The organism is Nesterenkonia sp. (genome assembly GCF_029265375.1).
Lineage (GTDB): Bacteria > Actinomycetota > Actinomycetes > Actinomycetales > Micrococcaceae > Nesterenkonia.
Genome location: NZ_JAJUJJ010000014.1, coordinates 1 through 57671, shown reverse-complemented (window position 1 = coordinate 57671; position 57671 = coordinate 1). Strand labels below are relative to the sequence as shown.

The window sequence follows — 57671 nt, the reverse complement described above, 5'->3', positions numbered from 1 at the left end:
GGATTTCCTGGCGCGCCACCATCCCGATCCCACTGCCGGCACCTTGGAGATGGGGGTGGGAACCGGCCGGATCGCCGCGCCGCTGGCACGCCATGTGGGGCAGGTCGTCGGAGTGGACTGCTCCGAGCTGATGCTGGAGGGTCTGCGCCAGGAGTGTGACGAAGCGACGGTCCGCCCGGTGCTGGGGGACATGCGCACCTATTCGGAGGACCGCCGGTACGGTCTGGTCTACATCGTGTGCTCAGCGCTGGCGCTCCAATTGGACCGGCAGGCCCAGGAAGAGAGCATGCTGCGGGCAGCCGAACTGCTGGCCCCTGGGGGACGCCTGATCATCGAGACGCATAATCGGCCCGGCTGTGTGGCGCTGCACGAAGGTTCCACACGAACCTCGTTGTTCGTTCCTTACCCGGAGCCCAACACGGGGCTGCAGACCTTTGCGACTCTGCTTCCCGACGATCTTTGGCACTGCTCTCAGATCTGGTACGAAGCCGATGGGACTCACCGCATCGGCACCGAGGTGCTGCGACTGCTGACTCCCGAAGAGGTGGACAGCTATGCCGCGAGCGCCGGTCTGGTTCGGGACGGGTTGTGGGCTGACGCCATGGGGAATCCCTACCAGGAAGCTGGATTGCTGTTCATCGCGAGCTATAAGAGGACATCATGAACTTCCCCCACATCATCGCCGGACACCGGGTGCTGCTGATCATCGGCATCGTCCTCGGCCTGCTGGGCGCCTGCGCAGCGCTGGCTCAGCCGCTGTTCATAGGGCTGCTGATCCGGGCAGTCTCCGAGGGGGAGCCCATCACCGTACCGCTGACCATCATTGTGATCCTCTTCGCTCTGGACGCGGCACTCTCGGCGGCCAATGCGTACCTGATCGGGCGTGCAGGCGAGAACATCGTCTTCGATCTTCGGCACCTGTTGGTCGGGCGGCTGCTGCGCAGCCGGATCAGCGACTTCCAGCGTATGGAGACAGGCGACATCTTCACCAGGATGGTGGGAGACACGACCTTGGCCTGCATGGTCATAACCCAAGCCATCGCTCAGCTGGTGAGCTCCGCATTCATGGTGGTCGGAGGCATAGCGTTTATGGCCTGGCTCGACTGGCAGCTCTTGGTGGCTACCCTGGCCTGCCTGGGCGGGGCCAGCGTGGTGGCACTGCTGCTCGCCCGCCAGGTGCGGATCGCTTCGTTGGCCAACAGGCAGCACACCAGCAACTTCGGGTCCGGGCTGCAGCGGGTCCTCGGCGCGCTGACCACCGTGAAAGCATCCCGGGCAGAATCGCGGGAAACCGAGCGTCTGGCCGAACTGGCAGGAACTGCTCGCCGCAGCGGTATCCGCGTCACTGCGCTGGGGGCACTTCTTCAACCGGCCATGAACGTGGGCACACAGATATCGCTTGCTGTGGTGATTGCCTGGGGAATGGCCAGGGTAGCCACCGGAGAGCTGCACCCGGCCGACCTGACCGCCTTCGTGATGTACCTGTTCTACCTGGTGTCCCCGCTTGTGATGCTCTTTCTGGCGGTGGGGCAGATCCAGCAGGGGAGGGCTGCCATTCAGCGGGTCACCGAGCTGGGCGAGATGCCGCAGGAGGAGGACCGTCCGGCCTCCCAGGAGCCCCGGTCCCCGCAGTACGCGCCACGCAGTCGAGCCGAAGCGAATGGGAGCGTTCACACCACTGCGCCGGCAGTGACCTTCGATGCCGTGCAGTTCTCCTACAACGAGGAGACCCCGGCGCTGCGGGATGTTTCCTTCAGCATTCCCTCCCGCGGTCTCTCCGCCGTCGTCGGACCCTCTGGTGCGGGGAAGACCACCCTGTTCCAACTCATTGAGCGGTTCTACACCCCCTCCCGCGGCACGATCAGAGTGGCCGGAGAGGACATCGCCACTATGGACCTGCACCGGCTGCGCGGATTGGTGGGTTATGTGGAGCAGGATTCCCCGCTGCTGCGTGGCACCATCCGGGACAACCTGGTCTACGCCCGACCCGACGCCGACGAGGCCCAGATCAGCCGTGTTTTGCGCCAGGCGAACCTCGCCGACGTCATCGATGCCCTGCCGCAGGGCCTGGACACAGAGCTTGGGGAGCGCGGCGCGGGACTCTCCGGTGGTCAGCGGCAGCGGCTGGCCATCGCGCGCACCCTGCTGCAGGAGCCCGAGGTGATCCTGCTCGATGAAGCCACCGCCCATGTGGACAGTGACACTGAGGCGGCCCTGCGCGATGCTGTGGCGGAGGCGGCCCAGCAGTGCGCAGTGCTGACCATCGCCCACCGGATATCCACTGTGATGGAGGCAGACCAGATCCTGGTGATGCAGGACGGCAGACTCCGGGCCACCGGCACCCACGCGAGCCTGATGGAGACCGACGAGATCTACCGGCGATTGGCCGAGGGCCAGCTGCAGACCGCGGCCGTGACATGAGCAGGACCCCTTCACGGGAGACCGCAGAGGGCAAGATGACTACGTGCAGACCAGAGGAGACGATGATGCAGACCAGACAGCTTCCGCTTCCCGGTGAGAATATCGTCCGGTTCGTCCGCGAATTCACCAAGAGCACCTTCGACGGGGTCGAGGATCTCAGTGAGCTGCTTCGCCGCAGCCACAGCCCGGATTCTGCACACCTGCTAAACCAGAAGCCCCACTCCCAGCAGCAGATTCTTGCCCAGCTGCGCCGAAGGCGGAGCAGCGGTATTGACTACCGGGTTCAGATTCGTGACGCAGTGGCAGGGCACAGGGAGGCCGCAGTCCGGTACAGCATCACCACCGATCTGCTGTGGCGCCTGAAGGTGGAGACGGAACGGTTCACCTTCTACCGGCTCGACCCGCAGGGCAGGATCGCCGCTGAGGCCACCACAGAACGGACCCGCTACATCTGGGAGGACCCCGCAGAGGCGATTGAGCGCGATGACGCCCCCGCCGGCACCTCGGGCGAACCGGAAGGTGGGCCGGCCACTGACGTGACTGCCTATCTGACTGATTACAATCGGCAGTCCCTGGACTCGAGCCTCGATGCGGCGCAGGTTTTCCATACCTTCCACACCCCCCACTGCCAAATGCGTATCAACCACGCGGTCAAGCACGGCCCGGAGATGGTCGAGCAGATTCGCCGCGCCCGCGCCAAAGGTCTGAGCTACCAGGTAGAGGTGGAGCAGGCCCTGCGGCAGGGGGATCGCTTTGCCGCGTGCTACCGCATGGTTCCGGTCGCCAGCCGTAAGGGTGGACCTTCCCTGTGGGTTCACGACTTCGGCCGACTGGCGTCCGACGGTCGGGTCCGCCAGGTAATCTCGCATGTGCAGACCACCTCGGGCGCATGGGCCGGATGAGGTCTGCAGACTCTGCATCAGTCAGGGCCGGAAGTTCCCCGGAGGAGGGTGCTCACGTCCATGAAAGGAACTCATTGAGACGGAGCATCTCTGGCCTGCGCCCGGTATGGCGGATCGTCATACTGGCCGGGCTGCTGCTGATCGTGGCGGACCTGACGGGGATTTTCAGTCCGCCGGCCGGCCTGGCCTGGGTGCTCGGCGTCGTCGGCCTCATCCTGGTCGGTTATCTGCTCTACCGCACGGCGCCGGTGACCGAGCCGCGGGAGCCGGCGGCCCTGAGGTCGCCGGTGCGCGGGAGGTGGCTGGCGGTGAACAGCCCCGGTCAGAGGGTGCCCAGTCATGGCACCGTCACACGCGGTCAGCGGTTCGCCGTCGACGTCTCCCACCCGACCGTGGCAGAAGACCTCACCACACAGATCAACCCCGCCTCGGTGCGCAGCGCCCTGCGCGGCAGCCCTCCGGAGGAGTTCACCTGCTTCGGCGAGCCGGTCTGTGCCATGGCCGCCGGCGCTGTGGTCGAAGCGGCGCACCGGCAGCGTGACCAGCGGGCACGCAACACCTGGCAGGCACTGCTGTGGATGCTGGTGGTGGAGAGCACCGTGCGCGAGCTGATCGGTGGATACCGGGCGGTGTTGGGCAACCGGGTGGTGATCCAGCACGACGACGGCACCTATGCCGCATACGCGCACCTGCGCCGCGGCTCAGTGAGGGTCGAGGTCGGTCAGCGGGTGGAAGCCGGCGAGGTGATCGCCGAGGTGGGCAATACCGGCAACACCACTGAGCCGCACCTGCACGTGCAGCTGATGGACCGCGCTTCCGTCGACGCCGCCGCGGGGGTTCCCATGGTGTTCCGCGACGCAGTTCTGGACGCGATCGATCCGGCGTGGGAGAAGCAGGCATCAGAACCGAGTGAGACCGCGCTGGAGGGTATGCCCCGCAACGGCCAGATCTTCACCGTGCCCGGCGAGGTGGAGGACACCTCCGAGGCACAGCAGACGACGACGCCGGGACCCTGAGCCCCGACGCCGTCGCTGATCCACCGCGGAATGGTCAGTGGTTCCGCAGCGCGTCGATGAGTTCGTCCTTGTTCATATCCGAGTAGCCGGTGATGTCGACCTCCTTGGCCCTGTCGCGCAGCTCGTCGACGGTCCAGTCTTCATACTGCGGGGAGCTGCCGCCCTTCTTGCCCTGGGCGCTGCGGCCCTCCTTATTGGCGGAGTTGGCAATGCGGGCGGCCTTCTCCTTCGAGTAGCCCTGCTCCTCGCGGAGCTTCTCATAGAGCTCCTCGTCCTTGACCGAGGATCGGTCGTCCGAGGAACTGCTGTTCTGCGCCATTGTGATCATCCTCCTGTGAACGGTTTGCCTCCGGTGACCGGGATGACGGCCCCGGAGGTGTAACTGGCCTCCTCAGAGGCCAGATAGACATAGGCGCCGGCGAGCTCGGCGGGCTGGCCGGCACGCTCCATCGGCGTGTCTTTGCCGAAGGACTCCACCTTGTCCTCCGGAAAGCCGGTGGCCGGGATCAGCGGGGTCCAGATGGGCCCCGGCGCCACGGCGTTGACCCGGATGCCCTTCGGGGTGAGCTCCTGGGCCAGCACCTCGGTGAACGCCACCTGGGCGGCCTTTGTCATCGCATAGTCGAACAGTGGGGGAGCCGGCCCAGCGGCCTGAATGGAGGTGGTGGTGATGATGGAGGACCCCTCCGGAAGGTGCGGCACGGCCTCCTTGGCGAGAGCGATGTGAGAGATCAGATTGGTGTCGAAGACCTTCTGCACCTCTTCGATCGGAGTCTCATCAATTCCGCCGCGTTTGCGCTGGTAGGCGGCGTTGAGGATCAGCACGTCGATCCCGCCGAGGTCCTCCAGGGTGCGGCGGACGATCTGCTCGGCGGCGCCCTCGGCCCGCAGATCCTGGGCGTAGAGAGCCACATTCCGTCCTGCCTCGCGGACGTGGGAGGCGGTGGTCTCGGCGTCCTCGGTCTCCTCCGGCAGGTGCACGATGGCCACATCGGCTCCTTCCCGGGCGAAGGCGATGGCCACAGCCCGCCCGATGCCGGAATCGCCGCCGGTGATCAGGGCGCGCTTTCCGGTGAGCCTGTTGTGGCCCACGTAGCTGTCCTCACCGTGGTCGGGATCCGGCCGGGTCAGTCCGGTCAGTCCGGGCTGACCCTGCTGCTGGCCGGTGGGAAACTCGTCGTCTTTGTGTTTGGTGCGCGGGTCCTGCTGTTCCTGCGTCATCGGGTGTCTCCTTGTCTCCGTAAGGACGGGGGAGGGGAGTTCTCAGGCGGTTGCCTGGGGGTCCAGGACTACTTTGATGCAGCCGTCCTCCTTCTTCTGGAACATCTCGTAGGCGCCGGGCGCCTCGTGCAGGGGAAGACGGTGAGTGACAAAGTCGTCGACTCCCAGCGGGTCTGCGGGGTCCTCCACCAGCGGCAGGATCTGGTCAATCCAGTTCCGGACGTTGGCCTGGCCCATGGTGACCTGGATCTGCTTGTCGAACAGCGTGAGCATCGGCAGGGGAGAGGCCTGGCCCCCGTAGACGCCGGAGAGGCTGATGGTCCCGCCGCGGCGCACCAGATCGATGGCGGTGTACAGGGCTGCCAGCCGGTCCATGCCGAAGTTCTCCATCATCGGCTGGCTCAGCTTCTCCGGCAGGAACTGGGCTGAACGCTGGGCCAGTTTGCCCAGCATCGACTGGGTGTCTCCGTGGGCTTCCATACCGACGGCGTCGATGACCGCGTCGGGACCGCGGCCCTGGGTCGCATCGCGGATGGCCGCCACTGAGTCGTCTCCGGTGTCAAAGACGAGGACGCCGTGCCGGGCGGCCATCTCCCGGCGCTCGGCTTCGGGTTCGATCGCGTAGACCGTCAGGCCCTGATGCTTGGCGATTCGGGCGGCGAACTGGCCGATAGGGCCCAGGCCGATGACGGCCACTGACTCGCCTGCGCTGCGCTGGGCATAGGCCACCGCCTGCCACGCGGTGGGCAGCACATCGGAGAGGAAGAGGTAGCGATGGTCGGGGAACTCCTCGCCGACCACGATGGGGCCGTAGTCGGCGTGGGGCACTCGCAGGTACTGGGCCTGGCCGCCGGGCACTGCACCGTAGATCTGGGAGTAGCCGAACAGCCGGGCGCCTGAACCCTGTTCGGTGACTTGGGTGGTTTCGCACTGGGTCTGCAGCCCCTGGTTGCAGAAGAAGCAGTCCCCGCAGGCGATCTGGAAGGGGATCACCACGCGGTCGCCGACGCGCAGATTGGTCTCGGAGCCAGCTTCGACCACGCGTCCCATGGGCTCGTGCCCAATGATGTCTCCCGGGGTCATGAATGGCCCCAGGACTTCGTAGAGGTGAAGGTCCGAACCGCAGATGGCGGTGGAGGTGATCTCCACGACGGCGTCGTTGGGCTTCTCCAGCACCGGATCCGGCACTGTCTCTACGGATACTTTTCGGGGGCCTTGCCACGTCACTGCTTTCACCGAACGTCCTCCTTCTGGTGTCGATGAACCCAGCGCGGTAGGTTGGCGCGGCCCAGCCGGCCGCGCCGCTGGTGTCTGACACGGCCCACCGTATCGACAGCCAGCTTATGATCGGCTGAGCATCAGCCGGAGGTGCGGTCAGAGTTTGGTGGCAGGTTTCCGCAGGTCAGACGGATATGACGGTGGCCTGTGTGCGCTACCTGCGGGGGAGCAGCAGCCTGGTGACAGCTCGGCGGCCCAACAGCAGCACTGCCAGCACGCCTAAGGTCACCAGCACAAAGGAGACTTGCACGCCGCCGTCGGTGAAGAGCTGGCGCAGGGTCATCCCAGCCGTGACGGTGATGACCAGCACGACGACGCCGGCAGGCCAGATCTGGGCAGGACGACGCCAGGAGGCGGTGACCAGCCAGCCCAGGGCCAGTCCGGCCAGGAACGGCCAGGCGGTGGAAACGATCTCGCCCATGGCCAGGCCGGAATCGTGCTCCCGATTGCCCATCATCGCGAAGAGCAGCACGAGCAGAGCGTCCGCGGTGAACGTCCCTGTGGTTGCGAGGGCACTGGCCGGTGTGATGCCAGAACCTGAGGCGCTTCGGCTTCTGTGGCGCCGCGTGGGTTCGTGCGCAGGGCCACGGTGCAGGCTGGGGGAGTCGGGCATAACTCCATTCCACCAGAGAGCGTGCGGAAGACCCAGCGAACCCGCGGCCCAGAAGGCTGCTCCCGGGGATGCTGGACGGCCCAGAAGACTGCTCCCGGGGGTTCCCGGTCGCCGAGCGCCTGAGGCAGATGCTTCCGCATATGCCTAGGGATCGGATGCTGGCGGTGCATCTGGATGCGACCCCTGAGACGCTGCGTAAGCGGATTCACCGCCGCGGCTGGCTCATTGAGCTCGCCGACGATGCCGTGAAGTATGCCGCTGAGCTGGACCCGAGCGCGGCTGATCTGTATCTGGACACCACGCATCAGGCGCCGTCGCAGCTGTCTGATCAGATCACCAATGCGGTCCTCGCGCATGCGGCGGCCGGGTCTGCAGACCCCGAGGACACGCTTCGGGCCGGCCCGGAGTCATCGGGCTCTGCTGAGGTGGTCGTGCTGACCGGACCGGGAGGAGTCGGCGTCTCCACAAGCGGGTTTCAGACATTTATGCACCTTGCACATGCGGGAAGGGGAGTGGGCTACCTGGATGCTCACCAGCTCGGGTTTCTCGGACCGAGTGCCGGCAGCCCCGAACTGGCACCGCTGCGCGCCCAGAACGCCCGAACCGTGGTGGGAACCCTCGCTGCAGGCGGCGCCGAAACGGTGGTGGTCAGCGGAGATCCGCACACTGTGCGCGCCATGGAGGAGACCTGGCACGGCGGCCCTGTCACGACATTCTGGCTGGACGCTTCCGCCGATGCTCTCGCAGAACGTATCACCGCCCGCGCCCAGGGCGGCGGGCCGCCGCTGCAGGGCGATCACCGGCCGGGACTGGCCGGCGAGGCATTGAATGCAGCGATCGCGGCGGCCGTGGAGGAAAGCCGCCAGCACCATCTCAGGCCTCCGAATGCGCACGTGGTCAGTACCACCGGCCGCGAAACCTCAGAGACTGCTGCAGTCATCGCCGCAGCCCTGCCGGGGTTTCGGGAGCCCATGCTTCGTCGTCCTTAGAGCGCCGCGGGGAGGGCACCCTTGAAGAACACGACTCCGCTGCGGGTGGGATTGGACTGGTAGCATAATCCCATGGAGGCGAGGATTGACTCTGGAGGACGGCTGCTGCTGCCCAAGTCGATCCGCGATGCTCTGGGCCTCGCGCCGGGCAGCACAGTTGACCTCTCGCGCTATGGCGCAGGTGTGCAGATTACCCCTGGCGGGCGGACGGCTCGTGTGGAGCGGGACGCCGATGGACGGCTGGTGTCCCGGGGGGAGACCCAGGTGAGTGACGAGGAGATGTACGCACTGCTGGATGCAGGGCGGCGCTGATGCATGAATCGCTGCTGGCAGCAGACACCAGTGTGGCGGTGCCGCTGCTCGTAGCCTCGCACGAGGCGCATCACTCAGTGCGATCCTGGGCCCACGGCAAAACATTGCACCTGAGCGGTCACGCGTTGACGGAGACCTACGCGGTGCTCACCCGATTGCCTGGAGACGCTCGAGTCTCCGCAGCAGATGCCGTGGATCTGATGGACGACAACTATGTGGGCACGTTGATGCTGACTGAAGAGTCGGCACTGCGTTGTCACCGCCGCCTTGCTGAAGCCGGCGTACTCGGAGGGGCGACATACGACGGTATGGTCGCTCTGGCCGCACAGCAGAACGGCGCCGTACTGGCGACGCGCGATGCCCGCGCGAAGTCCACATATGACGTCCTTGGCGTGCAGGCCATCCTGGTACCAGGTTTCTGACCTGCGTGCAGACCAACTCCTCGCCGCGGGGAGTGGCAGCCCGGGAGCTCAGAAGACTGCCAGCTCGGGCCACAAATTTAACATGACATAATATAGATTATCGGTCAGGGGTCCTAGGGTTGAGGGATGCTCCCGAACCAATGGCCGCGATGCCGAGTCTCCCGCGCAGAGCGTCCTGTGTTCGCGGCATCCTCAGAAGTGTCCTCAGCGGCCTGGGCGGCGTCAGCGTGACATTGGCATGCTGATCCTGCGCGCCCGCGCCGCCGACGCCCATGCGGCGCACAGTCAGTCTCAGTGAGCCTCCGTTGCGCTGCCGCTGTTGCCGCTGACTATGACGGCCGGGTCTCGGGCCGCAGGCTCACCGGCACAGCATCAATCGGTCCCAACCTCCGCTGTGACCGACGTCGTCGCAGGCCTCGCGCAGGCGCTGCGCACAGATCTCTGCTCCCCTCATCCTGCGGAGCCCAGATGGGATGCAATGTTATGTCGGGTTGTGCGGTATCCACTGCCGTTGTGCAGCCGCTGGTGCGGCCTGGGCATCGTCGCCGCGAGCCTGCTGCTGCCGTCGTCGTCTCGACGGTCCGCGCCGGGATGGATAAGGTTGGAGGACGGAGAGAACCAGGTCACACTTCGAATGGCCCGGCGTACCGAGGAGGTTCGGCATGATCGAGTGGTTCGGTGAGAACCTCTGGGCGGCATGGCTCTCCCTGACCTTTGTGCTGCTGGTCCTGGAAGTCTTCATGCTGGACCTGCTCTTTCTCATGCTGGCCGCCGGCGCCCTGGCCGCTATGACCGTCTCTCTGGCCGGCGGTGAGGCGTGGATGCAGGTGGTGGTCGGATCCATCACTGCTTTGCTGATGCTCGGGGCGGTCCGCCCGGTGGCGCTGAAGCACCTCAAGAAGGGACCGGAGGGCCAGCTGACCAATATCGACCGGATGCAGGGTATGGAAGCCCACGCCCTCGAGGCGGTGACCGCCAGCGCCGGACTGGCGGAGGTCGACGGCGACACCTGGACGGCCCGAGCCGCCGGCGACTACACCATCGAGCCCGGAACCACTGCCGTGGTGGACTCCGTGGACGGAGCCACCGTCTACCTCAAGCCCGCGCCCCGGATCGAATGGGACTCCGCCCGTGATGCCTGAGACGCCCCGCAGCACAACCGACAGGAACGGATATAGAGACAATGCCTGATTTCGTCGTCATCGTCGTACTTCTGGCGCTGGTCGCCTTCGTGGTGGTGATCCTCGCCCAGAGTGTGCGCATCATCCCGCAGGCCCGCGCCGGCATCATTGAGCGGCTGGGCAAGTATCAGCGCACCCAGGGCCCGGGCCTGACGCTGCTGGTGCCCTTCATCGATCGGCTGCTGCCCCTGTTGGACATGCGTGAGCAGGTGGTCTCATTCCCCCCGCAGCCGGTGATCACCGAGGACAACCTGGTGGTGTCCATCGACACTGTGGTCTACTTCCAGATCACCGACCCCAAAGCGGCCACCTATGAGATCCAGAACTACATCGTCGCTGTGGAGCAGCTGACGACGACGACGCTGCGCAATGTGGTCGGCGGTATGAATCTGGAAGAGGCGCTGACCTCCCGCGACCAGATCAACTCCATGCTGCGTGGTGAGCTGGACAAGGTCACCGGCCGCTGGGGCATCCGGGTGGCCCGGGTGGAGCTGAAGGCCATCGATCCCCCACACAGCATCCAGGACTCCATGGAGCAGCAGATGCGTGCGGAGCGGAATCGCCGTGCCGCGATCCTCACCGCCGAGGGCAACAAGCAGTCGGCAATTCTCAACGCTGAGGGTGAGCGCCAGGCCGCCATCCTCCAGGCTGAGGGTGAGGCCCAGTCCCGCATTCTGGCGGCCAATGCGGAGGCTCAGGCCATCGAGACCGTGTTCAACGCTGTGCATGCCTCTGAGCCCAGCCCGGAGCTGCTGTCCTATCAGTACCTGCAGACCCTGCCGGAGATGGCTAAGAGCGAATCCAACACCATGTTCGTCATCCCCGGTGAGTTCGGCGACGCGCTCAAGAGCCTCGCCGGAGCCTTCGGCAGCGGCGACGGCGGCTCGGAGGGGCTCTCCTTCGAAGAGCGGGAGAAGGCACGTGAGGCCCGGGCTGAGCGGCTCAAGCAGCGCCGTGAAGCTGATCGCGCCGCAGGCAAGCCGGGGATCTCCACGGCGATCGCAGACCTGGCCGAATCAGCGCGCAGCACCTCCGTCACCGATGACAATCCGCACTACGTCAGCTCCGATGAGCTGGAGGAGGAAGCCCGGCGGGCCGAGCACGGCAACCCCAACGCCTCGCGGGCTGTGCCCGGACTGGAGGAGGACAGCGCTGCTGCCCTGAAGCGGGTGGCCGAGTCCGCTCCCCCGGAGGCCGATCCGAGCCTGGAGGCCGCCGACGAGGACTCCGGACGCGGGTGGAGCGAACCCTCCTCCTCCGTGCAGGACGCCATCAGCTCCTCCCCCTCGTGGGAGCGCGAGGAACGCACGGAGAATCCTCCGCATCCCCAGGACGGACCCGACCAGCAGGGAACCGAGAACAAGCAGTCCTGACGCAACGACTCCTCGGGGGCTGGGCCGCGGAATAATCTGGGGCCCAGCCCCCGTTGTAGTCCTGGAACGAATCTGTCCGCCACCGTTTGGGAGGAACACCGATGAGCGATCGCAGCCTGCGCGGCATGCGCCTGGGCGCCCAGTCCATGGAGACCGAGCAGGGCGTGGAGCCCGCACCCCGGCAGGATGTGGAGTACGTCTGCGAAGACGGCGAAAAGATCACCGTGACCTTCGCCGCAGACGCTGAGATTCCCCCCACCTGGACCGCTCCGTCGGGAAAGGTCGGCGTCCTCGCCGAAGGCGAGACCCCTGAGGAGGAGCCGGAGAAGCCGGCCCGCACCCATTGGGATATGCTCCTGGAGCGTCGTTCCGAGGCCGAACTGGAGGAGATCCTTCAGGACCGCCTGAAGATCCTGCGCGAGCGCCGCGGCGAGAAGGTCTGAGAGGTACCGTCGGGAGCGATCACCCGGCGGGGGTCAGTGCGCGGATCTTTCGGCTGAGCGTCGCCGCCCGCGCCGCCAGGCCCCACTTGGTCACGTTCGTGACTGCTTCGATCACGATTCCGCTGCTCATCTTCGACTCGCCCAAGGTGCGCTCGACGAACGTGATGGGCACCTCACGGATGGTCTTCCCCTGGCGCGCCACGCGGAAGGTCATATCCACCTGGAAGCCGTAGCCGACCGACTCGATGGAGTCCAGGTCGATCTCCTCCAGGGTGCTGCGGCGGAAAACCCGGAACCCGGCGGTGATGTCCCGGACCGACAGGCCCAGCATGGTCCGCGAGTAGAAGCTTCCGCAGCGTGAGATCAGCTCCCGGTGCAGCGGCCAGTTGACCACTGAACCGCCGGGAACCCAGCGCGATCCGATCACCAGATCGGCGGTCTCCAAGGCCGCCAGCAGGTCCGGCAGCTGCTCGGGCTGGTGCGAGCCGTCGGCGTCGAGCTCCACGAACGCGTCATAGTCCCGCTGCAGTCCCCACTGGAATCCGGCGATGTAGGCACCGCCCAGTCCGTTCTTGGCCGTACGGTGCAGCACATGGATCTGCTCATCAGCCTCGGCCATCTCGTCGGCCAGTTTGCCCGTGCCGTCGGGGCTGTTGTCATCGACGATGAGCACATCGGTCTCCGGCACGGCTGCGCGCAGTCTGTCCACAGTGGTGGGCAGCGCATCAATCTCGTTATAGGTGGGAATGACGGTCAGGGTCTTCATACGTCCCAACCTACAGCCTCTCTCCGGCGATCACGGTGCTCTTCAGCAGGGGGTTCGTCACACCGTCGAGGTACGGCAGCAGCGGCGTCCGCGCCCGGGTGTCGGTGCTCCAAGCGGCAACTGTGGAGTTCGGCGTCTGCACCGCCAGCTGATCGGCCTCCCAGAGAGCGAATGTCGCCGTCGCGCCGGGATTCAGCTGGCCGGCATCAGCGGCAGCACCGGGCAGCGAGCGGTAGGCGCTGCGGGTCTGCGCGTTGAATCCTGCCCGCACCGAGACCGGATCCTCGGGATGATGCACGTGGGCGCTGACCAGCGCCCACGGGTTCTCCCCCTCTGCCGGAGCCGCGGCAGTGGGCACCCCCACCCGCAGTGCAGCAGCCAGGTGGCCCGGAGAGGTCAGCAGCACATGTGCCCCGGTACTCAGCAGCTGCTCCCAGTGCTGCTGCTCGGCAGAGTCGAAGCCGACCAGCACTGTAGGGGTGGCTGGCGAGGGCGTCTGCTTCAGCTCACGCAGGTGCTTCTGTGTGGTGGCCATCGCGTCGACCACTGCGCCGGGGTCCTGGTCCGCGCAGTCGATCAGCAGCTGCCGCCCGGCCTCGGCGCACCAGGAGCGCGCCCCCAGCAGATTCGCCAGGACCTCGCTGAAGGTCAGGCACAGCGCTACCGGACGCCCGAGGTCGTCGAGCCCATCGAGCAGATCCAGCGCAGTGTTCACCGGAGAGATCGAGGGCGCTCCCCCATCGGCGGCCACCCCCCTGAGTGCGATCACCGGCCACACATCGACCGGATGGTCGGCAGCTGCGCGAAGCGCCGGATGCAGCAGCGACTGCACCTGCTGTGCGCCCTCCCCGGAGAGGTCCTCCACGCCGATGGTGATGCGCAGCCGGACAGCACCGCAGCCGAGCCTGCCGGCGGCGACGTCGAGCACTTCAGCGACGGTGGCGGCAGCTGCCTGCTGAGCATCGAGCCCCACCATGCCGACAAAGGCAGGTGTCACCAGCGCACGGTCCAGATCCTGCCGGAGCGTACCCTCCTGGAGGCTCAGCTGATCCGCGGTCTCCTCAGAGCCGAGCCAGGCGACCTGACCGTCGCGGACCAGCATCGCCTCCGCATAGGGCTCGGCCGTGGAATGGATGGTGCCGTTGTGCAGCAGCAGCGGGGGCTGCTCAGCCGGCGAGGGGCTCGTCTGAGTCAAAGTCTTCCTCCACAGATTGGTAGGCCACCGAGGAGTAGGCCACCACTCCCCTGGCGATCAGGTCCACCGCCGCCTGGCAGCGGGCCGCGAACTTCGCCGGCACCGTCGGCACCGATGCCAGCTGGTCGAGTGTATCGATGCACTGCTTGGCCCAGCGCACAAAGTCCCCCGCGGCCAGCGGAGAATCCTCCAGCGCCTCGCGGAGGCTGCAGCCGCCGGCCCACAGGTACATCGGCAGCGCCAATCCCAGCTCGGGAGCGTCGGTGGGCTGAAGATGGTGACGCTTCTCCAGTGCTTCAAGCTCAGCATGAACCTCAAGGCTGGAGCGCACCGCGCGGCTGAGCTGCTGGGTGGGCATCTGCGGCATCGCCCCCTCGTCCTCCCGCTTGGCCTGATAGACCAAGAGGGTGGAGAAGGCCGCCAGCTCCTGCGGACTCATCGGCGCCAGCACGCCGCGCTCCAGCAGCATCTCAGTGAACAGGTCGCGCTCTCCATAGATGCGCCGCAGCCGCTGACCGCGTTCGGTCACCACGAACTCCTCGGCGTGGAACTCCTCAACCACCGGCTCAGCAGTGGGCAGCTTCTCCGGGTCGGCCGGCTGAAGGTGCCCCAGCTCGTAGAGCACACCGCATACCCGGTCGAACGTCTTGGCGATCGAGCCGGTGCGCCGGTCGATCTTGGCCTTCAGCTGGTCGGTCTCCCGGCGCAGCTTCCACCAGCGTTCGGCCCACCGAGCATGCTCTTCACGGTCGCTGCAGGAATGGCACGGGTGCCTGCGCAGCTGAGCCTGCAGCTGGGCTGCGTCCTCCTCGGCCTGCGGCGGACCCTCCACAAATCCGAAGCCGGGGCCCGGTGCGTTCTTCCGCGGCGGAGTCCGGTCCATCAGCGCGGCCCGCATGCTTGAGGCCAGGTCCCGCCGGACCTTGGGGACCTTCACCTGGGGTTTGCGGGGAAGCCGAATGGTGGAGACCACCTCGGGAGGCTGGGAGAAGTCCTCCACCGTCACTGTGCGCAGCTTGCCCTGCTCGGTGACCACTCCGGGCCGCGGGTCGTGCTCCGGGGCGGAGTGGACCACCAGGCAGCTGCCCAGCCGGCGCTTGCCGGTGACCTCCACAATGTCCCCCGGCTCCAGGGAGCTGAGCACCCGGATGACCTCCCGGCGGCGCTGCCGGCTGCGGGACTTCGCGGCCTCCTTCTGCTGCTCATTGAGCCTGCGGCGCAGCTCGGCGTATTCGGCGAAGTCACCCAGATGGCACTGCATAGCTTCCTCGTAGCCGGCCAGCGAGGATTCCCGCTTCGCGACGTCGCGTGCCAGGCCCACCACCGCCCGGTCGGCCTGGAACTGGGCAAAGGAGGACTCCAGAATGGTGCGGGCCCGGCGGCGGCCGAACTGTGCGGTCAGGTTCACCGCCATGTTGTAGCTGGGGCTGAAGGAGGAGTTCAGCGGATAGGTGCGCCGGCTGGCCAGCCCGGCCACCTGGCGCGGATCCATCCCCGGCTGCCACACCACTACGGCATGGCCCTCCACGTCGATGCCGCGGCGGCCGGCCCGCCCGGTCAACTGGGTGTACTCCCCCGGGGTGATGTCCTCATGGGATTCGCCGTTGAACTTGTCCAGCTTCTCCAGCACCACTGTGCGGGCCGGCATATTGATGCCCAGCGCCAAGGTCTCAGTGGCGAAGACGACCTTCAGCAGCCCCTCGGCGAACAGATTTTCCACCAGCTCTTTGAACGGCGGAAGCATCCCGGCATGGTGCGCGGCGACCCCGTTGATCAGTGCCTGGCGGAAGCTGTCGAACCCCAGCACGGACAGATCCTCGGCCGGAAGCTCCCAACCCATCTGCTCCACCCGGGAGGCGATCTCGGCCGCCTCCTGCTTGGAGGTCAGCTGCAGATCCTGCTGCAGGCACTGTTCGACGGCGGCTTCGCACCCTGCCCTGGAGAAGATGAACGCAATGCACGGCAGCAGGCCTTCGCGGTCCAGGGCCCGGATCATCCGCGGCCGGCTCAGCCGCGGCCTGCCGACCGGGGACCCGGAGAGAGAGGAGACAGACCGACCCGAGCCCCGGTGGGCGGACCGGCCATGATCGCGCTGCCGATCCCGCCTGCCCCTTCCGCGTCCCCGGTGCCCGCCTGAACGGCGCGAGACAGGAGCCTGGGAGTAGTGGGCCAGGCGCTGCAGCTCGGGGTTCACCAGAGGCTTGCGGTCCGCATCTCGCTCCTCGGTGACCACAAAGAGATCATGCAGCTCATAGTCGACCATCATGTGCTGCCACAGCGGAACCGGCCGGTGCTCGGAGACCACTACGGCGGTCTCACCGCGCACGGTATCCAACCACGCGCCGAACTCTTCGGCATTGGAGACGGTCGCTGAGAGTGCGGCCAGCTGCACCGACTCCGGCAGATGAATGATGACCTCCTCCCAGACCGCTCCGCGGAAGCGATCGGCAAGGTAGTGGACCTCATCCATCACCACAAAGCCCAGATCCTCCAGGGTGTCGGAGTCCTGATAGAGCATATTGCGCAGCACCTCGGTGGTCATCACCACCACCTCGGCCTCCGAGTTGATGGAGGTGTCCCCGGTCAGCAGCCCAACCCGCTCGGGCCCGTAGTGCTCACGCAGCTGCAGGAACTTCTGGTTGCTCAGCGCTTTGATGGGTGTGGTGTAGAAGGCCTTCTTGCCTGAGGCCAGCGCCAGGTGGACCGCGAACTCCCCCACAATGGTCTTCCCCGCCCCGGTGGGCGCCGCCACCAGCACGGCCTTTCCATCCTCCAGGTGGCGGCAGGCCTGCAGCTGAAACTCGTCCAGGTCGAAGGCCTGCTGCGCGCGGAAGGCGCCGAGCTGGGTCTTCGCCTCCGCGGCCCGACGCCGGGCAGCTGCGTACCGCTCGGCCGGTGAAGTCATCGTCCGCCTTCCCTCCTCTGCCGGTCAGGCTCGTCTGGGCAGCTGCGGCCGGATCTGCGCCGGCCGCTCAGTCCCCCACCCTATCCAGAGGCGCTCGCCGTTTCCTCCACGTCAGCTCCACGTCGGGGGCACACGACCGGCACCGCCGCCCACAGGACGGACGGATAGTTGCACAGGTCAACAGATCCAGCGGGAAGGAGTATGCTCAACTGCCGTGCCGACCCAGCCGAACCGTCCCATGTTTCCCAAGCGCGAAGTGCTCTTCGGCGCGCTGGTACCGGCCTTCATCTTCAGCGTGGGGATCGGAGCTCTGCTGCCGGTCATCGCCCCGTTTGCCGTACAGCAGGGCGCCAGTCTGGCCGTCGCCGGGACGATCGCCGCGATGCTTCCGGTGGGCCAGATCCTGGCTGATCTGCCGGCAGGTGCGCTGGCAGCTCGCGTCGGCGACCGGGCGGCGATGATCCTGGCCGGAAGTGTGGCGGGCCTGGCGTTCCTGGGTGCGGCATTGGCGCCCTCGGTGATCACCCTAGGGGCGGCGATCCTGCTGGTGGGTGCGGCCAATGCCGTCTTCCACCTGGCCCGGCATTCCTATCTGACGGAGATCACTCCGGCGATGCAGCGCGCACGGGTGCTCTCCACCCTGGGGGGAGTGCACCGCATCGGCCAGTTCGCCGGCCCGTTTTTGGGAGCCGGCGTCATCCACTTCGCGGATATGCGTGCGGCCTTTGTGCTGGCGGTGGTCACCGCCGCTGGCGCCACGGTCACGGTGTGGCTGGCCAAGTCCTCCCCCGATCCGGCGTCTCCGGATGAGGAGGACGCCCGGGCCTCCCAGTCCGTCGCTCCCGGGTTCTGGCAGGTCATCGGGGCTCACCGCGGCACCCTGGCCACTATGGGGCTGGTCGGAATGTTGGTGGGCGCCATCCGCGGAGCTCGGCAGCAGGTGATCCCCCTCTGGGGTGAGTACCTCGAACTGGACCCCACCACTATCTCGCTGCTCTTCGGACTCGCCGGCGGCATCGACATGCTGCTGTTCTACCCCGCAGGAAAGGTGATGGACCGGTTGGGCCGGCTGTGGGTGGGTGTGCCCGCCATGCTGCTGCTCGCCGGGGCGATGGCCCTGTTCCCGCTGACCAGCACCGCTTCCGGCTTGGCAGTCGTGGCCATGCTGCTGGGCTTCGCCAACGGCTGGGGCTCCGGGATCATGATGACCATCGCCTCGGACATCTCACCGACCCAGGGCCGTCCGCAGTTCCTGGGCGCCTGGCGGCTGCTGACCGATATCGGCCTCGGGGCCGGGCCGCTGATCCTCTCAGCCGGGGCGGCCCTGGGCTCCCTGGCAGTCGGGGTGTGGGCGGCCTCAGTGCTGGGTCCGGCCGCCGCCGCGGGGATGCAGCGCTGGCTGCCCCGATACTCCCCGCACGCCAACCGCAGAACGCGACGCCGGGCCGGACTGCTCTGAGCCGCGGGCGCGGAACCCTCCTGTGAGCTCGGCGTCGGGCCGCGCCGCTGCGGGCACCCGATGCCGGCGCACCGCTGAGGCGGAAGGCTGCCGGCCCTACTCGGCGGGACGGGTCTGCGGCAGTGCGGCGGTGCTTCGCCGGACCACCAGTTCAAAAGGCAGATCTGCGGGGCCGTCGTCGTGCCCGGACTCCAGCCGGTGCAGAACCCGCTCGGCGGCTCGGCGGCCCTGCCCCAGCGGATGCTGGTCCACTGTGGTCAGCCCCAGCAGCTCGCCGAGTTCGTGCCCATCGACCCCGACCACAGAGAGCTGCTCGGGGACGCGCACTCCGAGGTCACCGGCTGCCAGCAGTGCGCCGAGGGCCATCTCATCGGAGGCCGCCACAAGCCCGGTCAGACCGCTCCCCGGGGTTCCCAGCAGCTGCTTGGCGGCGGCGTATCCCCCCTCAATGGTGAAGTCGGCGTGCCGCACCAGATCCTCACACGGTTCGGCTCCCCACGCCCGCAGAGCGGCGTCGAAGCCTTCGCGACGGCGGGTGGGGACGTGGTAGTCGCGGTCGAAGATCTCATCGCCGCCGATATAGCCGATCCGCCGGTGGCCCAGCTGCAGCAGATGCTCAGCGGCCAGTTGGGTGACTGCACGGTCATCAATGGCCATTCCGTCCACGCCCCGCTGCTCCCCGCCGAGCAGGATCACCGGAAGCCCCAGCGTGAGCAGCTGCTGAATCTCCCACTCATCGAGCTCCAGGGCGACGGCAATGACCGCATCCACCCGGCGGCGGTGCAGAAATGATCCGAAGATCTCCCGCCGTACCGCCGCGTCGTCGGCGACGTTGTACAGGGTGAGGTCATATCCGGCGCGGCTGAGCGTCTCGGAGATCCCGGTGAGCACTGTGTTGAAGAACCAGCGGTGCAGGTCCGGCATCATTACACCCACACTGCGGCTGCGGCCCGAGGCCAGTGAGGAAGCCGCCGCCGGCACGACATACCCGAGCTCGGCGGCGGCCTGGATCACCTTTTGCCGGGTTCCTTCAGAGACGTGGCCCCGTCCGCTGAGGGCTCGCGAGGCCGTGGCCGAAGAGACCCCGGCTAAGCGAGCTACCTGAAGAAGACTGGCCACCCCAAAACTCCCCTCAGTCCCGGTCCATGCGGAACCAGGCGGTGGTGTCGGCCGGAACCTGTCCCTGGCTGAGATCGGAGGAGCAGACCAGCAGCTGAGCACCCTCCGGTGGTGCAACGGGGGTGCCGGAGACATTGGTCAGCACCAGCACGCTGCCGCTGCGGAAGCCCAGTACGCCCTCAGGCAACCCCGACTCCCACTGCAGTTCGCCGGCGCCCAGATCGAACTCGCGGCGCAGCTTCAGAAGCCGGCGGTAGAGGCTCAGGGTCGAGTCTGGATCCTCTCGCTGCGCACTGCGGGCCAGCTGCTGCCAGCGGTCGGGCTGCGGCAGCCAGGACTTGCCGTTGGGGCTGAATCCGAACGCCGGAGCGTCGGCCTCCCAAGGCAGCGGCACCCGGCAGCCGTCGCGGCCGTAGCGCTCGCCATTGGTGCGGAACCAGGTGGGATCCTGGCGGGCCTCATCGGGAAGGTCGTGCACCTCGTCCAGGCCCAGCTCCTCCCCCTGATAGAGATAGGCCGAACCGGGCAGAGCGAGCATCAGCGCGGTGGCCGCCCGTGCCCGGCGCAGGCCGTGGGAGTACTCCGGCAGCCCCGGGAAGTCAGGGCCGATGCCGGCCCCCTGCGGGTTGTCCCCGGTCAGCGCCAGGCGCGTGGCGTGGCGGACCACATCGTGATTGGACAGCACCCAGGTGCTGGGCGCGCCCACGCCGTGGAAGGCTGCCAGCGAGCGGTCGATGATCCCGCGCAGCTGCCCAGCGTCCCAGTCGGCCATGAGGTATTCGAAGTTGAAGGTCTGGTGCATCTCATCGCTGCGCACCCACTGGGCCATCTTCTCCACAGAGGAGACCCAGGCTTCGCCGCAGAGTGCCCGGTCGCCGTCGTACTCTTCGAGCACCTGCCGCCAGTCCCGGTAGATCTCATGGACCCCGGGCTGCTCGAAATAGGGTGCCGGAGCCTGGTCCCCGCCCATGGAGGCCGCTTCGGGATCAGGCGTGTAGTCGGGGAAGTTCTGATCCTTCACCAGCCCGTGGGCGACGTCGACCCGGAACCCGTCGACCCCACGGTCCAGCCAGAACCGCAGAATCCTGCGGAACTCAGCCTGGACCTCCGGATGGGACCAGTCGAAGTCCGGCTGGCTGGAGTCGAACAGGTGCAGATACCACTGGCCGGGGCGTCCGTCCGCCTCGGTGATCCGAGTCCAGGCGGGGCCTCCGAAGATGGACTGCCAGTTGTTCGGAGGCTCATCGCCGTCGGGACCAGAGCCGTCGCGGAAGATGTAGCGGGCCCGCTCGGGGCTGCCGGGCCCGGCCTGCAGAGCCTGCTGGAACCATTCATGCTGATCGGACGAGTGATTGGGCACCAGGTCCACAATCACCCGGATCCCCCGCTGGTGCGCGGCGGCCAGCATCTGGTCGAAGTCCTCCAGCGTGCCGAAGAGGGGGTCCACATCGCAGTAGTCGGCCACGTCATAGCCGGCGTCGCGCTGCGGAGACGTCATGAACGGGCTCAGCCACACCGCATCCACCCCGAGCTGCTGCAGCTCGTCCATCCGTGCGGTGACCCCGGGGAGGTCTCCGATGCCGTCGCCGCTGGAGTCCGCGAAGGAACGGGGGTAGATCTGGTAGATCACTGCGGTGCGCCACCACTCGTTGCCGGCGCTGCTGTGGTGCTGCTCATAGTCTGCGGTCATGCCACTCACTGTATCTGGAAGCGCTTCCATGCGGCAATGAGTCCGGGCGGCGGGATGGGCCGGCGGGAAAGGCCGGCGAGCCACCGGCGCGCAGCGCTCTCCGAGGTGGCGGCGCGACGGGTGGGTCAGCCCGGGCGCGTCGGAGTTGCATGCGTCACAGCGCCCGGCCATACTGTAAGCGCTTCCAGGTACGCTCCCCGCGTCGAAAGGCGGATTCACTACCGCAGAAGCGGCCGCGAGCCGCTGGAGCTGCAGCAGATCCGCCACTCGACGCGCGGTCGGAGCGGGAGCGCACCGCACAACTCGATGAGGAGAGGCACACCATGAAGACCACTCGCACCTTCGGCCGGTTCACGGCCGCCCTGGGCGTCTCGGTGCTGGCGCTGACTGCCTGCGGAGGCAGCGGCGACGACACCTCGGCAGACGCAGAGAATGACACGGAGCAGGACACCGCGGCGCCCGAGGCCTCCGGTGAGCTGACGGTTTGGGTCGACGCCGACCGTGCCGAAGTGCTCGCCGACGCCGCAGCAGACTTCGAGGCTGACACCGGCATCGCTGTGGACCTGGTGCAGCAGGACTTCGGAGAGATCCGGGACCAGTTCGTCTCCCAGGTGCCCACCGGTGAGGGACCCGACATTGCCGTCGGCGCCCACGACTGGCTGGGCGTGCTGGTCACCAACGGTGTGGTTGCCCCGGTTGAGCTCGGCGATGCCGCAGCGGACTTCGTGGAGGTGGCCACTGACGCCTTCACCTACGACGGCCAGATCTACGGGGTGCCGTACTCCATCGAGAACATCGCCCTGCTGCGCAACACGGAGTTGGTGGATGAGACGCCGGAGACCTTCCAGGAGATGGTCGAACTCGGCGAGGCCTCCGGCGCGGAGTACCCGTTCGTCGTCGGACTGGACCCGCAGGCCGCGGATCCCTACCACCTGTATCCGTTCCAGATGTCCTTCGGGGCGCCGGTCTTCGGGCAGAACGACGACGGCTCCTACAACGCGGAGGAGCTGCTGATCGGCAACGAGGGCGGCCTCGAGTTCGCCGACTGGCTTGCTGAGCAGGGCTCTGCGGGCGTGCTGAACACCAACATCGACGGCGACCTGGCCGCCGAGACCTTCAACGACGGCGACGCCGCTTTCCTGCTCACCGGGCCGTGGAATGTGCCCGCGGCAGAAGAGGCCGGCATCTCCGTGGCCGTGGACCCGATTCCGGCCGCAGGAGACGAGGACGCTCAGCCCTTCGCCGGCGTGCAGGGCTTCTTCCTGTCCTCGCAGAGTGAGAACGTGGTGGCGGCCACGACCTTTATGACCGACTACATCGGCTCCCCCGAGGTGCAGACAGCCCTCTACGAGGCCGGCGGCCGCGCTCCGGCCCTGACCGAGTCCTTTGAGGCTGCGCTGGCCGAGGACGAGATCGTCGCAGGATTCGGCGAGGTCGGCGCCGAGGCCGTGCCGATGCCCTCCATCCCGGAGATGGGTGCAGTCTGGGACTACTGGGGCGCCACGGAGGCGGCCATCATCAACGGCGAGGGCGACCCCGCCGAGCTGTGGAACCAGATGGCCGAAGACATCGCCGGAGCCATCGAGTAACCATGGCCCAGCGGATCACCAGGGAGTCGGCACGCTCCGCCTCCGATGACCTGAGGCGGCGAAGGCGCCGGGCGGCCACGTTTGTCGCGGCCACCGCTCCGGGCTGGAAGCTGATGCTGTTCAAGATCGTGGTGCTCGGGCTGCTGTGCGCCACTGCGCTCTACGCAGCACTGGTGCTGTTCTTCAGCGACAGATGGCTCGTTGGCTCCCTGGTGATCCTCGGTGCAGTCGCACTGACCTGGATCTACCTGCAGCGAGGGGCGCTGCCTGCCAAATATCTGGCACCTGGACTGGTCTTTCTCCTGATATTCCAGATCTTCGTGGTGCTCTACTCGGGCTATGTGGCGTTCACCAACTACGGCACCGGCCACAACTCCACCAAGGAGCATGCGGTCTCAGCCATCATGCTGCAGAACCAGCACCGGGTGCCCGACTCCCCCGCCTATCCGGTCTCCGTACTGGAGTCCAGCGGAGACCTGATCGGCGGCGATGAGCTGCACTTCGCAGTGGTCGACTCCGAGGGCGAAGTGCTCATCGGAGCCGACGAGGAGCCGCTCGAGCCCGCTGAGTCAGCCGAAGTCACCGACGGTCGGGTCACCGCCGCAGAAGGCTACGAAGTCCTGGAGTTCGCGGACCTGCTGAACCGCCAGCAGGAGATCACCAGCCTGGTGGTCCCGCTCAGCGAGGACCCCAATGACGGGTATCTGCGCACCCAGGATGGTCAGCGGGCCTACGTCTACACCTCCGGCTACGTCTATGACGAAGACGCCGACACCATGACCCATGCTGAGAGCGGAACGGTCTACCGGGACACCGGCGAAGGCGCCTTCGTCAGCGAGAACGGTGAACAGCTGATGCCCGGCTGGCGGGTGCACGTGGGGATGGACAACTTCGTCCGCGCCGTCACAGAGGACTCCATCCGCTCGCCGCTGATCTACGTGACGTTGTGGACCTTCGCCTTCGCCTTCCTCTCAGTGGCCACCACATTCATCCTGGGGCTGTTCCTGGCGATGGTCTTCAACGACTCCCGCATGAAGTCGCGGAAGTACTACCGCCTGGTGATGATCCTCCCCTACGCGTTCCCCGGGTTCCTCTCCGCACTGGTCTGGGCCGGCATGATGAACCAGGAGTTCGGGTTCATCAACAATGTGCTCTTCGGGGGCGCTGCTATCCCATGGCTCACCGACCCGTGGCTGGCCAAGGTGAGCATCCTCATCGTCAACCTCTGGCTGGGCTTCCCGTATATGTTCCTGGTGTGCACCGGTGCGCTGCAGGCCATCCCGGATGAGCTGACCGAGGCCGCCCAGATGGACGGGGCCACACCCTTCCAAGCCTTCCGCGCCATCAAGCTGCCGCTGCTGCTGACATCTTTGGCGCCGCTGCTGATCAGCTCCTTCGCCTTCAACTTCAACAACTTCAACCTGGTGTACATGCTCACCGGAGGCGGTCCGCGCGATGTCAGCGCAGGAGTCAATGTGGGCTCCACCGACATCCTGATCTCCATGGTCTACAAAGTCGCCTTCGTGGGCGCCAGGGCAGACTACGGCCTCGCCAGCGCCTTCTCCATCCTGATCTTCCTGATCGTCGGGACGATCTCCGTCATCGCCTTCCGCCGCACCAAAGCACTGGAGGAGCTGAACTGATATGGCACTGTCCGTCCCTGAAGGATCCGCTCCCTCCGAGCCCGGCACCGAGTCCGCAGGCCCCCGCCGTCGATTCCGCCGCGGTGCGGTCGAGGGCGGGCTGGCCCGCCGGCCGTTCCGCGTCTGGTGGCGCCAAACCGGCTGGCGGCATCTGGTCGGAGCCGCCGTCGTGGTCTTCTCCGTATTCCCGCTGGTCTATGTGCTGTCCGCCTCGCTGAATCCCGCAGGCACCCTGATCACCGCGAACAATCTGTTCAGCCGGGTCAGCCTGAGCGGATACATCGACCTGTTCAACCGGCCGCAGCAGCCTTACGCAGCCTGGTTCCTCAATACTCTGTTCATCGGACTCACCGCAGCCGCCGGCTCCGTGCTGCTGGGCGCGCTGGCGGCCTACGCCTTCTCCCGCATGCGGTTCACCGGCCGCCGCTTCGGACTGATCACCCTGGTGCTGGTGCAGATGTTCCCGCAGCTTCTGGCCATGGTGGCGATCTTCCTGCTCATGCTCGGCATCGGTGAGATCTTCCCCGGCATCGGTCTGAACAGCCAGATCGGACTGATCATGGTCTACCTTGGCGGGGCCTTGGGGGTGAACACGTACCTGATGTACGGGTTCTTCAACACCGTCCCCACCTCCATCGACGAGGCCGCACGCATCGACGGAGCCGGACACGCCCGGATCTTCTTCACCATTGTGCTGCCGCTGGTCTCCCCCATCCTGGCCGTGGTGGCGCTGCTTTCACTGGTGGGCACTCTCAGTGAGTTCGTCATCGCATCGGTGCTGCTGCGCGATCCGGAGCGGCAGACCCTGGCCGTGGGGCTCTACCAGTTCATCTCGCAGGAGACCTCCCAGAACTGGTCGGTCTTCGCCGCGGGCGCTGTACTGGCCGCCATCATTCCGGTGGCCCTGTTCCTGCTGCTGCAGCGCTATATCGTCTCCGGTCTTGTCGCAGGGAGCGTGAAATGACCACCCGAACCAGCCCCGACGCCGGCGCGCAGACACCGTGCGCAGCACCGCTGCAGCCGCACCATGACGGGTCCGAGCTCTACGTCTCCACCCAGACCCCGCAATTGGGTGAGACGGTGCAGCTGCGGCTGCGTGTGCCGCAGAGCTACCCCAACCTGGACTCGGTGTGGGTGCGCTCCAACCCGGATCATGAGCCTGCCTGGGACCGGGCTCAGCCGGCAGGCACCGCCGACGGCTGGAGATGGTGGGAAGCCGAGATCACTGTCCACAATCTGCGGCACGGTTACCGGTGGCTGCTGGTTCACGACGACGCCGCTTCCCCTGGTCAGGCCGGCACCGTGCGCTGGCTGAACCAGGCTGGTCTGCAGACCGGTGAGGTGCGCGACGCTCACGACTTCGCCCTGCTGGCCCACCCTGCACCCCCGGAGTGGCTCTGTGATGCCGTGATGTACCAGATCTTCCCCGACCGCTTCGCCCCATCCGAGCAGGCTGCTCAGCGTGAGGCACCGAAGTGGGCCCAGCCGGCCGAGTGGACGGACCCGGTGAACCCGGTGATGCCCGCCCGCGTGCAGCAGTTCTACGGCGGAGATCTGGACGGCATTCGCCAGCGGCTGGACCACCTGGAGAGCCTCGGAGTCAGCCTGGTCTACCTGACGCCGTTCTTCCCGGCGGCCTCCAACCACCGCTATGACGCCTCCAGCTTCCGCAGTGTGGACCCGCTGCTCGGCGGCGACGAGGCGCTGATCCGGCTGGTCCAGGCCGCTCATGAGCGCGGCATGAAGGTCATCGGGGATCTGACCACCAACCACTCCGGGGACCAGCACGAGTGGTTCCAGCGGGCGCTGGCCGAGCCGGACTCTCCGGAGCGGAGCTTCTACTACTTCACCGACGACGGCGACTATGAGTCCTGGCTGGGCACCTCGACTCTGCCGAAGTTCGACTGGTCCTCCCCCGCCCTGCGCCGCGAATTCATCGACGGCCCGGACAGCGTGGTGGCCCACTGGCTGAAGCCGCCCTTCAACCTGGACGGCTGGCGGATTGATGTAGCCAATATGACCGGCCGCTATGGCGAAGTGGACCTCAACGAAGAGGTGCGGCGCACCCTGCGGCGCACTATGGAGCAGGTGAAGCCCGACTCGATCCTGCTGGCCGAGATCACCAACGACGCCACCGGTGACCTCACTGGCGATGCCTGGCACGGCGCGATGACCTACCCGGCATTCACCCGGCCGCTGTGGAGCTGGCTCTCGGCGCCGCACGGGAGGCCCTACACCACCGCTGAGGGAACCCAGGAGGTGACACCCTGGTTCTTCGGCCAGCCGCTGGGAGGCATCCCTTCCGGAAGTGCGGAGCAGTTCCAGGCGGCAGTGGAGCGCTTCAATGCGGCCGTGCCGTGGCGCATCCGTCAGGGCAATATGCAGCCGCTGGACACCCACGACACCGCCCGCTTCGCGCACAATGCGGCCGAGGGCAGCGTCCCCGTGGCGGTGGGACTGCAGATGACTCTGCCCGGAGTGCCCACACTCTTCGCAGGGGACGAGTTCGGACTCACAGGGGCCGACGGCGAACTCAGCCGCACGCCGATCCCCTGGCACAGTGCTGACGACACCCATGTGCGCGAGCGGATGGGCCTCTACCGCGAGCTGATCGCGCTGCGCGCAGAGCACCCGGCGCTGCGCCGCGGCGGTATGCGCTGGCTCGGCGCTGACGAGCAGAGCCTGGCCTTCCTCCGCGAGACTGTGCAGCAGAGCCTGCTGGTCTTCGCCTCCGGACCCGCCCACGGCGACAGGCGCAGCATCACCGTGCCGCGGGCAGCTGCCGCCGGGTGGGAGCAGGCCCGGCCGCTGTGGGGTCAAGCCGACATGGACCTGGGCGAGACAGCAGTGAGGCTGAGCGCTTCCGCGCCCAGCCTCACTGTCTGGCAGCTGCCGGGGGTCAGCCGGTAGTCACCGGTTCCAGGTCGGCCATCTCCTCCTCAGTGAACAGGCGAGACCGCACGATGAACCGGTTGCCGGTGGGACCCTCAATGCTGAAGCCCGATCCCCGGCCGCGGGTCACATCAATCGTGATGTGGGTGTGCGACCAGTACTCGAACTGCGCCTGAGAGATCCACACCGGAACCGGCTCCGGCGTGCCCGGCTCCAACTCACCCAGCAGCACATCCGACGGGCCGGTCATAAACGTGCCCTGGGTGTAGCACATGGGCGCCGAGCCGTCGCAGCATCCACCGGACTGGTGGAACATCAGCGGCTGGCCGTGCTCCTCCCTGAGCCTGCGCAGCAGCGCTGCGGCTTCCTCGGTGACGTCGATTCGCTTGGCGCCCATGGCTGACCTCCTTGTTTAGAAGAATCCGAGCTTGTCCTCGCTGTAGCTGACCAGCAGGTTCTTCGTCTGCTGGTAGTGGTCCAGCATCATCTTGTGGTTCTCCCGGCCGATGCCCGACTGCTTGTAGCCGCCGAAGGCAGCATGGGCAGGATACTGGTGGTAGCAGTTGGTCCACACGCGGCCGGCCTGGATATCTCGTCCAGCCCGGTAGGCGGTGTTCTGCTCCCGGGACCAGACGCCGGCTCCCAGCCCGTAGAGCGTGTCGTTGGCGATGGAGATGGCGTCGTCGTAGTCGGAGAAGTCGGTGACCGAGACCACCGGGCCGAAGATCTCCTCCTGGAAGATGCGCATCGAGTTGTTGCCCTTGAAGATGGTCGGCTCCACGTAGTAGCCCTCGGAAAGGTCTCCTCCCAGGTCCACGCGCTGGCCGCCGGTGAGCACCTCGGCGCCCTCCTTCTGGCCGATGTCCAGGTAGCTGAGGATCTTCTCCAGCTGGTCGTTGCTGGCCTGAGCTCCCACCTGAGTCTCGGTGTCCAGCGGGTTGCCCTGCTTCACCGCCTTGGTGCGCTCCACCGCGGCTCCGAGGAAGTCGTCGATGATGCTGGACTGAATCAGCGCGCGGGAGGGGCAGGTGCAGACCTCGCCCTGGTTGAGAGCGAACATGGTGAAGCCTTCCAGCGCCTTGTCATAGAAGGCGTCGTCGCGAGCGGCGACATCGGCAAAGAAGATGTTCGGGCTCTTGCCGCCCAGCTCCAGCGTCACTGGGATCAGGTTCTGCGAGGCGTACTGCATGATCAGCCGGCCGGTGGTGGTCTCACCGGTGAAAGCCACCTTGCGGATGCGGGGGTTGGAAGCCAGCGGGGCTCCAGCCTCAGCGCCGAAGCCGTTGACCACATTCACCACGCCCTCAGGGATCAGATCGCTGATCAGCTCAATGAGCACCAGGATCGACGACGGCGTCTGCTCAGCTGGCTTGAGCACCACTGCGTTGCCTGCGGCCAGGGCGGGGGCGAGCTTCCACACCGCCATCAGCAGCGGGAAGTTCCACGGGATGATCTGGCCCACTACGCCCAGCGGCTCGTGGAAGTGGTACGCCACCGTCGTGGAGTCGATCTCACTGATACCGCCTTCCTGGGCGCGGATGGCCCCGGCGAAGTACCGGAAGTGATCCACGGCCAGGGGAAGGTCCGCCGCCAGCGCCTCCCGCACCGGCTTTCCGTTCTCCCAGGTCTCGGCCACCGCCAGCATCTCGAGGTTCTCCTCGATGCGGTCGGCAATCTTGTTCAGCAGCACCGCCCGCTCCGTCACTGAGGTCTTGCCCCAGGCTGGTGCAGCCTTATGCGCAGCGTCGAGGGCCAGCTCAATGTCTTCGGCTGTGGAGCGGGCCACCTCTGTAAAGGTCTTGCCGTTCACCGGCGAGGGGTTCTCAAAGTACTGTCCCTTCACCGGGGCGACCCACTGCCCTCCGATGAAATTGTCATAGCGGGACTTGTAGCTCACCACACTGCCTTCAGTGCCAGGCTGTGCATAGACGGTCATCGTGCCTCCTTCTTCGGATTCTTGCACTCAGTGATCTGCATCACGTTCTCTCAGAGTAAGTTGCTGAGGGTTGCATCATGGTTGCAACCGGGCTCCACGCCATCTCGGTGCGCGACCAGCGGGCCCGCTGGTCAGTGCTGCCGTAATCCGCGACCAACCTGTTGGCCTCATCGTTCAGGCCTGCTCTCCATGCGGTGATGCTTTCGGCGGTGGAGGCCGGCAGCAGCGGCTGGGTGTAGTGCTGCAGGAGCTCCTCCACATCGGAGCGCGCCAAGGCGTCCTGAACAGACCCCACATCAGTGATCACATTCATCTCCTCGGCAAATCGGTAGGGCTCGGAGCTGACAACAGGTCCCAGGCGTTTGCGCAGCCGATGCATCTCCGCGCGCACAGTTGCCGGGCGGCCGGCCTCCCCGTAGAGCTCCAGCGCCAGCTCGGCTGCGGTGAAACCGCGGGTGCGAACGCTGAGCAGCGCCAGGATCTCTGCGGTGCGTGTGGACAGCTTCCTCCACTGGCCTGCAGCTGCGCTGATCGCCGGCCGGGGACCCAATAGGCGCAGCCTCAGGCTCGGTGTGCTCAGCGGCTCCGGCTCAGTGAGGCGCAGCATCTCCTGGGCCAGCAGCGCTGTCATGCGCACCATCCCGATCACGTCGCGGCCGAGTTGGCTCCTCGGGCCGGAGACGTCGAGGACCCCCAGCAGTGCGCCTGTCGTGGGACAGTGAATGGGGGCGGCCATGCAGGTCCAGTAGGCGTGGGAGTAGGCGAAGTGCCCCTCACCGGTGACATAGGCGGGTCTGGAGAGCCGCAGCGCCTCAGAGATGGCGTTGGTCCCCACGCTGGCTTCTGACCAGTCCGCACCCTCCTCAAAGCCGATGCCAGCAGCTGCGGTGATCGCTGAGCGGGTGCCGAACCGGCTCAGCACACTGCCCTGGGGATCGGTGAGGATCAGCACGTGGTCGTGGCTGGTCGCACGAGCCAACGCCTGCTTCACCGGCGACGCAATGCGGCTGAGCGGACTGCGCCGCCGCAGCAGCTCGATCTCCTGGCTGGGTTGGAAGCGCCGCGGCTCGGTCAGCTCCCGACTCAGCCCTGCCCTGCGGCACCGGTCCCAGGCGGAGCTGTTCTCTGCGACCTGCGCTGCAACGCCCATGCGACCCTCCCGTCAGTAGCGTCAGCATCTGTGGTGACCTGCATCACACTGTAATAGCTGCCGGCGGGGCTGAACAGTTCCGTGCGGCAGCTTCCCCAGCAGCGAAGGAGCATTCCATATGAGCACCGCAGACAGCGCAGCCCGGACCTGGCTGGCCGACTTCAGCGCGGCCCTGGACAGCGGGGACCCCCAAGCCGTTGCCGCATGCTTCGAGACCGATGGGTTCTGGCGCGACTTCGTGGCGTTTACCTGGAACCTGTACACCGCCGAGGGCAGAGAAGCTATAGCGGAGATGGCCGCCCATACTGCAGCGCAGGCTTCGGCCCACAACTGGGAGGTGACAGAGCCGGCGGAGCAGGACGACGACGGCGTGGTCACCGCGTGGCTGGGATTCGAGACCTCCGCAGCCCGAGGGGTGGGAATAGTGCGGATCCGCCAGGGCCGGGCGTGGACGCTGCTGACGACCGCCGAGGAGCTGATCGGCTATGAGGAGGCCGCCGGCCCCAGGCGCCCCCAAGGGGTGGAGCACCGCATCTACCGGGGCCGGCGAACCTGGCTCGAGACCCGCCGGCAGCAGCATGAAGCCATGGGTGTCACGGAGCAGCCCTATGCGCTGATCGTCGGAGGCGGCCAGGGCGGGATCGGACTGGCCGCACGGCTGCACACCATCGGGGTGCCGAGCTTAGTGGTGGACCGCTACGACGGGCCGGGGGATGCCTGGCGCAACCGCTACAAGTCCCTGCACCTGCACGATCCCGTGTGGTACGACCACATGCCGTACCTGAACTTCCCGGACACCTGGCCGGTGTTCCCCGCCAAGGACAAAATCGCCGACTGGCTGAAGCACTACGTCGACGTCATGGAGCTCAACTACTGGTCCCGCACCACCTGCACCAGCGCCCAATGGGACGAGCAGGCGGGAGTGTGGCGCGTGGAGGTCGAGCGCGAAGGCGAACGAATCACCCTGACCCCTACCCAATTGGTGTTCGCCCTGGGCGTCTCCGGGTACCCGCGTATCCCCGAGTTCGAAGGACAGGAGGAGTTCGCAGGAATTCAGCACCACTCGTCAGCTCACGAAGGCGGCGAGCAGTATGCAGGACAGCGAGCGGTGGTGATCGGGTCGAACAATTCGGCTCATGACATCTGCGCCTCGCTGTGGGAGCACGGCGCGGATGTGACCATGGTCCAGCGGTCCTCGACCCATATTGTGCGCAGTGACTCGCTGATGGAGGTAGTCCTGGGACCGCTGTACTCTGAAGAGGCGGTCGCTCAGGGAATCGATGCTTTCCGGGCCGACCGGCTCTTCGCCTCCTGGCCCTACCGGCTCCTGCCGCAGGTGCAGCGGCTGGCGTTCGACGAGATTCGCCGACGCGATGCGGACTTCTACCAGGCCCTGGAAGACGCAGGATTCGAGCTGGACTTCGGCGAGGACGGCTCGGGACTGTTCGTCAAGTACCTGCGGCGCGGCTCGGGCTACTACATCGACGTCGGCGCGTCTCAGCTGCTCATCGACGGGCAGATCAAGCTGGCCAAGGGCCAGGTGCAGCGGCTGACCAAGGACTCCGTGGTGCTGGTCGACGGAACCGAACTGCCTGCTGACGTGGTGGTCTATGCCACCGGATTCGGCTCGATGAACCAATGGCTGCGCGACATCATCTCCCCCGAGGTCGCCGAGCAGGTGGGCAAATGCTGGGGCTACGGCTCAGACACCACGCGCGATCCCGGTCCCTGGGAGGGCGAGCTGCGCAATATGTGGAAGCCCACCAATGTGCAGAACCTGTGGTTCCACGGAGGCAATCTTCACCAGTCCCGCCACTACTCCCGATACCTGGCACTGCAGCTGAAGGCGCGATACGAAGGGCTGAAGACGCCCGTGTACGGACTGCAGCCAGCGCACCATCCATACTGAGCCAGACGGTGGCCTACACTGTGAACAGAACCACACTCTTCGACGCCCGAAGGAGTGGATATGAGGGCCGTGCCGGACCAGCCGGACACCTGGGAGTCTCTGAAGCCAGAACTGCGCGCCTCATGGCAGCGTTCGGCACAGTTCCTCCCTGACCCCGCCGCCGCCCTGGCGCCGGTGGAGATGAGCGAGGATGAGCTGCGCGCCTACCGCCAGGACCACCCGCTGGGGCTGGTGCTGCCGATCTTTCAGCGCCTGCTCATCCAGCCGGCTGCCGAAGCGGGTCTCATCGTGGCCATCGGGGATGCCTCCGGCCGGCTGCTGTGGGTCGACGGCGACCGGCACGCACTGCGCAGCGCCGAGTCATCGGCTTTTCAGCCCGGAGCCACCTGGTCCGAACAGGCGATCGGCACCTCCGCCCCCGGTGTCGCCCTGGCCACCGGCAGCGGTGTGCAGGTCCACCAGGAGGAGCACTTCGCCTACTCGGCCCACCAGTTCTCCTGCTCGGCAGCTCCGGTGCACAACCCGCACACCGGTGCGCTGCTGGGCGTGGTGGACCTCACCGGCGACGAGAAGGCCGTAGCCACTCATGCGCTGCCGCTGATCTACGCGGCGGTCTCCGCCGCCGAAGCCGAGCTGAGGGTCCTGCCGGCCGACACCGGGCAGACCCAGCTGACAACCCTGGGCACCCTGCGCCCCCAGCTGGCCTGCGGGGCGGCCAGAGAATCGCTGAGCCTGCGTCATGCGGAGATCCTGACGCTGCTGGCCTGGCATGCCGCCACTCGACGGACCGGGCTCAGTGCCGGGGAGCTCGCCGAGCTGCTCTTCGGAGAGCCCGGACACGAAGTGGCGCTGCGGGCCGAGATCGTCCGGCTGCGCCGGGCGCTGAAGGCCACACCCGCGGCCGGCGGGCTGGATCTTGCATCGAAGCCCTATCGGCTCTCTGCAGCAGTCGAGCTTGATGCGCTGACGGTGCTGACCGCGCTGACCGCTGGGGACAAGGCCGCCGCCCTGGACGTCTACGGCGGGCCGCTGCTGCCGGCCTCAGAGGCCCCGGGGATCCTGGAGATCAGGCGGCACCTGGCCGCCGCCCTGCGCGAATCCGTCCTCTCTGATGGGACGGCCGAGCAGATGTGGAGATATCTGCAGCTGCCTGAGGCCGCCGGGGACGAGCAGGCCGTGCGCACAGCCCTGGGTATTCTCCCGCCGGACTCTCCCCAGCGGGCCGCCCTGGTTGCGCGCATGCAACAGTGATGCAACCTGGACGTGACTAGCGTCACAGACGCACCCTGTAATCGAGTGCGTCTGCCCTGGCGCACAGGATGTGACGAAGGAGTCATCACATGTCCACTATGACTGCCGCTGTTGTCGAAGAGTTCGGCAAAGAGCTCAATGTCACCGACTACCCGCTCCCCGAGCCGGGCCCCGGCCAGGTGCGGGTGAAGCTTATCGCCTCCGGTGTCTGCCACACCGATCTGCACGCAGCTGAGGGCGACTGGCCGGTCAAGCCGAAGCCGCCGTTCGTGCCCGGACACGAAGGAGTCGGTGTAGTGGAGAAGCTCGGAGAAGGCGTCACTGAGCTGCGCGAGGGCCAGATGGTCGGCAATGCGTGGCTGTGGAGCGCCTGCGGCTCCTGCGAGTACTGCCGCACCGGATGGGAGACGCTGTGCGAGTCCCAGCTCAACGGCGGCTACTCCACTGACGGGTCCTTCGGGCAGTACATGCTGGTCGACGCCCGCTTCGCCGCTGTGATCCCAGAGGGCTCCGATCCGCACGAGATCGCGCCGGTGCTGTGCGCCGGGGTGACCGTGTACAAGGGCCTGAAGATGACCGGTGTCCGGCCCGGCCAGTGGGTGGTCATCTCCGGCATCGGCGGCCTTGGTCATATCGCCGTGCAGTATGCGGTGGCCATGGGAATGCGCGTGGTCGCCGTCGACATCGCCGATGACAAACTGGCCCTGGCGAAGAAGCACGGGGCAGAGATCACCCTCAACGCCAAGGGAGCCGACCCCGCCCAGGCGATCCAGGATCAGACCGGCGGCGCCCACGGAGTGCTGGTGACTGCCGTGCACCCCAGCGCTTTCGGCCAGGCGATCAGCATGACCCGCCGCGGCGGAACGATCGTGTTCAACGGCCTGCCCCCAGGGGACTTCCCGGCCCCGATCTTCGACATCGTCCTGAAGGGCCTGACCATCCGCGGATCCATCGTCGGGACCCGGCAGGACATGGTGGAGGCGCTGGACTTCTACGCCCGGGGGCTGATCCACCCGACCTACTCGACGCGACCGCTCGAGGACGTCAACGCCATCTTTGACGAGATGCATCACGGCAAGATCGACGGCCGCGTAGTCATCGACTACGACTCGTGACCGGCAGCCGGTGCGGCACCGCCGGGAGCTGCGCGGATTGTCAGCCGGGGCGCGGCCTCAGATCACCCCTTGGGCGATCATCGCGTCGGCCACCTGAATGAAGCCTGCAATATTGGCCCCGGAGACGTAGTCCCCGGCGGTGCCGTACTCCTCCGCAGTGGCTGCGCAGCGGGCGTGGATGCTCTCCATAATCTCCTCCAGCCGCTGCTCGGTGTGATCGAAGGTCCAGGAGTCGCGGGTGGCATTCTGCTGCATCTCCAGAGCGGATGTCGCCACTCCCCCAGCGTTGGCTGCCTTGCCGGGTCCGAACAGCACGTCGGCCTCACGCAGCAGTCGGATCGCCTCAGGGGTGGTCGGCATATTCGCGCCCTCGGCCACTGCCGCCACGCCGGCCTTTGTCAGCAGCTTGGCCCCATCCTCATCCAGCTCGTTCTGGGTGGCACAGGGCAGCGCCACGTCCACCGAGGTCTTCTCCGCCACTGCCCAGACCTGGCGGTTTGGGATGTACTCGGCGCTGCCGCGCTGCTCCGCGTAGGAGCTGATCCGTTCGCGCTGGACCTCCTTGATCTCACGCAGCAGGTCGACGTCGATGCCGTCCGGGTCATACACAGACCCGCCGGAGTCTGAGGCGCCGACCACCGTGCCGCCGAGCTGGTGGACCTTCTCGATGGCGTACAGAGCCACATTGCCGGATCCGGAGACCAGCACCGTGGCCCCGTCCAGGGAGCGCCCGCGGGTGTGCAGCATATGTTCGGTGAAGTAGACGGTCCCGTAGCCGGTGGCTTCGGTGCGCACCAGCGAGCCGCCCCAGGTGATGCCCTTGCCGGTCAGCGCCCCGGATTCGTAGCGGTTGGTGATCCGCTTGTACTGGCCGAACAGGAAGCCGATCTCCCGCCGGCCCACGCCGATGTCTCCGGCCGGAACATCCACCCGGTCGCCGATGTGGCGGTACGCCTCGGTCATAAACGACTGGCAGAAGCGCATGATCTCGCCCTCGCTGCGGCCCTTCGGGTCGAAGTCGCTGCCGCCCTTTCCGCCTCCGATGGGCAGTCCGGTCAGCGCATTCTTGAAGACCTGCTCGAAGCCAAGGAACTTCACGGTGCCCAGCAGCACGGTCGGGTGGAAACGCAGCCCCCCTTTGTACGGCCCCAGAGCAGAGTTGTACTGGACCCGGAACCCGCGATTGATGTGGACGGTGCCGGTGTCGTCGGTCCACGGGACGCGGAAGATGATCTGCCGCTCCGGTTCGCAGATGCGCTCCAGAATGGAGGCGTCGACGTATTCGGGATGCTTGGCCAGCACCCGATGCAGCGAATCGAATACCTCGCTGACCGCCTGGTGGAACTCCGTCTCACCCGGATTCCGGCCAATCACCTGATCGTAGACCTCTGCAATGCGCCTGCTGCCAGGGGTCACAACACTCCCTCCCAATAGCCTCCGTAGTTCGGGACGCGGCTGCATCACATAGACTTGCCGCATGCTTCACGCCGATCCACGCTACACCGTGCTCGCGGCCGGGGCGGAGATCGTCTCAGAACTTGAACGCAGAAGATCGCGCTTCATCACCGTGATGCGCCGGGTCGACTCCGGTGAGCAGGCCCAGCAGCTGGTGGACAGGCTGCGGGGCGAGCACCGCAGCGCCAGGCACCACTGCAGTGCGTGGATCATCGGCCCCGACCGTCGGGTGCAGCGCGCCAATGACGACGGCGAGCCCTCAGGCACTGCCGGGGAACCCATGCTTCAGGCGCTGTCCCGGACCCGGATGCCCAGCGGGGCTGAGGATCTCAGCGATGTGGCCGCGGTGGTGGTGCGCTACTTCGGGGGGACCCTGCTGGGAGCCGGCGGGCTGATCAGTGCCTACTCCGACTCCGTCACCGCAGCCCTGGAAGCTGCCCGGGCCCAGGGGCTGCTGCGAGTCCGACGCCGTATGGTCCACTACCGGCTGCCCGCCCCCATTGCTCAGGTCGGCCGCTGGGAGAACGAGCTGCGGCACAGCGGATTCGCCGTGATCTCTGCCGACTACACCAGCCGCCCAGGCTCGGCGCTGCTGCAGGTGGCCGCTGCGGACGAGGCCTCCCGCGCTGAGCAGCTGCACACTCTGGTGCTTCAGCTCAGCGGCGGATCGGTCCAGCCCCGCCCGGGGCCAGTGGACTACGTGGATGACCCGGTATGAGTCACATCAGCGGGCTGCCGACGAACGGGTCGATCCACAGTCCGATGAACAGCAGCGTGAGGTAGAGAATCGAGAGGTGGAAGACCTTCATGGCCCGCTTATCGGTCAGCGATTCGTTCTGCGCCCGCCGGTAGAGCACATGCGACTCATAGATGAACCAGGCCCCGGACACCAGGGCGAAGGCGGTGTAGGTGATTCCGGCCCATCCCAGCGGGACCAGCAGCAGCGAGCACGCCACTGTGGCCCATGCATAGAGCACCACCTGCACGGAGACGGTCTTGGCCGTAGCCACGGCGCCGAGCATGGGAACATCGGCATTCTGGTAGTCCGTGCGGTACTTCATGGACAGCGGCCAGTAGTGCGGCGGGGTCCACAGGAAGATGATGAAGAACAGCACCAGGGCCGGCCACTCGATGGTTTCGCGCACCGCCGCCCAGGCGATCAGCACCGGGAAGCAGCCGGCCAGACCTCCCCAGATGATGTTCTGCTCAGTGCGGCGCTTGAGCACCATGGTGTAGATGACCACGTAGAAGAACATGGCCGCTGCGCCCAGTCCCGCGGCCAGCGGGTTCGCCCCCACCCACAGGATCGCAATGGCAGCGATGCCCAGAACGGTGGCGAAGACGAAAGCCTCCCGCGCGGTGACCTCACCGGTGACCAGGGGCCGCTTCTTGGTCCGGTTCATCAGCCGGTCCATGTCACGGTCCAGATAGCAGTTGAAGGCTCCGGCCGAGCCGGCGGCGAATGCGCCTCCGACCATCGTGGCCAGGGCGGTCCACAGATCCGGCAGTCCGCGCTGCGCGAAGAACATGGTGGGAAGCGTGGTGACCAGCAGCAGCTCAATGACCCGCGGCTTGGTCAGCGCGATGAAGGCTCCGATCCTCCGCCGCAGCCCGATGCGCTGGGCGGCGCCAGGCGCGGCAGTGTCCCCGGCAGAGATGCGAGTGGTCAGATCGGTCACCACACCAGTGTACCCCTCAGCAGACGACTTCTACAGGAGGTAGAAGTTGTGTGACTCAGGCGTCGATCTTCTCCCGGTCCAGTGCTCGGGCGCCCTCAATGATGAAGTCCTTACGGGGGGCGACCACCGAGCCCATCAGCAAGTCGAAGACCCGCTCTGCGGCCTCGGCGTCCTCCACGCGAATGCGCCGCAGCGACCTGTGGGCGGGGTCCATGGTGGTCTCCGAGAGCTGGTCGGCGTCCATCTCCCCCAGGCCCTTATAGCGCTGGATGGGCTCCTTGTAGCGCAGGCCCTGCTTCTCCAGCTCGGCCAGCAGCTCCACCAGCTCTGCCTCCGAATAGGTGTAGCGCACATCATTGGGCTTCGAGCCGGAGCGAATGATCTCCACCCGGTGCAGCGGCGGCACCGCGGCGAAGACTCGTCCGGCCTCAATCATCGGGCGCATATAGCGGAAGAACAGCGTCAGCAGCAGCGTGCGGATATGGGCGCCGTCGACGTCGGCATCGGTCATCAGCACCACCTTGCCGTAGCGCGCGGCCTCGAGGTCGAAGCTGCGGCCGGACCCTGCCCCTATGACCTGCAGCAGTGCGGCGCACTCCGCATTGGAGAGCATGTCGGCCACTGAGGCCTTCTGGACATTGAGGATCTTTCCGCGGATGGGCAGCAGCGCCTGGAAGTCGGAGGAGCGGGCCAGCTTGGCCGTGCCCAGTGCGGAGTCCCCCTCCACAATGAACAGTTCTGAGGATTCCACGTCCTTGGCCCGGCACTCCACCAGCTTGGCCGGCATCGTGGAGTTCTCCAGGGCGTTCTTCCGCCGCTGGGTCTCCTTGTGCTGGCGCGCGGCGATGCGGGCCTTCATCTCCGAGACCACCTTCTCCAGCACCGCGGTGGCTTCGGCCTTCTCGGCCCGTTTGGTGGAGGTCAGCCGGGCGTGAAGCTGATCGGTGACCACCTTGTTGACGATCTGCCGGGCTGCGGGGGTGCCCAGCACCTCTTTGGTCTGGCCTTCGAACTGAGGTTCGGCGATGCGCACGGTGACCACTGCGGTCAGTCCGGCCAGCACGTCATCCTTCTCCAATTTGTCATTGCCGGCCTTCAGCCGCCGCGCGTTGGCGTCGACGACTTTGCGGAAGACCTTGACCAGGGCCTGCTCAAAGCCGGTGAGGTGGGTGCCGCCCTTCGGCGTGGCGATGATATTGACGAAGGAGCGCACGGTGGTCTCGTAGCCGACCCCCCACCGCAGGGCGATGTCGACCTCGCAGTCGCGCTCCACATCGGTCATCCGGCCTTCCACAGGCACCCGCTCGGTGAATCGGCCGTGGCCCTGGATCCTCCAGATATCGGTCACCGGTGAGTCGGGCCCCAGGTGCTCGACGAACTCGCTGATTCCGCCGTCGTACTGGAAGACCTCCTCGGTGGGCTCGGCGCCGCGCTCATCGCGGATCGTGATGCGCAGCCCCGGGACCAGGAAGGCGGTCTGCCGGGCGCGGTCGGCCAGCTCCTCCTCCAGGAACTGCGCGCCGGGGGTGAAGATCTCTCGATCGGCCCAGTAGCGCACTGTGGTGCCGGTGACCCCGCGTTTGGCCTTGCCCGTCACCTGCAGCGGGGACCCTGCTTCGGCGGGAGTGAACTCGTCCTCCGGCCGTGGCCCGGAGAAGGTGCCCGGTTCGCCGCGGCGGAAGGAGAGCTGGTGGACTTTCCCGCCGCGGGTGACTTTGGCGTCCAGCCGTGCGGAGAGCGCGTTGACCACGGAGGCGCCGACGCCGTGGAGTCCGCCGACCGCGTTGTAGGACCCGCCGCCGAACTTTCCGCCGGCGTGCAGCTTGGTGAACACCACCTCCAGGCCGGAGAGTCCGGTGCGGGGTTCGACGTCGACCGGGATGCCGCGTCCGTCGTCGGCGACCTCTACGGAGTCATCGGGGTGCAGGGTGATCGCAATGGAGGAGGCGTAGCCGGCCAGCGCCTCATCCACTGAGTTGTCGATGATCTCCCAGAGGCAGTGCATCAGGCCCCGGGAGTCGGTGGAGCCGATGTACATCCCCGGGCGTTTGCGCACGGCCTCCAGTCCTTCCAGGACGGAAAGATGCCGGGCGCTGTACTCATCGCGCTGAGCCACTGATGATGCCTCCGTAGGTGGGGTGGTGCGGACATGGTCCTTCATCAGCCTACGCCGGGACTGGGCGCCGTCCCGGCAGAAGCGCCGGGACGGGACAGTGCGATTCGCCGGTGGCGAAAGGGGCGCCGCTGGGGCGATTTTCGCGAATTCTCCCAGGCTCGGCGTGGTTGTATGGGGAGCACATCAACCTGCGACGCTAGGAGGCGAAGAGCATGACCAGCACTACTGGCACTCTGGACGCACAGGCCACCCTGACTGCCATGGACCGCTGCGACCGCTGCGGCGCCCAGGCATACATCCGCGCCGAGCTCGCCTCCGGCGGCGCTCTGCTGTTCTGCAACCACCACGGACGGGAAGTGGAGTCCACGCTGCGTCCGCAGGCGGCAGCATGGGTCGACGAGTCGGCCCGCATCAGCTGAAGACCCCCTCAGACACGACGAAGCCCCCGGATTGCGATCCGGGGGCTTCGTCGTCTCAGGAACCGTATCCTGCTAGTCCTTCGACCTGTGTTTCAGCTGCCGCGCTGAAGCGTGAGCCGCGCGGCACGCTCATCCGCCTCAGTCCAGGTAGTCGCGCAGCACCTGGGAACGGCTGGGATGGCGCAGCTTGGACATGGTCTTGGACTCTATCTGCCTTATACGCTCACGGGTCACCCCATAGACCTTGCCGATCTCGTCGAGAGTCTTCGGCTGGCCGTCGGTGAGGCCGAAGCGCATGGCCACCACCCCGGCCTCGCGTTCAGCCAGGGTGTCCAGCACCGAGTGCAGCTGCTCCTGCAGCAGGGTGAAGCTCACTGCGTCGGAGGGGACCACGGCCTCGGAGTCCTCGATGAGGTCGCCGAATTCGCTGTCGCCGTCCTCCCCCAGCGGGGTGTGCAGCGAGATCGGCTCGCGGCCGTACTTCTGGACCTCCACGACCTTCTCCGGCGTCATGTCCAGCTCAGCGGCCAGCTCCTCCGGAGTGGGTTCGCGGCCCAGATCCTGCAGCATCTGCCGCTGGACGCGGGCAAGCTTGTTGATGACCTCCACCATGTGCACCGGAATGCGGATGGTGCGGGCCTGGTCAGCCATGGCGCGGGTGATGGCCTGGCGGATCCACCACGTGGCGTAGGTGGAGAACTTGAATCCCTTGGTGTAGTCGAACTTCTCCACCGCGCGGATCAGACCCAGGTTGCCCTCCTGGATGAGGTCCAGGAACAGCATGCCGCGACCGGTGTAGCGCTTGGCCAGGGAGACCACCAGGCGGAGGTTGGCCTCCAGCAGGTGGTTCTTGGCCTTCTTGCCGTCGGCGACGATGAGCTCCAGATCGCGCTTGAGCCGCTTGTCCCGGATGGACTCATTGGCCAGCTTGTGCTCTGCGTAGAGACCGGCCTCGATCCGCAGGGCGAGGTCGACCTCCTGCTCGGCGTTGAGCAGAGCAACTTTGCCGATCTGCTTCAGGTAGTCCTTCACCGGGTCCGCGGTGGCGCCGGCGGAGACGACCTGCACGGCGGGCGCGTCATCGTCATCGGCGTTGGAGATCACGAAGCCGCGGCCGGTGCCGGACTCGTCCTCCTCCAGGGCGCCGGACTTGGCCTTGGACATCAGCTCTTCGGCGTCCTGACCCTCGTCCTCAGCCTTGGCCACGGCATTCTCCAGGGCTTCGGTGGGCGAGGACTCAGCCTCCTCCTCATCCACTTCGGCGAGGATCTCGTCGACGGCGTCAGTGGCCTTCTTCCGGCCTCCGGTCTTCTTCGCCGCGGTGGCGGCGGTGGACTTCGTCGACGTCGTGGACTTCTTCGACGCTGTCGACTTCTTGGCGGCGGTGGACTTCTTCGAAGCGGTGGACTTCGAGGTGCTCTTTGCCGCGGACTTCTTGGTCGCCGTCGAGGTGCTCCTGGTCTTTGCGGACTTCGTCCTGCCTGTTGCTGAGCGGCTGTCTGCTGTCTGCTTCTCCTCTGCTTCGGCGGCAGTCTCTGCTGTGGACTTCGACGCAGTAGTGGGCACGGTGACCTTCCGACTCGATACTTAGGTGCTGCGCACCAGCCTGCGGGCGGGTCTTGTCCCGTTTCCCTGTGGCCAACACGCCTATGACCCTGTCAAGTCCCCGATCGGAGCATACTCCTGACTGGGGCTGCAGGGTCTTGTGGAGGTGCTAACGCCGGCAGCGGTGCGGTCATTCCCGCATCGGCAAAAAACTTTGGACTGCGCGGAATCCGGCTCGGACCATTGTCCTAGCGGGCCTCGGCTGGAGTGCTGGTGCGCCACCAGCTGTAGCTGTGCTGCTTGACCCGTGCCCAGGCGCAGGGCCCGATGAGCTCGAATGCGGCGGCCAAGGAACGGGCCATACCGTGTTCGGGCTGGTGCCTCAAGCAGTGCTCCACGGCCGCAGAGGCTGCAGTGCCGCAGCCCTTGGCCCACTCCACCCAGGCCTTGAGGGACACCATATTGGTCCGCCGGGGATCAGCCGCCGATGCGGTGTAGCTGATCAGCAGCTGCAGCAGGGCATCGAACGCTTCAATGCGGCTCCAATCGGGAGCAGATCCGGTCTCCCCGCACAGCACTGCGGCGCACTGCTTGGCCATCGCAGCCGAGTAGGCGGAGTGCGGATTCACCGCCAGCCGGCCGGCCAGCGCGGTCTCCGGTCCCTCGGCCGCCAGCACCGGCAGGGCCTGGGCGAAGTCGTCACTGGCGAGGCTGCCCAGCATCGCCGCAAGCCGCTGCGGCTGCTGAGCCCACTCGGGCGCTGCGGCGCGGACCGTCTCACGCAGGGCGATGTCCCACAGGGACAGCAGAACCTCCGGTTCGCTGCGGCCGCCATCCTGGGCTGCCGCTGCCACCTGGGCGTCGGTCGGCGCCTCCGGCGGCGCCTGCGCGGTGAGAAACGCATCGAGCACCTGGCGGCCGGATGGGGCTCCGGGCCCGGACAGCTGCGGCACCCGCTGCAGAGTCTCAGCCAGCAGCTGCTCAGCGTCCAGCCCCGGGTAGGGGCAGCACCGCCGGTCCCGGCACCAGAAATCGCGGATGCAGCCTGCTCCTACCAGCCAGGCCTGCACCAGCGGAGCCGCGTACCGGCCCTCCAGGTGCTCGGTGATCGACTGCATCAGACGCTGGCCCGGCGGCGGCCCCGGACTGGGCCTCTCCTCAGTGAAGACCAGCGCCATCACTGCCTGAGGCGCCGGAGCCGCCTGGGGGCCGGCCAGCCAGTCGGCGGCCTGCTCTGCCGATGTCTCCGGGGTCGCAGCCGCTGCGCTGAAGTCCATGCGCAGATGTCCTCCGGTGCAGCCGTCGAGCAGTCCGATCAGCACCAGGGAGTCCTCCGGAAGCCGTCCGAAGCTGTGGCAGACAAGAGCCAGGGCATCGCCCGGTGCGTCCACGCTCAGCGTTGGGGTCTTCTCAGGTTCGGACAGCGGGGTGTGCGAATCAGCCATGGACCCACAGTGACCCTGGTGGGAGTGCCTGCTTCCGGCCCGTCGGGGGTCTGTGGAGACCGGTGCGCGCGTCCGCCTGCGGTCCTGCCGGTGGGGAAAACGGCTCCTGAGCACGCCCGGCGCAGGCTCAGCGGCCCTCAGCCTCCGGCCGGTCGTCCTCGTCCTCCGGGGAGGTCTGGTCGGCCCCGGAGTCTTCGGCCCCGCCGCCGGTGGGCTCCTGCTCCTGCTCTTCGGCCACACCGAAGATGACATCTTCCGGCTGGCTGCGCAGATACTCCTCCACGGCGGCCCCCAGCTCCTCCGCATCGGGAAGGTCATTGTCATCACGCACCAGCAGGGAGCGCTGCGCGGGAGTGGCGTACTGGTCGAAGTTAGCCTCGAGCTGCTTGACCAGCTGGGTGACCTCCGGGCTCTGACCCACCTGGCGTGAGATATCAGCATCCACCATCCGGGCCGCTTCGCGCAGCTCATCAGTGGGAAGCATCAGCTCGCAGGCCGCCCCGGTGTACTCCAGGGCTGCCACCGCTACCTGGGGGTATTTGCCGGCGGCCAGATAGTGCGGCACATGCAGGGTGTAGCCGACCACATCGCGGCCGGCCGCATCGGCCCTCAGCTCCAGCATCTGGGACAGCCCTGCTTCGATCTGCGCATTCGGGGACCAGGTGGAGATCCCCTCGATCAGGTCCTTCCGGTTGCCGTGGGCCGTCACACCGATCGGGCGGGTATGCGGGGTCGGCAGTCCCAGGGCGTCCACCAGCACCACCAGGGAGACATCCATCTGCTCCACCAGACGCAGCACGGTGTCGGTCACCCGCTCCCACTGGAAGTCCGGCTCATCACCGGTGAGCAGCAGGAACGGCCGGTCCATGGCGTCGCGGACCTCGAAGAGGTTCAGCTGGGGCCCCTGATAGTCGGTGAACCGGTTGTCGGTGAACGTCAGGTGCGGACGCCGGGACCGGTAGTCGAACAGCTCGTCGACGTCGAAGCTGGCCAGCCGCTTATTCGGAAGCCTCCCCAGCAGCGACTCTGCCAGCTGCTCGCTCAGCGAGCCGGCGTCGGTATGCCCTGCGATGGAGACGACCATGGGCATCTGCGGGCCTCCCGGGGAATCCTCGCCGTGCAGCACGAGCTCCGCCCCAGTGGCCGGGGCGCCGGAATCGGCGTGCTGCGAGCCCTCGGCATAGATATGCAGAAGGTCGAAAGGGTCGGTCACCGGCGGCTCTCCTCTCTGCCTGGTGTGGACGGCTGGTGCTGCTTCGTCCAACAGTGTGCCCCATCCGCACATTCCCGCCGCGGATATGGATAGTATCGGAGGCGTGATCAATGAATTCTCGCCTTCTGTGACAGCCGTATCCTCCGCAGTGGAAAAGGTCGACGCCGATGCCCTGGTGCTCGGCGTGGCCAAGGGGCCCGAGGGCCCGGTCCTGCTGCCGAACCCGCTGGCCGACAAGGCCGCCAAGGGGGTGGCCGATTCGCTGAGCGCATTGGGCGCCAGCGGGGCCGCCGACCAGCTGCTGCGCCTGCCCGGCGTGGACGGGTTCAAATCTGAAACCCTGGTGCTGATCGGCACCGGAGAGCTCACCGGTGAGCCCGACGGCGGGGTCTCCGCTGAGGCGCTGCGCCGCGCCGCCGGCTCTGCGGTGCGCCAGCTCGGCTCAGCCTCCTCGGTGGCCCTGGCGCTGCCGGCGGCGACTGTGGAGCAGGTATCCGCAGTGGCTGAGGGCGCAGCCATGGGGGCCTACAGCTTCCCGCACTTCAAGAGCAGCGAAGAGGCTAAGAAGAAGACGCCGGTGGCCGAGATCTCTGTGCTGACCCCGCTGAAGGACAAGCACACCAAGGCGGCCCTGCAGCGTGCGACCACGGTGGCCGGTGCGGTCCGGGCGGTGCGCGACCTGGTCAACACTCCCCCCAGTCACCTCTACCCCGAGTCCTTCGCCGACATCGTCAAGGAGCAGGCCAAGGGCACCAAGCTGAAGGTCAAGGTGTGGGACGAGGCCCAGCTGGCCAAGGAGGGCTTCGGCGGACTGCTCGGCGTCGGCGGCGGGTCCTCCCGCAAGCCGCGTCTGGTCCGCATCGAGCACTCCCCCTCCAAGCCTGTGGCGCACATCTCGCTGGTGGGCAAAGGCATCACCTTCGACTCCGGAGGGCTGTCGCTGAAGCCGGCCAACGCCATGACCACCATGAAGCTGGACATGGCCGGAGCCGCCACCGTGGCCGGAGTGCTGCGCGCTGTGGCCGAGCTGGATCTGCCGGTGAAGGTCACCGGATGGCTCTGCCTGGCGGAGAACATGCCCTCCGACACCGCCCAGCGGCCCGAAGATGTGATCACCATCTACGGCGGCAAGACTGTGGAGGTGCTCAACACCGACGCCGAGGGCCGGCTGGTGCTGGCTGACGGCATCGTCGCCGCCGGCGAAGAGCAGCCGGACGCGATCATCGACGTCGCCACCCTCACCGGCGCGCAGATGATCGCCCTCGGCCTGCGCACCGTGGGTGTGATGGGCAATGAGGATCTCCGCGAGGATCTGGTGGAGGCCTCCCAGGACGCCGGCGAGTCCCACTGGGGCATGCCTATCCCCGAGGAGGCCCGCTCCGGCTTCGACTCTGAAGTGGCCGACCTGACCAACCTGGGAGCCCGCGAGGGCGGCATGCTCAATGCCGCGGCCTTCCTGCGGGAGTTCGTGCCGGAGCGCGAGGGAGCCGACCCCAAGGCGCTTGACCCGGAGGCCAAGCGTATCCCCTGGGCGCACATCGACATCGCCGGCCCTGCCTTCAATGAGAAGGGCGCCTACGGATACACCCCCAAGGGCGGCACCGGAGTCACTGTCAGGACCCTGGTGACCTATCTGGAAGGCCTGACCCAGCAGCGAGGCCGCTGATAGTCTGAGCGCCGAGAAACCCATCAAAACGTCTCATCACAAAGGAGCCTGACACGTGGCTGAAGAATTCGACGTCCTGGTCCTGGGAGGCGGCAGCGCCGGCTACGCAGCGGCCCTGCGGAGCGTCCAGCACGGTCTCAGCGTCGCACTGGTGGAGAAGTCCAAGCTGGGCGGCACCTGCCTGCACACCGGATGCATCCCCACCAAGGCCTACCTGCACGCCGCCGAACTGGCCGACGAGGCCCGGTCCTCCGAGAAGTACGGAGTGAAGACCACCTTCGAGGGCGTCGACATGGCCAAGGTCAAGGAGTACAAGGACGGCATCGTCGCCGGCAAGCACAAGGGTCTGACCGGTCTGCTGAAGATGCGCAAGGTCCAGGTCATCGAAGGTGAGGGCAAGCTCGTCTCGCAGAACGAGGTCGAGGTGGGCGGCACCACCTACAGCGCGAAGAACATTGTGCTGGCCACCGGGTCCACCTCCAAGACCTTCGGCCTGCCGCTGTCGGAGAAGATCATCACCTCCACGGAGGCCCTGGAGCTGGACTACACCCCCAAGTCGGCCATTGTGCTCGGCGGCGGCGTCATCGGCTGCGAATTCGCATCCGCCTGGACCAGCTACGGCACCGAGGTCACCATCATCGAGGGCCTGCCGAACCTGGTGCCCAATGAGGATCCGGCCATCATCAAGCAGCTGGAGCGGTCCTTCAAGAAGCGCGGCATCACCTTCAACACCGGCACCTTCTTCAAAGATGTGGAGGAGACCGCCGACGGCGTGAAGGTCACCCTGGAGGACGGCAAGACCTTCGAGGCCGAGATCTGCCTGGTTGCCGTCGGACGCGGACCTGTCACCGAGGGCCTGGGCTTCGAGGAGCAGGGCATCACCCTGGACCGCGGCTTCGTCATCACCGATGAGCGGCTGCACACCGGCGTGGGCAATATCTACGCCGTCGGGGACATTGTGCCCGGCCTGCAGCTGGCCCACCGCGGATACCAACAGGGCATCTTCGTGGCCGAGGAGATCGTCGGCAACAACCCGATGATCGTCGAGGACATCAACATCCCCAAGGTCACCTTCTGCGAGCCGGAGATCATGTCCGTGGGCTACACCCAGCCCAAGGCGGAGGAGACCTTCGGCAAGGAGAACATCGAGGTCACCGAGTACAACCTGGCAGGAAACGGCAAATCGTCGATCCTGGGCACCGGAGGCATCATCAAGATGGTCGGGGTCAAGGACGGGCCGATCGTGGGCGTCCACGGCATCGGCACCCGCATCGGCGAGCAGATCGGCGAGGCTCAGCTGATCGTCAACTGGGAGGCCTACCCGGAGGACGTGGCCACCCTGGTCCACGCCCATCCGACCCAGAATGAGGCGCTGGGCGAGGCCGCTATGGCGCTCTTCGGACACCCGCTGCACGGATGAGACGTGCCGCAGAACTTTTCAGGCACCACGAATCAGGAGTAGGAGCCGGACATCATGTCTGAGACTGTCAACCTTCCCGCACTCGGTGAATCGGTCACCGAAGGCACTGTCACCCGCTGGCTCGTTGAGGTCGGAGAGGAGGTGGAGGTCGACCAGCCCATCGTGGAGGTCTCCACCGACAAGGTCGACACCGAGGTTCCCTCCCCGGTGGCGGGTGTGGTCGAGGAGCAGCTCGTCGCTGAGGACGAGACTGTCGAAGTCGGCGCCCCGCTGGTGAAGATCGGCGACGGCGGCTCCAGCTCCGGATCCGAGGATTCCGACGCCGGCGACCAGGACTCCCAGGACGCCGAACCGGAGGAGGCCGAGGAGGCCGCCGCCGAGGCGGAGACCCCCGAGAGCACCGAGGAAGCGGCCGAGGAGGAGGCCCCCACCCCGGCGGCAGGCGAGTCCGGCGGAGGTGAGGCGACCGCCGAGGAGCGCAGCCCGGCCGGGGACACCGACGGCGGCGACGCCGAGGTGGTCACGCTGCCGGCTCTGGGCGAGTCGGTCACCGAAGGTACGGTGACCCGCTGGCTGGTGGAGGTCGGCGACGAGGTTGAGGTCGACCAGCCCCTGCTGGAGGTCTCCACCGACAAAGTCGACACTGAGGTCCCCTCTCCGGTGGCCGGCACAGTGCAGGAGCTGAAGGTTAGCGAGGACGAGACCGTTGAGGTCGGCGCCGTGCTGGCACTCATCGGCTCCGGCGGAGGCGCCGGCGCCCAGACGCAGGAGCCCACCGAAGAGGCCGAGGAAGCATCCGAGCCCGAGCCGGAGGCCGAGACCGAACCGGAGCAGGCCGAGCAGCAGGAGCCTGCGGAGGATCAGAAGCAGGACAAGCCTGCCGAGAAGCCCGCGGAGAAGCCGCAGCAGGAGCCCGCACAGGAGGACACCTCTGCCGAAGGGTACGTCACTCCCCTGGTGCGCCGGCTGGCCAAGAAGGAGGGCATCGACCTCTCCTCAGTGAAGGGCACCGGTGTGGGCGGGCGCATCCGCAAGCAGGATGTGCTTCAGGCCGCGAAGGAGCAGAAGAGCTCTGCACCCGCCGGAGCCCAGAAGGCCGCAGCACCCGAAGTCCAGGCGGACACCACCAAGCGCGGCACCACGGAGAAGGCCTCGCGCATCCGCCAGGTCATCGCCCAGCGGATGAACGAATCCCTGGAGATCTCCGCCCAGCTCACCCAGGTCCACGAGGTCGACATGACCCGGATCGTGAACCTGCGGCAGAAGGCCAAGCAGGCGTTCAAGGAGCAGAACGGGGCCAACCTGACCTACCTGGCGTTCATCGCGGTGGCCGTCACCGAGGCGCTGAAGCAGCACCCGGTGCTCAACGCGGAGTACGACCAGGAGAGCCAGCAGATCACCTACCACGACGCCGAGCACCTCAGCTTCGCCGTGGACACGGAAAAGGGCCTGATGGTGCCGGTCATCTCCGATGCCGGTGACCTCTCCCTGGCGGGGATGGCGAAGAAGATCGCCGATGTGGCTGCGCGGACCCGAAGCAACAAGATCGGGCCCGACGAGCTCTCCGGAGGGACCTTCACCATCACCAATCTGGGCTCCTTCGGCGCCCTGTTCGACACCCCGATCATCAACCAGCCGCAGGTGGCCATCCTGGGGCCGGGCTCGATCGTCAAGCGGCCCATGGTCGTCACCGACGACGAAGGCAACGAGAGCATCGGCATCCGGCACATGATGTACCTGTCGCTGACCTACGATCACCGGATCGTCGACGGCGCCGACGCCGGCCGCTTCCTTCAGACTCTGAAGACGCGGCTGGAGGAGGGCAGCTTCGAGGCTCAGCTGGGTCTCTGACGCCTCCGCCGGAATCGACCGACTGTGGGGACTCGCCGTAGGGCGGGTCCCCACAGTCGTCTGCGCAGCCGCGCCAGCGCGGCAGAGAACCGGCCCGGTGCGGGCGAGGCCGGCAGCCGGGTGGGCAGCTCGGCAAGGGTCTCGTCGTCGACATGATCGGTCAGATCCACCGGATGAGCCGCTGCGGCGTCGTAGAGCTCCACCGCAAACTGGCCGGCGCTCAGGCCCGGCGGGGAGGGACTCAGCGCCTCCTCGAGCAGATCCACCATGGCAGCCGGGACATCACTGCGCACCGCGCCCAGCGGGGGCCGGCGGCTGCCCTCCTCCGGCGCTCGTCCGGTCAGCGCCTCCCAGGCTGCTGCTGCCAGTGCGGCCAGATCGGCCTCCGGCGCAGCCTGCGAAGCCCCCATGCCGAGCAGAGCCGCATCGCCCAGATCCGCCAGCACGGGTCTGCCCTCGCTGCTGAGCAGAATATTGGCGGTGCTCACGTCGCCGTGGGAAGCCCCGTGAGCGTGGACATGCTCCAAGGCGGCGGCCACCGGAGAGAAGACAGTCACCACCTCCCCCGGGCTGAGCCGATGGCCGGAGCGCAGCAGACGCGCCAGCGAACCTGCCGGATAGGCATCCATCAGCAGTCCCGGTCCGTTCTCGGTGGTGACCAGGCCCCAGGGCCGGACCAGATGCTCATGGATCAGTGGCAGCATCGCCTGCAGCTCCTGCACTCCGCTGCGCAGACTGGGTGCGGTCCGTGGAGCCTGAAGCGGAACCTTCAGTGCCAGCTGAACCGGCGGCGCGTCACCGCCGGTGACCCAGGTGACGCTGCTGCTGCGCTGGCCGGTGCGTTCCACCAGCCACACTGCCGACCGGCCGCCGACGCCCAGCAGCTTCAGCGGGACCAGAGAGTCCACCTGGGGCGGGGCGGCCAGAGCAGCCCCGCTCGCCGTCGGGCCAGAACCTGTATGCCAGGACGATGTATGGACCAGCATGTGATAAGCATGCCGCCGTTCAGCCGAGTCTGCAGACGTTATCCACAGGCCGTGACCGGGAGGGTGTGGCGGCCGTGACCGCCGATGACACAGGTGCCGGAGACCGCTGCGATCAGGCGTAGGGTAGTGCTATGAGTCTTTCCACCCGCCGCCTCGGGTTCGACCCCGACCTGGTCGACTACTCCGAGGCGCTGGCGCTGCAGCGTGAGCTCCACCAGCAGGTGCTGCGCGGCGAGACCGGCTCCACTCTGCTGCTCCTGGAGCACGCTGATGTCTATACCGCCGGCAAGCGCACCGAACCGCAGGACAGGCCCCAGGACGGTACGGAAGTGGTCGACGTCGACCGCGGAGGAAAGATCACCTGGCACGGGCGTGGACAGCTGGTGGGCTACCCCATCCTGAAGCTGCAGGACCGCGCGCTGGTCAAGGACTACGTCTGCGCCCTGGAGGGGGCGATCATCTCCGTGCTGCAGCAGGACTACGGGATCACCGCCGAACGGGTGGAGGGCCGCTCCGGCGTCTGGCTCACAGACCGTCCGGTGCACCATAAGATCGCCGCCGTGGGGATCCGGGTCCACCAGTCGGTGACCACCCACGGGTTTGCCCTGAACTGCTCGAACGACCTCGGCCCTTTCGCCAACATCATTCCCTGCGGCATCGCCGACGCCGGGACCACCAGCATCTCTTCCGAGCTGGGACGGCAGGTCACCCCCGCCGACGTCGTCGAGAGTATTGAGCAGCAGCTGATGAGCGCCCTGCCGCGCTTCATCAGCACCGAAGAGCGCGCAGGCGCCCACCCCGGTGAGGCAGCCTCAGTGGCCTGCACGAATTCTGAGTCGAAGAAAGGTGCCCTTGGATGACGGAACAGGCAGTGCGGACCGCGGCCGGAGCAGGCTGCGGCGGCGGAGGAAGCCGGAGCACCTCGGTGGCCCCGGAGGGCCGGCGGATGCTGCGCGTGGAGGCCAAGAACGCCGCAGTGCCGGTGGAGCGCAAGCCGGAATGGATGCGCACCAAGGTCAAGATGGGCCCCGAGTTCGCAGAGATGAAGAAGCGTGTGGGGTCCAAGGGCCTGCACACGGTCTGCGAAGAAGCGGGCTGCCCGAACATCTTTGAATGCTGGGAGGACCGGGAGGCGACCTTCCTCATCGGGGGCTCCGCCTGCACCCGGCGCTGCGACTTCTGCGAGATCGACACCGGACGCCCGGCGCCGCTGGACGAGGCTGAGCCGCTGCAGGTGGCCGAGTCGGTGCGCGAGATGCAGCTGCGCTACGCCACCGTCACTGGTGTGGCCCGCGACGACCTGCCCGATGAAGGCGTCTGGCTCTACGCGGAGACCATCCGCAAGATCCACGAGCTGAACCCCGGCACCGGTGTGGAGATCCTGATCCCGGACTTCTCCGGCAAAGAGGAGAACATCGCCGGCATCTGCGCGGCCAAGCCCGAGGTCTTCGCCCACAATGTGGAGACTGTGCCCCGCATCTTCCGCCGCATCAGGCCGGCCTTCCGCTACGAACGCTCGCTGGACGTGCTCACCCAGGGCCGCCGGCACGGCATGATCACCAAGTCCAACCTGATCCTGGGCATGGGCGAGACCCGCGAGGAGATCTCCGAAGCGCTGCGCGACCTGCACGAGGCCGGCTGCGACCTGCTCACCATCACCCAGTACCTGCGCCCCACCCCGCGGCACCTGCCGGTGGACCGGTGGGTCAAGCCCCAGGAGTTCATGGAGATCTCCCAGGAGGCCGAGGAGATCGGCTTCCTCGGGGTGATGTCCGGACCCCTGGTGCGCTCCTCCTACCGGGCCGGCTCGCTGTGGGCCAAAGCAATGCAGAAGAAGGGCTGGCAGATCCCCGCCGAGCTGGCCCATATTGAACCCAGCGGCCAGACCAAGCAGGAGGCCTCCACCCTGGTCGCCGCCGGCTTCTGAGGCGGCCGGCGCGGCCCTCCACAGGTCCAGGATGCTCCCCTTCGGTGCGCCGAGGCCGTGACACCTGAGGCTTCAGATGCTTCAAGACCCGGTAGACTGGGGGCATCATGGCAGACTCCCAGATCACCTCGAAGCAGCAGGCAAAGGCCGAGCTGAAGAAGCTCCGCGAACAGCAGAAGCTGCAGAAGCAGCAGCGCAAGGCCGCCAAGAAGGCCAAGAAGGCCCAGGGAGAAGGCATCTTCTCCCGCATCAAGCAGGTCTTCAGCATGACCCGCGCCCACGACCCCAACATCGTGTGGTGGATGCTGCTGGCCGCGCTGGTGGCCTTCGCGGTGGTGTTCGTCATCGTGACCCTGCTGCTGAACTGGGTGACCGGCCTGCTGATGGGCCTGCCCTGCGCGCTGCTGGCCGCCATGGTGGTGATGAACCGGCGCGCAGAACGGGCCGCGTTCGCCCGCATCGAGGGCCGCCCCGGAGCGGCGGCCGCCGCACTGAACACCCTGCGCCGCGGATGGGTCGTCACCGAGGAGCCGGTGGCTATGGACCCCAAGACCCAGGACGCCGTCTTCCGCGTGGTGGGCAAGCCAGGCGTCATCCTGGTCACCGAAGGTCCCTCCGGCCGGGTGAAGAAGATGGTGGAGAAGACCCGCAAGCGGCTCAAGCCGGTGCTGCGCGATGAAGTGCCCATCCGGGTGGTGCAGTCGGGCCGCGGCAAGGAGCAGGTCCCACTGCCGCAGCTGACCAAGCACATCAAGAAGCTGGACAAGAAGCTCACCAAGCACGAAGTCCACGAAGTCGAGCGCCGGCTCTCCGCACTGCCGATCGCCCGTCCCCCCATCCCCAAGGGCGTGGACCCCTACCGGGCCCGCCCCGACCGGAAAGCTCTGCGCGGCTGAACCGCCGCCTCTGGTAGACTGGTCTGCTGTCTGGCAGGACCGGTGCATCTGCAGATCCTGTGCACATGATCCCCGAGGTTTCACCAAAGGGATCGGCGTGCGCCCGCACCGGTGCCGCAGTCACCACGCACTCGGCAGCGTGGGCTCTCCGGAGAATGGATCACGGAGGCCAGGACACTGTCCGTTGAGCAGGCGCATCCCGCCGGCTCTGTGCCGCGGACAGCCATAAACCCGATGCCGACCGAAGAAGAAAGGCACTGATATGCCCACCACCCCCCTGCGCGGCCGCCGCACGGTCAAGGCCTCGCGCGCCCTCGGCGTCGCACTGACCCCGAAGGCCCAGAAGTACCTGGACCGCCGTCCCTACGGCCCCGGCCAGCACGGCCGCACCCGCCGCCGCACCGACTCCGACTACGCAGTCCGGCTGCGCGAGAAGCAGCGTCTGCGCGCCCAGTACGGCATCCGCGAGGCCCAGATGGTCCGCTACTACGAGGAAGCCAAGCGGATGAGCGAGGGCCTGACCGGTGAGAACCTCATCGAGCTGCTCGAATCCCGCCTGGACGCCCTGGTGCTGCGCGCCGGCTTCGCCCGGACCATCGCCCAGGCCCGCCAGTTCGTGGTGCACCGCCACATCATGGTCAACGGCAAGCGGGTGGACCGTCCCTCCTTCCGCGTGAAGCCGGGCCAGATGATCCACGTGCACGAGCGCAGCGAGAAGTTCGAGCCCTTCCAGATCGCCGCAGCCGGCGCCCACCAGGAGGTCCTGCCGGACGTCCCGGGCTACCTGAACGTGGAGATCGACAAGCTGCAGGCCACCCTGACCCGCAAGCCCGAGCGCGCTGAGGTCCCGGTCACCTGCGAAGAGCAGCTGGTCGTCGAGTACTACGCACGCTGAGTCTGCTTCCCGCCCGATGACGGGCGGTGGCAGCGCAAGGCCCGTCGCGTCCCGCTGGGGAGGCGGCGGGCGCTTTGCTTTCCACGTAAACTTGACCGGGCGCGTCTGGCGCCGTCGTCGTTCCTCTGACCCGCAGGAGAGATCACAGCAGATGAAGTCTCAGGAGATCACCCGGACCTGGTATGACTACTTCACCGCCAAGGGGCACACCCAAGTCCCTTCGGCCTCGCTGGTCTCCCCAGACCCCTCCCTGCTGTTCACCGTGGCCGGCATGGTCCCCTTCATCCCCTACTTCACCGGGGTGGAGACTCCCCCCTACCGGCGCGCGGTGTCGGTGCAGAAGTGCATCCGCACCGAGGACATCGAGGAGGTCGGCAAGACCGCCCGCCACGGCACGTTCTTCCAGATGTGCGGCAACTTCAGCTTCGGAGACTACTTCAAGGAGCAGGCCATCCCGATGGCCTGGGAGCTGCTGACCTCACCGGTGGAGGGCGATCCCGACACCGGCGTGCGCGGCTTCGGCCTGGACCCGGACCGGCTGTGGATCACAGTGTATGAGGACGGCGACGAGCGCGACGACGAAGCCCGGCGGATCTGGGAAGAGACCGTGGGTGTGCCCCACGAACGGGTGATCGGCACCGGCCGGGCGGACAACTACTGGTCCACCGGCCAGCCCGGACCCGGCGGGCCCTGCTCCGAGATCTACTACGACCGCGGCCCCGCCTACGGCGCCGAAGGCGGCCCCGCGGTGGACGAGAACCGCTACGTGGAGATCTGGAACCTGGTCTTCATGCAGGACCGGCTCTCCGCAGTGCACTCCAAGACCGAATTTGAGATCGCCGGCCCGCTGCAGAACAAGAACATCGACACCGGCCTGGGCCTGGAGCGGCTGGCGATGATCCTGCAGGGCGTGGAGAACATGTACGAGACCGACCAGGTCCGTCCGGTGCTGGACCGCGCCGCCGAGCTGGCGTCAGTCACCTACACCTCCACGGAGGACCCGGCCGATCCGCACCACAGCACCGACGTGCGGCTGCGCATGATCGCCGACCACACGCGCAGCGCCCTGATGCTCATCAGCGACGGCGTCCGGCCCTCCAACGAAGGTGGAGGCTACATTCTGCGGCGCCTGATCCGCCGCGTGATTCTGGGCATGCGCCTGCTCGGCGTGGAGAAGCCGGTCTTCGGCGACCTGCTCAGCGTCTCCAAGGAGGCGATGCGGGGGGTCTACCCCGAAGTCGCCGAGAAGTTCGAGACCATCCTCGCCGCAGCCCAGCGGGAGGAGCAGGCGTTCCTGCGCACCATCGCCGCCGGCACCCAGCGGCTGCAGACCGCGGTGGAGTCGGCCAAGAAGTCCGGAGCCCCGCTGGCCGGCGACGACGCCTTCGCCCTGCACGACACCTACGGCTTCCCCATCGACCTGACCCTGGAGATGGCCGAGGAAGCCGGGGTCACAGTGGACCGCGAAACCTTCACCCGCCTGATGGCCGAGCAGCGCGAGCGTGCTCAGGCCGATGCCCGGGCCAAAAAGTCCGGTCACGCAGACACCGAGCAGTACCGGCGTCTGCTGGACGGAAAGCCCACCCACTTCACCGGGTACACCGAGCACACCACTGAATCGCATATCCGCGGCATCCTCGCCGACGGCGAATACCGCACCAGCGCCCGTGCCGGAGAAAGCATCGAAGTGGTGCTGGACGAGACGCCCTTCTACGCCGAAGCAGGCGGTCAGGCCCCGGACACTGGACGGATCACCGGTGACGGCTTCACCCTCGAGGTCCGCGACGTCCAGTCCCCCATCGGTGGGCTGACGGTCCACCAAGCCACCGTGGTCGAGGGCGAGGTCGCCGTCGGCGCTGCCGCCGTGGCCACTATCGATGTGCGGCGCCGCCTCGACGCGCAGAAGGCCCACACCGCCACGCACATCATCCACGCTGCGCTGCACGATGTGCTCGGCCCCGAGGCGGTGCAGGCCGGGTCCTTCAACAAGGAGGGCTACCTCCGCTTCGACTTCACCCACGACGACGCCCTCTCCCCCGCTGCGCGGCAGGAGCTGGAGGAGATCTCCAATCTGGCCATCCGCGACAACCACCCGGTCGAGACCAAGGTGATGCCGCTGGAGGAGGCCAAGGCCATGGGCGCGATGATGCTCTTCGGCGAGAAGTACGGCGATCAGGTGCGGGTGGTGGAGCTCAACGGGCCGTGGTCCCGGGAACTCTGCGGCGGCACGCACGTGGAGGCCACCGCAGAGATCGGCACTCTGGCGCTGATGTCCGAAGCCTCGGTGGGCTCGGGCATCCGCCGTGTTGAGGCGCTGGTCGGCCTGGATGCCTTCAAGCACTTCGCCGCTGAGCGCACCCTGGTCAATCAGCTCACAGAGATGCTCAAAGTGCCAGCGGACCAGGTTCCGGAGCGGATCTCGGCCACCCTGGCCAAGCTGAAGGAGACCGAACGCGAGCTGGAGCGGCTGCGGGCCGAGCAGCTGCGCGCCCAGGCGGCACGGCTGCTGGACGAGGCCGTCGACGCCGACGGCGTCTCGGTGCTCACCCATCACGCTGGCGAAGCTGCCGGAGACGATCTGCGCCAGCTGGTGATGGACCTTCGCGGCCGCTTCGGCTCCCGCGCCGCAGTGGTGGCGGCCGCCGGGGAGGCCAAGGGGCGTCCGGTCATCGTCATCGGCACCACCGAGGCGGCCCGGGAGGCGGGGCTCTCCGCCGGTGAGCTGGTCAAGCGGGCCTGCGGAATCCTCGGCGGCGGAGGCGGCGGCAAGCCGGACCTGGCCCAGGGCGGCGGTCAGAACGTCTCCGCGATCGACGACGCCCTGCGGCAGGTCGTCGCAGCCGTGCGCTCCCGGGGCTGAGCCATGGCCGCAGCGCAGCAGCGGGCCGGAGTCCGGCTTGCGGTGGACGTCGGTGACACGCGGGTGGGCCTGGCCGCCTCCGACCCCGATGCGCTGATCGCCACCCCGGTGATGACCCTGCGCAGAGACCCCAACCGGTCCTCAGACATCCGGATGCTGGGCACCATCGCCGCCGACCGGGCCGCCCGGGTGATCTACGTGGGTCTGCCGCTGTCACTCTCCGGCGCGGAGACCGCCTCCACCCAGAAGGCGCGGGACTACGCATCGGAACTTGCCGCCGATCTGAGCGAGCGGGGCATCGATGCGCAGGTTCGGCTGATCGACGAGCGGCTGACCACGGTCTCAGCTTCGGCGAAGATGCGGTCAGCCGGAGTGGCCGCGAAGGACCAGCGGCCCAGCATCGACCAGGCCGCCGCGGTGGAGATCCTCACCCACGCGCTGGAGGCCCGCTCCTCACTGGGCACCGAACCGGGGACACCGGCAGATTTCCCGCGCTGAGCGGTAATCC

General features: G+C 67.1%; 48 protein-coding genes (1 of these 48 running past the window's edge). 29 read left to right on the top strand and 19 right to left on the bottom strand.

Annotated elements, in window-relative coordinates:
* The 4 genes from Q1K09_RS07470 to Q1K09_RS07455 form a co-directional block, all read left to right on the top strand.
* On the top strand, positions 1-664 hold the 3' portion of the coding sequence (locus Q1K09_RS07470; protein WP_300344342.1) for a class I SAM-dependent methyltransferase. It extends 95 nt beyond the left edge of the window; 664 of the gene's 759 nt are visible here — the last part of the coding sequence; the start codon falls outside the window, past its left edge; its stop codon occupies positions 662-664.
* Positions 661-2421: an ABC transporter ATP-binding protein gene (locus Q1K09_RS07465; RefSeq protein ID WP_300344340.1), complete on the top strand. Its 1761-nt coding sequence runs from the start codon at positions 661-663 to the stop codon at positions 2419-2421. Before Q1K09_RS07470 ends, Q1K09_RS07465 begins: the two co-directional genes overlap by 4 nt.
* A gap of 62 nt (positions 2422-2483) precedes the next feature.
* On the top strand, positions 2484-3323 hold the full coding sequence (locus Q1K09_RS07460; protein WP_300344339.1) for a hypothetical protein: 840 nt from the start codon (positions 2484-2486) through the stop codon (positions 3321-3323).
* A gap of 74 nt (positions 3324-3397) precedes the next feature.
* Positions 3398-4339, top strand: coding sequence for a peptidoglycan DD-metalloendopeptidase family protein (locus tag Q1K09_RS07455; RefSeq protein WP_300344338.1), 942 nt, complete (start codon positions 3398-3400; stop codon positions 4337-4339).
* Between the two features lie 34 nt (positions 4340-4373).
* Here Q1K09_RS07455 and Q1K09_RS07450 read toward each other — a convergent pair whose 3' ends face one another.
* From Q1K09_RS07450 to Q1K09_RS07435, 4 genes are all read right to left on the bottom strand, one after another.
* Positions 4374-4658, bottom strand: a complete 285-nt coding sequence (locus Q1K09_RS07450; RefSeq protein WP_300344336.1) for a Rho termination factor N-terminal domain-containing protein — start codon at positions 4656-4658, stop codon at positions 4374-4376.
* A gap of 5 nt (positions 4659-4663) precedes the next feature.
* Positions 4664-5560: an SDR family oxidoreductase gene (locus Q1K09_RS07445; RefSeq protein ID WP_300344334.1), complete on the bottom strand. Its 897-nt coding sequence runs from the start codon at positions 5558-5560 to the stop codon at positions 4664-4666.
* A 42-nt stretch (positions 5561-5602) separates the two neighbouring features.
* Entirely contained in the window at positions 5603-6796 is a 1194-nt protein-coding gene (locus tag Q1K09_RS07440; protein ID WP_300344333.1) for an alcohol dehydrogenase catalytic domain-containing protein, read from the bottom strand.
* Between the two features lie 196 nt (positions 6797-6992).
* Positions 6993-7451: a DUF3054 domain-containing protein gene (locus tag Q1K09_RS07435; protein WP_300344332.1), complete on the bottom strand. Its 459-nt coding sequence runs from the start codon at positions 7449-7451 to the stop codon at positions 6993-6995.
* Between the two features lie 140 nt (positions 7452-7591).
* On the opposite strand from Q1K09_RS07435, the gene Q1K09_RS07430 reads away from it, so the two are divergent.
* From Q1K09_RS07430 to Q1K09_RS07405, 6 genes are all read left to right on the top strand, one after another.
* The gene (locus Q1K09_RS07430; RefSeq protein ID WP_300344331.1) at positions 7592-8440 is read left to right on the top strand and encodes a hypothetical protein; all 849 of its coding nucleotides are present in this window, start codon (positions 7592-7594) and stop codon (positions 8438-8440) included.
* A 72-nt stretch (positions 8441-8512) separates the two neighbouring features.
* Entirely contained in the window at positions 8513-8752 is a 240-nt protein-coding gene (locus Q1K09_RS07425) for an AbrB/MazE/SpoVT family DNA-binding domain-containing protein (protein ID WP_300344330.1), read from the top strand.
* Positions 8752-9174, top strand: coding sequence for a PIN domain-containing protein (locus Q1K09_RS07420; RefSeq protein ID WP_300344329.1), 423 nt, complete (start codon positions 8752-8754; stop codon positions 9172-9174). The genes Q1K09_RS07425 and Q1K09_RS07420 overlap by 1 nt, the downstream gene beginning before the upstream one ends.
* Before the next feature lie 662 nt (positions 9175-9836).
* Complete coding sequence (locus tag Q1K09_RS07415) at positions 9837-10316, top strand: NfeD family protein (protein ID WP_300344327.1); 480 nt, start codon at positions 9837-9839, stop codon at positions 10314-10316.
* Positions 10317-10357: 41 nt separating this feature from the next.
* Positions 10358-11728: an SPFH domain-containing protein gene (locus tag Q1K09_RS07410; RefSeq protein ID WP_300344325.1), complete on the top strand. Its 1371-nt coding sequence runs from the start codon at positions 10358-10360 to the stop codon at positions 11726-11728.
* A 101-nt stretch (positions 11729-11829) separates the two neighbouring features.
* On the top strand, positions 11830-12171 hold the full coding sequence (locus Q1K09_RS07405) for an RNA polymerase-binding protein RbpA (RefSeq protein ID WP_300344324.1): 342 nt from the start codon (positions 11830-11832) through the stop codon (positions 12169-12171).
* A 19-nt stretch (positions 12172-12190) separates the two neighbouring features.
* Here the strand turns inward: Q1K09_RS07405 and Q1K09_RS07400 are convergent, their stop codons facing one another.
* Genes Q1K09_RS07400 through Q1K09_RS07390 form a run of 3 tightly spaced genes read right to left on the bottom strand, consistent with a single transcriptional unit; the run spans position 12191 to position 17037 of the window.
* Positions 12191-12937, bottom strand: a complete 747-nt coding sequence (locus Q1K09_RS07400) for a polyprenol monophosphomannose synthase (protein WP_300344323.1) — start codon at positions 12935-12937, stop codon at positions 12191-12193.
* Positions 12938-12947: 10 nt separating this feature from the next.
* Positions 12948-14132 (bottom strand): hypothetical protein, encoded by a 1185-nt coding sequence (locus Q1K09_RS07395; RefSeq protein WP_300344322.1) that lies wholly within the window; start codon positions 14130-14132, stop codon positions 12948-12950.
* Positions 14104-17037 carry a DEAD/DEAH box helicase gene (locus Q1K09_RS07390; protein ID WP_300344320.1) on the bottom strand — a complete coding sequence of 978 codons (2934 nt, stop codon included), beginning with the start codon at positions 17035-17037 and terminating at the stop codon, positions 14104-14106. The genes Q1K09_RS07395 and Q1K09_RS07390 overlap by 29 nt, the downstream gene beginning before the upstream one ends.
* A 214-nt stretch (positions 17038-17251) precedes the next feature.
* On the opposite strand from Q1K09_RS07390, the gene Q1K09_RS07385 reads away from it, so the two are divergent.
* The gene (locus tag Q1K09_RS07385) at positions 17252-18496 is read left to right on the top strand and encodes an MFS transporter (protein WP_300344318.1); all 1245 of its coding nucleotides are present in this window, start codon (positions 17252-17254) and stop codon (positions 18494-18496) included.
* Between the two features lie 96 nt (positions 18497-18592).
* On the opposite strand, the gene Q1K09_RS07380 is transcribed toward Q1K09_RS07385, so the two are convergent.
* The gene (locus Q1K09_RS07380; protein WP_300344317.1) at positions 18593-19615 is read right to left on the bottom strand and encodes a LacI family DNA-binding transcriptional regulator; all 1023 of its coding nucleotides are present in this window, start codon (positions 19613-19615) and stop codon (positions 18593-18595) included.
* 13 nt (positions 19616-19628) lie between these two features.
* Entirely contained in the window at positions 19629-21305 is a 1677-nt protein-coding gene (locus Q1K09_RS07375) for a glycoside hydrolase family 13 protein (RefSeq protein ID WP_300344316.1), read from the bottom strand.
* A gap of 323 nt (positions 21306-21628) precedes the next feature.
* Between Q1K09_RS07375 and Q1K09_RS07370 the strand changes: the two genes are divergently transcribed.
* From Q1K09_RS07370 to Q1K09_RS07355, 4 genes are all read left to right on the top strand, one after another.
* A complete protein-coding gene (locus Q1K09_RS07370) occupies positions 21629-22894 on the top strand; it encodes a maltose ABC transporter substrate-binding protein (protein WP_300344310.1) in 1266 nt (421 codons plus the stop codon).
* Positions 22895-23007: 113 nt separating this feature from the next.
* Positions 23008-24537, top strand: a complete 1530-nt coding sequence (locus Q1K09_RS07365; RefSeq protein ID WP_300344308.1) for an ABC transporter permease subunit — start codon at positions 23008-23010, stop codon at positions 24535-24537.
* A 1-nt stretch (position 24538) separates the two neighbouring features.
* Entirely contained in the window at positions 24539-25501 is a 963-nt protein-coding gene (locus Q1K09_RS07360; protein ID WP_300344307.1) for a sugar ABC transporter permease, read from the top strand.
* On the top strand, positions 25498-27447 hold the full coding sequence (locus tag Q1K09_RS07355; RefSeq protein WP_300344305.1) for a glycoside hydrolase family 13 protein: 1950 nt from the start codon (positions 25498-25500) through the stop codon (positions 27445-27447). Before Q1K09_RS07360 ends, Q1K09_RS07355 begins: the two co-directional genes overlap by 4 nt.
* On the opposite strand, the gene Q1K09_RS07350 is transcribed toward Q1K09_RS07355, so the two are convergent.
* Genes Q1K09_RS07350 through Q1K09_RS07340 form a run of 3 tightly spaced genes read right to left on the bottom strand, consistent with a single transcriptional unit; the run spans position 27437 to position 30515 of the window.
* Positions 27437-27826, bottom strand: a complete 390-nt coding sequence (locus Q1K09_RS07350) for a DUF779 domain-containing protein (RefSeq protein WP_300344304.1) — start codon at positions 27824-27826, stop codon at positions 27437-27439. The two genes, Q1K09_RS07355 and Q1K09_RS07350, sit on opposite strands and share 11 nt — an antisense overlap.
* A 15-nt stretch (positions 27827-27841) precedes the next feature.
* Entirely contained in the window at positions 27842-29365 is a 1524-nt protein-coding gene (adh, locus tag Q1K09_RS07345) for an aldehyde dehydrogenase (RefSeq protein ID WP_300344303.1), read from the bottom strand.
* A gap of 40 nt (positions 29366-29405) precedes the next feature.
* Positions 29406-30515, bottom strand: a complete 1110-nt coding sequence (locus Q1K09_RS07340) for a helix-turn-helix domain-containing protein (RefSeq protein ID WP_300344301.1) — start codon at positions 30513-30515, stop codon at positions 29406-29408.
* A gap of 118 nt (positions 30516-30633) precedes the next feature.
* Here Q1K09_RS07340 and Q1K09_RS07335 point away from each other — a divergent pair, with 118 nt between their 5' ends.
* The 3 genes from Q1K09_RS07335 to adhP all read left to right on the top strand — a co-directional run bounded on the left by Q1K09_RS07335 (position 30634) and on the right by adhP (position 34790).
* Positions 30634-32424 carry an NAD(P)/FAD-dependent oxidoreductase gene (locus Q1K09_RS07335; protein ID WP_300344300.1) on the top strand — a complete coding sequence of 597 codons (1791 nt, stop codon included), beginning with the start codon at positions 30634-30636 and terminating at the stop codon, positions 32422-32424.
* A 60-nt stretch (positions 32425-32484) separates the two neighbouring features.
* On the top strand, positions 32485-33675 hold the full coding sequence (locus tag Q1K09_RS07330) for a GAF domain-containing protein (RefSeq protein WP_300344299.1): 1191 nt from the start codon (positions 32485-32487) through the stop codon (positions 33673-33675).
* 89 nt (positions 33676-33764) lie between these two features.
* Entirely contained in the window at positions 33765-34790 is a 1026-nt protein-coding gene (gene adhP / locus Q1K09_RS07325) for an alcohol dehydrogenase AdhP (protein WP_300344297.1), read from the top strand.
* 57 nt (positions 34791-34847) lie between these two features.
* Here the strand turns inward: adhP and gdhA are convergent, their stop codons facing one another.
* The gene (gene gdhA, locus Q1K09_RS07320; protein WP_300344296.1) at positions 34848-36206 is read right to left on the bottom strand and encodes an NADP-specific glutamate dehydrogenase; all 1359 of its coding nucleotides are present in this window, start codon (positions 36204-36206) and stop codon (positions 34848-34850) included.
* A gap of 61 nt (positions 36207-36267) precedes the next feature.
* On the opposite strand from gdhA, the gene Q1K09_RS07315 reads away from it, so the two are divergent.
* Positions 36268-36963, top strand: coding sequence for a YigZ family protein (locus Q1K09_RS07315; RefSeq protein ID WP_300344295.1), 696 nt, complete (start codon positions 36268-36270; stop codon positions 36961-36963).
* 1 nt (position 36964) lies between these two features.
* On the opposite strand, the gene Q1K09_RS07310 is transcribed toward Q1K09_RS07315, so the two are convergent.
* Both Q1K09_RS07310 and Q1K09_RS07305 read right to left on the bottom strand, forming a co-directional pair.
* Positions 36965-37915: a heme o synthase gene (locus Q1K09_RS07310; RefSeq protein WP_300344363.1), complete on the bottom strand. Its 951-nt coding sequence runs from the start codon at positions 37913-37915 to the stop codon at positions 36965-36967.
* A gap of 64 nt (positions 37916-37979) precedes the next feature.
* Positions 37980-40085 (bottom strand): DNA topoisomerase IV subunit B, encoded by a 2106-nt coding sequence (locus tag Q1K09_RS07305; protein WP_300344294.1) that lies wholly within the window; start codon positions 40083-40085, stop codon positions 37980-37982.
* Between the two features lie 167 nt (positions 40086-40252).
* Here Q1K09_RS07305 and Q1K09_RS07300 point away from each other — a divergent pair, with 167 nt between their 5' ends.
* Positions 40253-40459, top strand: a complete 207-nt coding sequence (locus Q1K09_RS07300) for a hypothetical protein (protein ID WP_300344293.1) — start codon at positions 40253-40255, stop codon at positions 40457-40459.
* Positions 40460-40597: 138 nt separating this feature from the next.
* On the opposite strand, the gene Q1K09_RS07295 is transcribed toward Q1K09_RS07300, so the two are convergent.
* The 3 genes from Q1K09_RS07295 to Q1K09_RS07285 all read right to left on the bottom strand — a co-directional run bounded on the left by Q1K09_RS07295 (position 40598) and on the right by Q1K09_RS07285 (position 44662).
* Positions 40598-42025: an RNA polymerase sigma factor gene (locus Q1K09_RS07295; protein ID WP_300344291.1), complete on the bottom strand. Its 1428-nt coding sequence runs from the start codon at positions 42023-42025 to the stop codon at positions 40598-40600.
* Between the two features lie 227 nt (positions 42026-42252).
* Positions 42253-43449 carry a DUF4192 family protein gene (locus Q1K09_RS07290; protein ID WP_300344289.1) on the bottom strand — a complete coding sequence of 399 codons (1197 nt, stop codon included), beginning with the start codon at positions 43447-43449 and terminating at the stop codon, positions 42253-42255.
* A gap of 127 nt (positions 43450-43576) precedes the next feature.
* A complete protein-coding gene (locus tag Q1K09_RS07285; protein WP_300344288.1) occupies positions 43577-44662 on the bottom strand; it encodes a PAC2 family protein in 1086 nt (361 codons plus the stop codon).
* A gap of 85 nt (positions 44663-44747) precedes the next feature.
* Here Q1K09_RS07285 and Q1K09_RS07280 point away from each other — a divergent pair, with 85 nt between their 5' ends.
* From Q1K09_RS07280 to sucB, 3 genes are read left to right on the top strand one after another with little or no spacing between them, the layout of a single operon-like run.
* Entirely contained in the window at positions 44748-46328 is a 1581-nt protein-coding gene (locus Q1K09_RS07280) for a leucyl aminopeptidase (protein WP_300344287.1), read from the top strand.
* A gap of 55 nt (positions 46329-46383) precedes the next feature.
* Positions 46384-47748, top strand: coding sequence for a dihydrolipoyl dehydrogenase (gene lpdA, locus Q1K09_RS07275; protein ID WP_300344286.1), 1365 nt, complete (start codon positions 46384-46386; stop codon positions 47746-47748).
* 54 nt (positions 47749-47802) lie between these two features.
* Complete coding sequence (gene sucB, locus Q1K09_RS07270; RefSeq protein WP_300344285.1) at positions 47803-49599, top strand: 2-oxoglutarate dehydrogenase, E2 component, dihydrolipoamide succinyltransferase; 1797 nt, start codon at positions 47803-47805, stop codon at positions 49597-49599.
* Here sucB and Q1K09_RS07265 read toward each other — a convergent pair.
* Entirely contained in the window at positions 49584-50507 is a 924-nt protein-coding gene (locus tag Q1K09_RS07265; protein ID WP_300344283.1) for a protein kinase, read from the bottom strand. The two genes, sucB and Q1K09_RS07265, sit on opposite strands and share 16 nt — an antisense overlap.
* Before the next feature lie 209 nt (positions 50508-50716).
* On the opposite strand from Q1K09_RS07265, the gene lipB reads away from it, so the two are divergent.
* From lipB to ruvX, 6 genes are all read left to right on the top strand, one after another.
* The gene (lipB, locus tag Q1K09_RS07260; RefSeq protein ID WP_300344282.1) at positions 50717-51445 is read left to right on the top strand and encodes a lipoyl(octanoyl) transferase LipB; all 729 of its coding nucleotides are present in this window, start codon (positions 50717-50719) and stop codon (positions 51443-51445) included.
* 86 nt (positions 51446-51531) lie between these two features.
* The gene (gene lipA / locus Q1K09_RS07255; RefSeq protein WP_300344362.1) at positions 51532-52512 is read left to right on the top strand and encodes a lipoyl synthase; all 981 of its coding nucleotides are present in this window, start codon (positions 51532-51534) and stop codon (positions 52510-52512) included.
* Between the two features lie 107 nt (positions 52513-52619).
* Entirely contained in the window at positions 52620-53408 is a 789-nt protein-coding gene (locus Q1K09_RS07250; protein WP_300344281.1) for a DUF4191 domain-containing protein, read from the top strand.
* 262 nt (positions 53409-53670) lie between these two features.
* On the top strand, positions 53671-54303 hold the full coding sequence (gene rpsD / locus Q1K09_RS07245; RefSeq protein WP_300344280.1) for a 30S ribosomal protein S4: 633 nt from the start codon (positions 53671-53673) through the stop codon (positions 54301-54303).
* A gap of 151 nt (positions 54304-54454) precedes the next feature.
* Positions 54455-57163 (top strand): alanine--tRNA ligase, encoded by a 2709-nt coding sequence (gene alaS / locus Q1K09_RS07240; RefSeq protein ID WP_300344279.1) that lies wholly within the window; start codon positions 54455-54457, stop codon positions 57161-57163.
* Positions 57164-57166: 3 nt separating this feature from the next.
* Positions 57167-57661 (top strand): Holliday junction resolvase RuvX, encoded by a 495-nt coding sequence (ruvX, locus tag Q1K09_RS07235; protein ID WP_300344278.1) that lies wholly within the window; start codon positions 57167-57169, stop codon positions 57659-57661.
* The last annotated feature ends 10 nt before the right edge of the window (positions 57662-57671 follow it).

Excerpts from the sequence above, each read along its gene's own strand:
- Q1K09_RS07415 (WP_300344327.1), top strand. The coding sequence starts at position 9,837 with ATGATCGAGTGGTTCGGTGAGAACCTCTGGGCGGCATGGCTCTCCCTG.
- Q1K09_RS07445 (WP_300344334.1), bottom strand. The coding sequence starts at position 5,560 with ATGACGCAGGAACAGCAGGACCCGCGCACCAAACACAAAGACGACGAG.
- Q1K09_RS07315 (WP_300344295.1), top strand. The coding sequence starts at position 36,268 with ATGCTTCACGCCGATCCACGCTACACCGTGCTCGCGGCCGGGGCGGAG.
- alaS (WP_300344279.1), top strand. The coding sequence starts at position 54,455 with ATGAAGTCTCAGGAGATCACCCGGACCTGGTATGACTACTTCACCGCC.
- Q1K09_RS07335 (WP_300344300.1), top strand. The coding sequence starts at position 30,634 with ATGAGCACCGCAGACAGCGCAGCCCGGACCTGGCTGGCCGACTTCAGC.
- Q1K09_RS07290 (WP_300344289.1), bottom strand. The coding sequence starts at position 43,449 with ATGGCTGATTCGCACACCCCGCTGTCCGAACCTGAGAAGACCCCAACG.
- Q1K09_RS07250 (WP_300344281.1), top strand. The coding sequence starts at position 52,620 with ATGGCAGACTCCCAGATCACCTCGAAGCAGCAGGCAAAGGCCGAGCTG.
- sucB (WP_300344285.1), top strand. The coding sequence starts at position 47,803 with ATGTCTGAGACTGTCAACCTTCCCGCACTCGGTGAATCGGTCACCGAA.
- Q1K09_RS07430 (WP_300344331.1), top strand. The coding sequence starts at position 7,592 with ATGCCTAGGGATCGGATGCTGGCGGTGCATCTGGATGCGACCCCTGAG.
- Q1K09_RS07300 (WP_300344293.1), top strand. The coding sequence starts at position 40,253 with ATGACCAGCACTACTGGCACTCTGGACGCACAGGCCACCCTGACTGCC.
- ruvX (WP_300344278.1), top strand. The coding sequence starts at position 57,167 with ATGGCCGCAGCGCAGCAGCGGGCCGGAGTCCGGCTTGCGGTGGACGTC.
- Q1K09_RS07460 (WP_300344339.1), top strand. The coding sequence starts at position 2,484 with ATGATGCAGACCAGACAGCTTCCGCTTCCCGGTGAGAATATCGTCCGG.
- Q1K09_RS07355 (WP_300344305.1), top strand. The coding sequence starts at position 25,498 with ATGACCACCCGAACCAGCCCCGACGCCGGCGCGCAGACACCGTGCGCA.
- adhP (WP_300344297.1), top strand. The coding sequence starts at position 33,765 with ATGTCCACTATGACTGCCGCTGTTGTCGAAGAGTTCGGCAAAGAGCTC.
- rpsD (WP_300344280.1), top strand. The coding sequence starts at position 53,671 with ATGCCCACCACCCCCCTGCGCGGCCGCCGCACGGTCAAGGCCTCGCGC.
- Q1K09_RS07330 (WP_300344299.1), top strand. The coding sequence starts at position 32,485 with ATGAGGGCCGTGCCGGACCAGCCGGACACCTGGGAGTCTCTGAAGCCA.
- Q1K09_RS07435 (WP_300344332.1), bottom strand. The coding sequence starts at position 7,451 with ATGCCCGACTCCCCCAGCCTGCACCGTGGCCCTGCGCACGAACCCACG.
- Q1K09_RS07305 (WP_300344294.1), bottom strand. The coding sequence starts at position 40,085 with ATGAAGGACCATGTCCGCACCACCCCACCTACGGAGGCATCATCAGTG.
- Q1K09_RS07360 (WP_300344307.1), top strand. The coding sequence starts at position 24,539 with ATGGCACTGTCCGTCCCTGAAGGATCCGCTCCCTCCGAGCCCGGCACC.
- Q1K09_RS07350 (WP_300344304.1), bottom strand. The coding sequence starts at position 27,826 with ATGGGCGCCAAGCGAATCGACGTCACCGAGGAAGCCGCAGCGCTGCTG.
- Q1K09_RS07390 (WP_300344320.1), bottom strand. The coding sequence starts at position 17,037 with ATGACTTCACCGGCCGAGCGGTACGCAGCTGCCCGGCGTCGGGCCGCG.
- lipA (WP_300344362.1), top strand. The coding sequence starts at position 51,532 with ATGCTGCGCGTGGAGGCCAAGAACGCCGCAGTGCCGGTGGAGCGCAAG.
- Q1K09_RS07340 (WP_300344301.1), bottom strand. The coding sequence starts at position 30,515 with ATGGGCGTTGCAGCGCAGGTCGCAGAGAACAGCTCCGCCTGGGACCGG.
- Q1K09_RS07420 (WP_300344329.1), top strand. The coding sequence starts at position 8,752 with ATGCATGAATCGCTGCTGGCAGCAGACACCAGTGTGGCGGTGCCGCTG.
- Q1K09_RS07365 (WP_300344308.1), top strand. The coding sequence starts at position 23,008 with ATGCTGTTCAAGATCGTGGTGCTCGGGCTGCTGTGCGCCACTGCGCTC.
- adh (WP_300344303.1), bottom strand. The coding sequence starts at position 29,365 with ATGACCGTCTATGCACAGCCTGGCACTGAAGGCAGTGTGGTGAGCTAC.
- Q1K09_RS07450 (WP_300344336.1), bottom strand. The coding sequence starts at position 4,658 with ATGGCGCAGAACAGCAGTTCCTCGGACGACCGATCCTCGGTCAAGGAC.
- Q1K09_RS07405 (WP_300344324.1), top strand. The coding sequence starts at position 11,830 with ATGAGCGATCGCAGCCTGCGCGGCATGCGCCTGGGCGCCCAGTCCATG.
- Q1K09_RS07370 (WP_300344310.1), top strand. The coding sequence starts at position 21,629 with ATGAAGACCACTCGCACCTTCGGCCGGTTCACGGCCGCCCTGGGCGTC.
- Q1K09_RS07410 (WP_300344325.1), top strand. The coding sequence starts at position 10,358 with ATGCCTGATTTCGTCGTCATCGTCGTACTTCTGGCGCTGGTCGCCTTC.
- Q1K09_RS07425 (WP_300344330.1), top strand. The coding sequence starts at position 8,513 with ATGGAGGCGAGGATTGACTCTGGAGGACGGCTGCTGCTGCCCAAGTCG.
- Q1K09_RS07375 (WP_300344316.1), bottom strand. The coding sequence starts at position 21,305 with ATGACCGCAGACTATGAGCAGCACCACAGCAGCGCCGGCAACGAGTGG.
- Q1K09_RS07465 (WP_300344340.1), top strand. The coding sequence starts at position 661 with ATGAACTTCCCCCACATCATCGCCGGACACCGGGTGCTGCTGATCATC.
- Q1K09_RS07280 (WP_300344287.1), top strand. The coding sequence starts at position 44,748 with ATGGATAGTATCGGAGGCGTGATCAATGAATTCTCGCCTTCTGTGACA.
- Q1K09_RS07400 (WP_300344323.1), bottom strand. The coding sequence starts at position 12,937 with ATGAAGACCCTGACCGTCATTCCCACCTATAACGAGATTGATGCGCTG.
- lipB (WP_300344282.1), top strand. The coding sequence starts at position 50,717 with ATGAGTCTTTCCACCCGCCGCCTCGGGTTCGACCCCGACCTGGTCGAC.